Here is a 57,671-nt window from a genome sequence, read left to right as displayed (position 1 = left end):
ATTTTTTCAAAACAAGCAAATCAACAGCCTTATCCTCATCAAGCCCTGAATGTCTGCCAAGACCGAAGTCAATGAAAACCAGCTGGTCATCTCTAAGCATTATATTTGAGGTGGTAATGTCTCCATGAATAATGTCTGCTGAGTGAAGCTTGGAGATTTCACGGCCAATTTCAAATGCCAAATCCTCATCAATAATGTCCTTAACAATAACACCATCGATTTCTTCCATCAATATTGATTTGTCTTCCAGATTAACATCATATAGAACCGGTGTTACAACGCCAGCCCCTTTTGCATCTGACAACAATCTGGCCTCAAGCTTGCATCTTGCCTTTCTGATTTTGTTGTCGATTTCGGGAATTCTGTAATTTTTTACAATCCTGTCCTTCAAGACAGCAGGCTCTCCCAGGTAATTTGCCCTGACAATGTTTGATTCTGCGCCTTTTGCAATCAAATCATCCGCTAATGTCAGATAGGTTTTGGTATTGTCAATCCATGGAATATCGACCTCATCTGTTCTGAATCTCTGAATGATTCCGGTATTAGCCAAATCCATTGGGCCGAACTCGTTGCACATCAACAGGCCCAGCCATGCAATCATTACCCCATTATCGCCACAGAGCTTCATTTCAGGCATATAAAATTTGGCACCATGCTCTTCTGACATTGTCTTAAGCATTTCCCTCAATCTTGAATTGGCTGAAACACCACCGCAAAGCATCACCTCATCCTTTTGTGTGTGGGACAGTGCCCTTTCGGTCACCTCCACAAGCATTGAAAAGGCAGTTTCCTGAAGTGAAAAACAGATATCCTCCATTTTGGTTCCCCTTTCAGCTTCTCTCAATGCTGCTGACAGCAATCCTGAAAATGAGAAGTCCATACCCTTTACGCTGTAAGGCAAATCTATATATGAACCTTCCTTAGCCAGTTTTTCAATTACTGGACCTCCAGGATGTCCGAGACCTGTTTCACGGCCAAAATGGTCAAGGCAGTTTCCGATAGCTATATCCAAGGTTTCACCAAAAATTCTGTATCTTCCACTTTCATATGCTATAACTTGACTGTTTCCGCCACTTACGTAAAGAGAAACAGGATTGACAGCACCTGTATCAAGTTTTCCAACTTCAACATGACCTATACAGTGATTCACACCTATAATTGGCTTTTTAAGTGATAATGCCAGTGTTCTTGCTGATGTTGCTACTATCCTTAAGGCCGGACCAAGACCGGGACCCTGTGAAAATGAAATAAGGTCAATGTCATCATATGAAATTCCTGCCTGAGCAATAGCTTCGGGAATCAGCTTAGGAATCCACTCTGCATGATGTTCTGCGGCAATTCTTGGATGAATTCCACCTTCTTCCGGAAACAGCTGTTTTCCAGCCATAGCCAATATATTTCCGTCACTATCCACAATGCCTACACCGGTTTTTTCTGCAGTTCCTTCAATTCCTAAACTTATCAAAATAATCAACTAAAAAAATTTAATTAATATTATTTAATAATTAAGAATATAAAAATATTTTTTAAATTTAAAAAACAAATGTGAAAACATGGGATTTTATAGTGCGAATACTCCGGAACAGAAAAGAGTTAAAAAATTGACAGGAGACATTAACATCAGTGAAATGTTTAAAAACGAATGTGAAATTCGTGGAATTCCAATTTATAATGCTTACAATATTCAAAAAAGATTATTGCATGAGGTGGAACAGGAACAACTTCACGGTGTTAAAGAAGTGGATGACAGAATGATGGAATTGCTTGACGAAAGGTCAAAAAATAAGGTAACACACAGATATGTTGACTTCGTTTCAAACGAGGACAGCGCTTCAAGAGGAGTCATACCTCCAAGGTCAGACGAACAGTCAGCGCCTCAAGAGCAAATGGAAGTTCCTCCTATGGAAGAAAAAACATCACTGCCTCCAAAAGACCAGATCAGAATTCCGCCAAGGGCAAGGGACGGCAAGCAATTCTACAGGGACGATGAACTTCCGGAAATCGAAATGCTTAAGAAAATCATGATTCAAAACAAGAAAATTATTAATCAAAATAAAATCATTATTGATTTGTTGAAAAAACAAGGTGAAAACAATGATTGATGGAATTACAACTTACGGATCTGAAGAATTAACCAAAATGCTTCAGAAATGTGATGATCCGGTATTTTTACTTACAATTGGAACTACTGAAACCTCATTGATTGAAGGAATTTCAGGAGCAGGCCCATCAGCGGACCTGACAGAATACACTCCCGCTTCAGATGCCGAATTTATGATTTTAGGCGAAGTAAGATGCTGTGAAGCGCCTGCTGAAACCGTAGTGGGTGATGAAGCGGCACCGACACCTGCAAGACTTACTAAAGCTGCACTGCAACTTGCAAATATCCCATTCGTCATTGTTGATGCCGGTTCCAAAATTAAGCCTGACGTTGAATATGTCCATCTCGGAAAAGACTACGGAAGAGACATTAGAACAGGTAAAGGAGTTTTAAATCCGTTAGAAATATTTGAAAATGCAAAAGATTTGGGTGCTGAGTTGTCAAGAAGACATGAAATGCTAATTATCGGAGAAAGCATTGCTGCAGGAACTACCACCGCGTTAGGAGTCTTAAGAGCTTTGGGTTATGATGCAAATGAAAAAGTCAGCGGCAGCATGCCCCACAATCCTCATGACATGAAAACAAAAGTCGTCGATGAAGGATTGAAAAATGCAGGGCTTGACCCTGAAAAAGATGACATTGATGCAATGCAGGCCATCGGAGCAGTTGGAGACCCTACATTAGCTGCAATGGCAGGAATCGTACTGGGTTCTGATATTCCGATTATTTTGGCAGGAGGAACACAGATGGCTGCAGTCTGTGCCATTGTAAAATCAGTACAGCCTAACTTTGACTTTTCAAGAATCAACCTGGCCACTACAGTATTTGTAGCGGGCGATGAAACCGCAGACCTCTTCGGAATATTGAAACAGATTGACGATAACATTACCGTTAATGTAGTGAATCCGAGATTTGAAGAATCAGAGCATGGCGGTTTGAAAAATTACCTGAAAGGATTTGTTAAAGAGGGCGCAGGAGCCGGAGGAGCCATGTACACTGCACTCGTTTTAGGAAATTCCGTTGAAAAACTTAGAAAAAGAATAGAAAAGGTATGCAATTAGAGATATTTCTCTAAACCTTTTTTTAATTTATATCATCACCAAAAATTTTTCACAGATCAACCATTTTACACCCCCATTAGATATCTTTATTAATTTTATTCTACAAAATTACTATCGATAAGAACATTCTTATACAAGGAGGGTAAAATGAATAGACGATATAAACAAATATTGCTTATTTTAGTAATTTTATCAATAATTACATCAATAAACTGTGTTAGTGCAATAGACGATATTAATACTAATATTACAAGTTCAGATACATCTGAAGCATATATTTCGCCAGACGGCAATGACCATTTAGGTGATGGAAGTCAGGGAAATCCTTACAATAGCTTAAGACATGCTATAGATTACACTTCGAATGATTCTACAATATACCTAAATGATGGCCGTTATGTGGGTGAAGACAACAGAAACATTTCATTAGACAAATCAGTTACTCTTATCGGCAAATCAAAAGAGAATACAATAATTGACTGTGAATTATCCGGAAGATTATTTGCAATGAATTCAAACAGCAAATTAACTTTAATTAATCTTACATTAACAAATGGTAATTTAACTGACAATGGAGGGCTGATTTATAATGAAGGCGGACAAATTATAATTGAAAATTGTATTTTAAGAAATTCTCAAGGATATCTCAATGGGGGAGCCATATACAATAATTTTGGAACATTGACTATTGAAAATACATGTTTTATAAACAATACTGCAGTTCAATATGGAGGAGTTATTTATACAATCGGGCAAACCATCATCAGAAATTCCAATTTTACTCAAAACGTTATGACTGCACAGGAAAGTGTAGGGTGTTGTATTGCATCTAACGGAAAATTAAACCTTGACGGATGCATATTTTCAAGGAATTTTGTGGTTTACTCAGCAGCAGCACTGTTAAACCTTGGAAATGCAACAATCAACAACTGCAGATTCGAATATTTGACTACAAACTATACTGCGGGAGCCATAAGCAATCATAATTATGCGGTCATAAACAATAGTTATTTCGGATATAATGATGTCAAATATTATGCAGCGGCAATTTTAGCACCGCCAAGCGGCCAGCATGTTATTACAAAAGTTTATAATTCCATTTTTGAAAAAAATCATGCAGGATACCTTGGAGCGGTAACCAACAACTTCAAAGACACCGAGCTCATCATGGAAAAATGTGCAATTGTTGGAAACTACATTATAAAAGACAGATATTTTGGAGACATTGCATTGGATGATAATGCAACTGCACTATACTGCTGGTGGGGACAAAACAACGTAAGCACCTATTATTACTCTCCGCACAGCAGTGATCATAGACCTGAAAAAATCAACGCTTCCAGATGGCTGGTCATGACATTTTCATCAGATAACGGCATTGTTTATAAAAATAGGAATAATATTCTAACTGTAGATTTAAATTATTACTTTGACAATGAAACAAAAGAGATCCTCAAATTAAATGAAGGCATTAATCTTCCTTTAGAAGTTACAGTTTACACATCTTCAAAAACCATTACAAAAAAATTGGTGAATGGTGCTGCAACATTTAATATTAAGCCTGAAGAGAATGACGATGAGGTTTATGCAAAAATCGACAACCAGATATTGAAATTGGATGTGGACTCAAAATATTCAACATTGAGTGTAAAGGATTTTACAAAATACTATAAAAGCACCAAAAAGTTATCTGTAAGCTTACTGAACTGTTATAAAGAAGGCATTGTCGGTGAAAAGGTATCAATTAAAATGGGAGGTAAAACATATAGTGCATATACTGATGATGACGGAATAGCCCGTTTTAAAATTAAGGATGCACCTAAAACATTCAATGTAAAAGTTACCTACAAAGGAAATAAATACTATACCGGGAACAGCAAAACCATAAAAGTTAAAGTAGTCAAACCAATCATTAAAGCTTCAAAAACTACAATACGCAAAAAAGGAAAATTTGTTGTCACTTTTAAAAATGCAGATAAAAAACCGATAAAGCATGTTAAAGTTAAGTTTAAACTCAACGGTAAAACTTTTATCAAAACAACAAATGCCAAAGGACAGGCAAAAATCACTATTAACCTAAAAGCAAATAAAAAATATACCGTTAAAGTAGGTTTCAAGTCAACTAAGACTTATGGAACCACTACCTTAACCAAAAAAATTAAAGTAATTGCATAATCAATTATCATATGATAATTGATTTATTTTTTTTTGAATTACAATTACATCTAAAATATATGAGCTATTGAGCCCATGAATACAACTATGCCCACTATCCAGCAGTAGTAAGCGAAAATGTCCAAACTTCTTTTTTGAATTAATTCAAGCATCCATTTAATAGCTGCGTATCCAGCAACAAATGCTGCAATGAAACCTAAAATTACAGGCAGGAAGTTCGCATCCATTGCCCCGCCGATGTCTTTAAGCTGCAATACAAAAGCGCCCAAAATAGCGGGAATTGATAAAATAAAACTGAATTTGGCTGCAAATTCCTTGTCAAGTCCCATTACAAGACCTGCTGCGATTGTTGTACCTGAACGTGAAAGACCAGGTAAGACTGCACATGCCTGACCTAAACCCATGAATAATGATTCCTTAGGTCCAATATTTTTTAAATTAATTTGACCGCTTGTCATTCTTTGAGACAGGTAAAGTATTGTACCGGTTACGAACAGGAAAAATGCAGGAACGTATAATGCGCCGGCAAACAGTGACTCCACAGCATCATCAAACAATACTCCCACAATAGCGACAGGAATAGTTGCTAAAATAACATACCACGCAAGTCTTTTATAAGGATCATCGATTAAACCTTGCCTGAATCTTCCCTGGATAATGTCCTGAATACTGCTTATCCAGGATAAAATCATTTTAATGATATCTCCTCTAAAGAACCATAAGACTGCAAGTAGAGACCCCAAATGAAGAAAAGTATCGAAAGCGAGAGAGCTTTCAACACCCAATATGTTTTGGATAAACACCAAATGAGCTGAACTACTAACCGGCAAAAATTCAGTCAGACCCTGAACAATACCGATTATAATTCCCTGAATTATATCCATAGATTACACCGCTTAGATATAACTTAACCAGCCGTATTTATCTTCAACTTTAGCTTCGACAAGATCAAAGAATGCTGTTTGTAATTTTTCGGAAACAGGACCTCTTCTTCCAATGCCTATTTGTCTGTGGTCAATTGAACGGATTGGAGTTACTTCAGCTGCGGTTCCTGTGAAAAATACTTCATCTGCAGAGTATAATCTTTCTCTTGAAATGACTTCCTCAACTACTTCATATCCTAAGTCACGTGCAATGGTCATGATGGAATCTCTGGTAATTCCCCTGAGGTTGGATGAGGACATTGACGGAGTGAATAACTTTCCATTTTCAACAAGGAAAATGTTTTCCCCACTACCTTCTGAAACATGTCCTTCATAATCAAGCATGATTGCTTCATCGAATCCATTGTCTATGGCTTCGAGTTTGGCTAACTGGGAGTTCATGTAGTTTGCACCACATTTTGCAAGTGCAGGGAAAGTATCCGGTGCCGGTTTTCTCCATGATGAAACACCAATGTCTACACCATTTGCCATTCCTTCTTCTCCAAGGTAGGATCCCCATTCCCAGGCGGCGATTACTACATTAACAGGACAGCCTAATGGGTTTACTCCTAATTCTCCATATCCTCTAAATACGATTGGGCGTATGTAACATGCTCCTAAATCATTGACACGAAGAGTTTCTAAAATAGCTTCTTCAACTTCTTCCTGTGTATACGGAATATCAATCTTATAAATTTTTGCAGAATCAAATAAACGTTGTACATGTTCTTTTAGGCGAAATACTGCTACACCATTTTCGTTTTCATATGCACGAATGCCTTCAAAAACACTAGTACCATAATGAACAACGTGAGAAAGTACTGAAATGTTTGCATCTTTCCATTCAACAAATTCTCCGTCCATCCAAACTTTAGTTTCTTTATCGTCCCATGCCATTATATCACTTCAAATTTTTTTTTATAAGTATAGATATAATATTTTATATTAATATAATTTTCTTAACAAAAATTGTCAAAATAGAAAGGTATATATAATAGAAAATTCATAATAATATTTGTTGGTTCCGTGGTCTAGTGGTATGATACCTCCCTTACAAGGAGGGGATCACGAGTTCGAGTCTCGTCGGAACCACTTATTCTAATTTTTAAAAATTTTTCATATTAGTTACCACACTCCATATTTTCGGTACAAATTTTCTTTGAAATTTTGGCTTTTCTAACTTATTTTTACTCAATAAATTTTCAAAAATATATCGAAATGTATATTTTTTTATCTAATCAAATAGAATATTAAACAATATTCATTAAAATAATTTATACAATGCTTAAAAATCGTAAATAATAAAATTTAAATAGTTTCTGAATTAAAATTATAAATATCGAAAAAGGAGATTTAATTATGGTAGTTAAAATTGCTATTATTAAAAGTGGTAATATTGGTACTTCACCAGTAATTGACCTATTGTTAGACGAAAGAGCAGACAGACCAAATATCGATGTAAGAACCTTTGGATCTGGAGCAAAAATGAACCCAGAACAAGTAGAAGACGTTGTTCCTAAAATAGACGCTTTCGAACCTGATTTCGCAATTTTCATTAGCCCAAACCCAGGAGCTCCTGGACCAGCTAAAGCAAGAGAATTATTATCTGAAAAAGATGTTCCTGCTATTATCATTGGTGACGCACCTGGTAAAGGTAAAAAGGACGAAATGGATGAACAAGGCTTAGGTTACATCATCGTTATGTCCGACCCAATGATTGGTGCTAAAAGAGAATGGTTAGACCCAACTGAAATGGCTATCTTCAACTCCGACATCTTAAAAGTATTAGCTGAAACCGGTGCTTTAAGATTAGTTCAAAAAACTATCGACGCTGTAATCGCTCAAGCTGACGCTGGAGAAGCAATCGAATTACCTAAACTCATCGTTACTGCTGAAAAAGCTGCAGAAGCTGGCGGATTCGCAAACCCATACGCAAAAGCAAAAGCTATTGCTGCTTACGAAATGAGGTTTCGAAAACTTCATCCCATTAGTAGCTGCTGCTCACGAAATTGCTGCATGCGCTGCTAAATTAGCACAAGAAGCAAGAGAAATCGAAAAAGCAAACGACACAGTTTTAAGAACCCCTCACATGAAAGAAGGTAACCCTGGTTGTAAAACTGAGTTAATCTCAAAACCACAATAAGTAGTATTCTTACTACTTTTATTTTTTTTATTTTTTAAAGCCGACAATCGAAAAACAGACCATTTCCCATCAATAACTGATTTTTAAATATATTGCACCCAATATGAAATTAATATTAATTTAATAACACTATGAATGCTATTAATTTTATAAATAAGTAAAAAAAATTAAAATGGCCATCAAATAGCCCAAAGAAAAAAAGAAAAAGTATTGGAGTTATAATACTCCTTTTGTAGATGGAATCTGATCATGTTCCACTTTAATTGCTTCTTTTAAAGACTTTGCAAATGCCTTAAAAATAGCTTCAGCCTTATGATGATCATTAACTCCTTCAACAGTGCCGTAAATATTTACTTTTGCACTGCCTGCAAAGGATTCGAAAAAGTGAATCAGTATATCTGAAGTCATGTCGCCAATCTTTTCATTTTTAAAGTTAAGATTCATATTGCAATAGCTACGTCCGCTTATATCAATTGCAACGGTAGCTACAGATTCATCCATAGGAACAATGGCGTGTGCCATTCTTTTAATTCCTTTCTTATCACCAATAGCTTCACTGAATGCTTCACCAAGCAATATTCCAACATCCTCAATGGTGTGGTGGTCATCTATCTCAATGTCACCGACGGCTTGAACATCCAAATCAATCATACTGTGCTTTGAAAAGGATTCCAGCATGTGATTAAAAAAATTCACTCCTGTAGAAATATTGTAATCCCCACTGCCGTCGAGATTCATCTTTATAGCAATTTCTGTTTCTGAAGTTTTTCTTGAAACATTAGAATTTCTTGTCATAATCTAACCTATATTTAAATTGATTTTACCTTTAAGCATTCAAGCATCTTCGCCCGGACGTATAATTTTAATGCAGTTTGTAGGGCATTCCATTGCACATAGTGTACAAACATGACAATATCTTAAATCCAATATATGTGCAACGTTAGTGATTTTCCAAATTTTAGCAGATTTTGGACAAATCTCTTCACATTTACCGCAAGCAATACATTTATCTTCATCAACTAAAATCTGTAACATCAAATCATCCTCATAACTTTAGAGTGGCAACAGACATTGCCTTAAATCCAACATATACCTCTTTTCCAATGTTAAGATTTAATTCCTTTTCTGCAGAAACTGTAATGTCTGAGCATAATGTAACTCCGCCAACATTTACTTTGACGCGAATAATCTCATTTTCAAGTTTCATTTCAACTATCTGGCCCTTAAGAATATTGCGTATGCTTGAAGTCTGCGGTTCCAGCATCAAAAAGATATTGTCATAACTGATTAATGCCAGTATCCTATCTCCAATTTCATATTTCCTGTTTAAAGGAGCATTGATCATGAACTCGTTCATCTTAATTGTCATTACGCCTTTAACAGTATCAACATCGACAATTTCAGCTTCTATTTCATTAACGTCCTTATGAAGTTCCATAATTGCGTTAATCTTTTTACATTCTTTTAATATAGAATATCCTTCTTCAGTAAGGGTAGTTCCTCCACCCCCACCTTTTCCACCTTTAGTTGTATTTACAATTTTAACGTTTAGTGTTGATTCAATTTTCTCAATGTAGTTTAGGGCAGTTCTGTAAGAAACATTAATAGCCTTTGCTGCTTGAGTTAAAGAGCCAGTGTCCAAAATGTATTCTAAAAGCTGATATTTCTTACTGTCCAATAAGAAAGAATTTCCATCTACATTGATTTTATATTCAACACCTGCACTCACATCAGCCATTATATAATCCCCCAATCATATAATATGATAAATATTTGTATTTTATATATAAATAGCTTTACCATTACTTATTTCTAAATTCAATTTTTTCCACGAAGTCTAGCAGTTTATTAACTATTTTGGATAACGGACCGAATTTGGCGGCATATCCCCTTAAAGTTTCTATATCATCTTTTGTGAAAAATTTGACTAGAATCAATGCAAAGAAATAGGCAACCATACACACCAGTATTCCAGGGAACAGCCATAATGTGGTTTTTGGAATCAGAAGCCCGACAATACCCATTATTGCAGTAGCGGACAATATTTTAATGACCGGTTTGGTTGGCGCTTTTGTCTTGGTCAGCTTGAATACAAAATAGATGCATGGAACCATCATTAAGAAACATGCGATTGTTGTAGCCGCAGCACCACCTGCAATTCCCAAAATCGGAGCAAATATCCAGCAAAGGCCTGCAGTGATTATGGAACCGAAAATTAAAATATACATAGGAATTCTAGGGTTTCCAATACCCTGGATAATACTTGTTGATATTGCAAATATTGAATAAAAAGTCATACCGATGGACAGTATTGCCAAAGCGGGAGCACCGGCAGCATAAGCTGGTATCTTAAAGTATAGCAACCTTAAAATAGGTACTGAAAACAGTGCAAGGCCAATACACATCGGAACTACAAAGAGCAGTGAAATCTTATATGATTCGCCGACATATTTTTGAAGTGCAGAAATGTCCTTAAGCTTGAACGCTTCAGAAGAAGCCGGCAGGATTGTAGTGGCTACAGAAATAGAAATCATCAAAGGCAATCTGGCAATAGGATCTGCGGCTGTGAAAAAACCGATACTTTCCAATGTTAAAAATCTGCCCATAATGAGTGTACAGATGTTATAAATAAGCATTTCAGCAATTGCTGTAATGATAACAGGAATAGAGAACTTAACGAGCATTATGCCCAATTTCAACTCCTCTCTAAATGGAAACTCAAAGTCACCGGTTGGATTTGGGATATATTTCGGCATGAAAAATTTAAATATCAGTACGGATGAAAGTGCCGCAAGGGCATAACCTATTACAGTACCCCATAGAGCCCCAATGACAGAAAAACCTATTAAGACAAATGCTGTTGCACATAAAATCATTGACAGCTGCTCGATAGCACGGGTATAGACGATATATTCCATCTTGTATACTCCCTGAAATGCACCTCTAAATGCACCTAAAACAACACTGAACGGAGTAATCAGACCGATAATCTGCAATGGAACCATTACTTCAGGCTTGCCCATGAAATTATTGGCCAGCAATGGAGCAATGACAAATATCATCAAAAATCCCAATAGCAGTCCCAGGAAAACCATCATTTTCAATGCCGTATAAATGGTCTGCCTGGCCATGTTATGATCTTCAACAGCCTCATATTCCGCAATATATTTGGATATGGCCGGAGGAAGACCTCCTGAAGCTAAAGTCTGAAAAATTCCCTGAACGGACATTGTGGTTCCCAAAATACCGTTGTTTACAGGTCCCAAAAGTGTAGCCATTAAAAAACGGTACAGGTAACCTCCGATACGGAAAATAATATTACCTATGAAAATTATCAAACTGCCTCTTACTAACTTATTTGCCATGATATACCTTTAAAAAAATTATTTATTATTAATTTAACTTGATTTTAATATTTAAATATATTTATTTAGAAAATTTTTAAATTCATGTAAAGTCCTGTTCAAAGACTCCATTCCATAATCGTCTTCCTTAATATCCTCAATGGAATCATTTGACCAGAATGATGCCCCTAAATTGGAACCGAATGGTCCTCCGCTTACGGGGATAATTCCATGAATCATGAAATATGTTACATTTTTAAGGTGGGCAAAATCCTGACCGCCTGTCCTGTCCCCTCCAACAGCAATGCTCATTCCAATTTTTCCTCGAAGCAGATTATAATCAATAGCTTCCAATGCCCTTGTCCTGTCCATTATGGCTGCCAAATTACTGCTTATCCCTCCGCTTTGAACAGGAGTGGCCAAAATAATTCCGTCAGCCTCCTGAAGATTTTTGTAAACTTCAAGCATGTCATCCTCTATGATGCATCTCTTGTTCTCCAGACAATAATCGCAATGCATGCACGGTTTAATGGTTTTAGTCTGGCAGGTAAACATTTCATACTCAAATCCGTCCTGCTCAAGCTGACTTAAAGCATTTTTTAAAACATATTCAGTCGTGTTATTTCTAGGGCTAGCACAAATACCAAAAATTTTCATGAAAATACTTTGTAATGCACTTCTTAAATACTTTTAAAAAAAAATAAGTTGAAGATTGAATGCCCAACATTATTCTGCACATGACCACTGTAAACAATTCATTAATTATAACTTTATATTTTAAACTTATCCTATACTACACATTTGATTTGAAATAATGGAATAAACAGAATATATAGGTAAAATATATAATTAAAAACAAACATAACATAAAAATGAGGATTTAACTATGAAAGTTGGTAAAGGTATTGTAAAAAAATATTCTAGAGAATACAACAGGACATTAAAAAATGGTGAGAGGAAAAAATACACCACAGAACAGATTCAAATTACAGTACCGAAACACGAAGACATTTACCAAAACAAAGAAGAAGTGCTAATTATACCTAATGGAGAAATTGAAACTTTTAAAAGCTTAACTGAAGAAAACAAAGCACTGAAAATAGCAAACTACTTACATGTTGAGGAAGTGAAGGAATTGGAAAGACAACTAGAAGAGAATTTAAACCCATCCACAATTGAATTTCAAAATGAAATTAATAAATTAAAAGCGGAACTTGCTCAAAAAAATTCCAATTTGGCTGAAATGGAAAACAAATTGAATGCCATACATGAGGATAGCATCAACGATTTAAAGAATGAAAATAATTTAATTAAAGATAAACATTCCAAATTGATCATCGAAAACGAAAACCTCAAAACCAAATTCGTCAACATTAAAACTGAAAACGAAAACCTCAAAACCAAATATTCAAGCATTAAGGAAGAAAATAAGAATCTCAAAACCAAGTGTTCCACTTTAAGGGAAGAACACAGTTCAATTAAAGAAAGCTACAACCAGGTAAGCTCAAAATATGATTTGTTAAAACAAGAAAATCTAAATACAAAAACCAGTTACGCTGAAATATATGAAATTAATGAGGGTTTGGAAAAAGATTATGATTCCCTTCGTCTTGAATACAATGACCTGGTTGATAAATACAATGATTTAGAAGAAGAGTTGTACAATATTAAAAATTCAAAAACTCGTGATGAACTCCTTGCCAACAAAGTTAGGGAATTCATGTTAAAAAGAAGTTAAAAAGAGTTATAATCATCTTGGAATTCAGGATTCCATCTTTTTAATCCTGGAATAAACATCGCAGTAATACCAGTAGCTTGAGTTTCTGGCAATCTAGGATTTTTTTCCATCATTTCTTTTGTTTTTCTGACAATCATTTCATTTAGAGTTATATCCGGCTCTGTATATTCGCCATCCTGGAAACAATCTTTACAAAACTCTGGATTTAAACTACCATCCTTATTTGTTCCATAATCTTCTTTTACGATTGGCCTTCCGCATGAATTACAAAATCCCATAATAAAAACTCCTTTTAAAAAAAAATAAGAAAATAAATTAGATAAATCTAATCTATTTTTTCTCTTCAATGTTTTCGTCTTCATCCATTGCAAGTCTCATGTTGTCTGGGTCAGGTCCGAAGTGTGCCAAGAAGTCTTGAGCGGATCTTCTTACATCTCTGGAACCGATAATGTATCTGCCTGCAATGATAATATCTGCGCCTTTTTCGATTGCTTCTTCGACATTGTCAGGAGTAATACCACCAGCTACAGCTACTAAACTGCCAGTGATTTCTTTAATCTTCTCAATGTTACCCCATTCGGTCATTCCTTCAGTATTACCACCATGTTCTTTAATCCAGGTTTCTAAATCAACATTTCTGTGTAATAATACAATGTCAGGTTTCAAGTCATCAGGTATTGCAGATAATTTTTTATCGAATTCTTTAACATTCATCATGTCAAGGATGGAGTAAATACCTTGTTTTTGAGTTTCATGGATAGCTTTCTTGATGGATTCAAGGGTACCGAGTCCGGAAATAGCTACTGCATCAGCAGTTTCATCAGCTGCCATTTTAACTTCAACACGACCAACATCCAAAGTTTTTAAATCAGCAATGATGAATGCATCTGGGCGTAATTCCCTGATTTTTCCAACAACTCCAACACCGAATTTTTTGACGAGAGGAGTTCCTGCTTCGATAAGTACTCTTTCTTTGTTAGGTAAATCTGCAAGAATTCTTTCCATTACATCCAAATTATCCAAGTCAAGTGCAACTTGTAGGTATGGTGGAGCCCAAAGTCTTTGTACTCTGAATCCCATAATTGGGTGAGTTCCACGGTCTTTTTCTGCAAGTACTTTTTCGATGGATGGGTATCCTTCCATTGCTCTTCTGATAGCTAATTTGGTTGCTCCATAATTATATTGATAGATTTTTCTGAAATCTTTAGCAGATGGATCAATAAATACGCTTACATTAATAACCATATCTTCTACGTCTTCTTTTGGAATGTAGCCATCTTCTACTGCATCAGCAACTGCTCTTGCAACGGCAGTTTGTGCAGGTCCAAATATTTTACTTGCATCTTCTAAATCACCAACAGTTACTTTAGGGATAATTAAAGTAGCCGGTTTGGTCATCAAATTAGGTCTAATTACACTAGTTAAAGGAGTGTGGCCTACAGAAAGAGTAGATAAACCATTAGCGAAAGCTTGACCAACAGGTCCGTTTTTATCACCAATTAATAAATCGATGTGTGCTAATTCAGGGCCGTCTCCAATAAGAGCTTCTCCTATTTTATACATTGGGTCCATTAAATTTCCTCCGTTTTAATATAACATTTAATAGTTTATTTTTATTGATAAATATAATTATTGGAAGTTAATCCTTCTTGAGATATCCTTAGGTAAAGGCAATTTTCTGAAAGGTTTTCCTTCACATTTCTCATTGATTTGGGCAATCAAATCGTCAACTGTCATGTCCACTTTTTCACCGGTTTCACGTACTGTTACCTGGAATTTACCGGTTTCAACCTCTTTGTCTCCAACGACAAAAATGTATGGAATCCATTCTTTGGCAGCGTTTCTGATTTTTTTACCAACACTTTCATCCCTGTCGTCAATGTCTACACGGATGTTTGAAGCGTTGATTTTTTGATATAACTCTTCTGCAAATTCCTTGTGGGCATCTCCAACTGTGAGAATCCTTGCCTGAATCGGACTTAACCAGGTTGGCAACATAGGAGCCCTTTCATTGATTTCCAATGCTGTTTTTTCAAGCATTGCGCATAAAACCCTTTCAATACTTCCGGTCGGGGAAGTGTGCAGGATTGTTGGATTGTGCTGCTCGCCGTCTTCACCCAAATAGGTAATTCCGAATCTTTTACCACTTTCAACATCAATCTGAACTGTTGGGTTTTCAATCGGACGGCCTAAAGCGTCAATGTTGGCCAGGTCTATTTTACATACCCAGTAATGATGTCTTTCAGGTAGGATTTCCAAAAGAATTGGTTTACCGAATTTTTCTGCGATTTCATACATCCATTCCTCGTTGTCATCGAAGAAGTCCTGGGTGGCTCTGAAAATAACTTCAAAGTCAAGGTCCAAATCCTTACCGGTTTGCATACACATGTCAGTCTGATTTGAGAATTCTTCCAGGGATGATGGAACATCTGCACAGAATGAATGACAATCAGGCATGGTAAATGCTCTTAATCTTTTAAGACCTACAACTTCTCCTTTTTTCTCGAATCTGAAACTGTATGTGGAAAGCTCATATATCTTTGCAGGCAAGTTTTTCCAGGTCAGGTATGAATCTGCCATTATCCTGAATGCACCAAAACAGCATGCGAATCTGAGCATGAGATTCTTTTTGGTGTCTGTTCTGTATTGCCTTTCACCGAACTTGTATGCATGCTGGTAAATTGCTTCATTGTCGAGATCATAAAAGATTGGAGTTTCAACAGGCATTGCTCCACGGTCAACAGTTAAATTGTAAACATAATCAGCCATAAGATCACGAATCAAACGTCCTTTAGGATACCATCTGAGGTTTCCGACATCGGAAGCCGGTTCATAGTCACAAATCTCCTTTTCCCTCATTAATTTTACGTGTGGAGGTTCACCCTCATCTGATGCGCCGACTCCAAGTTCATAGTCAACAAGCTGCTTGAAAGCTCTGTTTTCAAAATTGAAGTCTTCGATTTGGGTGATTTTGTTTCCTTCAAGAATTTGCCAGGTGGACGGTTTTCTTTCAACTTTCTTTTCATCCTCATCGGCGGTTATTGTTCTTGAAAGTTCACTCAACGGGTGTCCTTTACAGGAAATCTCAAATGCCTTATACCATCCGAAAGGCACTCTTTTAACAGTCAAGTTTTCATCGAGAAGTGCCTGTTCCGCATTCTTCAATATTTCGACAGCCACTTTTGGAGAGCTTAATGATGAAGATAAGTGAGCATAAGGATATAATACAATATTTTCTGCTTTAACTTGATCATTAGCTTTGATAACTTCTTTAACTAAATTACTAACAATACCTTCTGGATTATTTTCGTCTTCTTTTTCAACAGCTGTAAATACTACTAAAGAATCATCAAAGGAGCCTTCTTTTTTAGCTTCTTCGATTTCTTCGGCTACAGGTGTTTTATTTTTTACATTATAATTTAAATAATCAGAATGGATTAATAAAATTCTCATTATATCACCATATATTATGATTTAAATTTTATTTTTAATATTATATAAAATTTGGTAATGATTTAAAAATAATTCAATATCTCTGCTAGATGTATAAGCCATAATACTATTGGCTATGTTTTTTCAATAGGTTTCATGAAATTTAATTTTCATACAATAAAATGATATTTTTTATATTTATATGGTATTTAAATGAAGCTTTAACAGAGTATTTTAGGACTTAGTTACTGTTCGGTTTTGAAGTTTTTTTGGAATGACATCTAGCACAAATTTGAAAAACAATTTATATATCCATAATATATAATCTATAATTATGAGAATTATTTTAGCAGGAACCGGCAGTGCGGTCGGAAAGACAACAATCGCTACCGGAATAATGAAAGCGTTAAGCGAAAAATATAATGTACAGCCATTTAAAGTTGGACCAGACTATATAGATCCTTCTTATCACACTTTAGCAACTGGAAATACTTCCAGAAACCTGGATTCATTTTTTATGAAGGAAGGACAGGTCAGGGACTCATTTTTAAAGGGCATGCAGGGAAAAGACATGGCCGTTATTGAAGGTGTTCGAGGATTATATGAGGGAATTGATTCCATCAATGATATAGGAAGTACTGCCAGTGTTGCAAAAGCCCTTAACGCCCCTGTTATTTTAATCATAAACTCAAGGAGCCTTGTCAAAAGTGCAGCCGCTCTGGTATTGGGTTTCAAAAGCCTTGACCCTGAAATCAACATTGCCGGAGTCATCCTAAATAAGGTGAAAAATGAGGCACACTACCAAAAGACAAAGCGTTCAATTGAAAAGCTGACAGATACAGAAGTCATCGGCGGAATCGTGCGTGACAACAATATTTCAATTGAACAGAGACATTTGGGCCTTGTTCCTGCTGTCGAAAGGGAAAATTCTCTAAAATTCATTGACATCTGGTCCAAAACAATCAAGGAATCAATCGACTTGGACCGCCTGGTTGAAATTGCAAAAAGCGCTCCGAAAATCACATCAGAGATTGTTCCAATCTGGAATAAGTTAAACAAACAGCCAGTCAAGATTGGCGTGGCATTTGATGAGGTTTTCAACTTTTATTACAAGGAAAACATCGAAGCTCTTGAAGCAAACAACGCCAAAATAGAGTACTTCTCACCGCTGAAGGATGAAAACCTGCCAGATGTTGACGGCCTCTATATCGGAGGAGGGTATCCTGAACTCTTTTCAAAGCAGCTTTCACAAAACAGGACAATGCTTTCAGACATCAAACAGTTCCATCTGGAAAACAGGCCAATATTTGCCGAATGCGGAGGCCTTATGTATCTGATGAACTCCATCCACGACGATAAGGTGGTTGATGTCTATCCGTATAAGTCAATCCTGACAGACCGTGTTCAGGCACTGAAATATACAATTGCCGAGGTGACACAGGACAACATCATCTCCAAAAAGGGTGAAAGGTTCCATGGCCATGAATTCCACTACTCAAAAGTCCTTGTCGATGAAAATAACATCAGGCATGACATGGCTTTCAATATATTGAGGGGAAAGGGATCATACAACAACCAGGACGGATTCATGGAAAGAAATACCCTTGCAAGCTATGTCCATACCCATGTGGCGGCAATGCCTGACTTTGGAGGAAACCTTGCAATATCATCTCTAGAGCTCGGAGGATAAAATGAAGCTTGAAAAACTAGATTATTTTCAGCCATTTATTGTGGTAGTTGCAATTCTTGCTTTTCTATTGATGGGATACATCGGTTCATTTAACTACCGGTTCGAAGACCCCCTTAACTCTCAAGTCATTCTGACAGTCATTTTCGCATGTATCGTCTTCAGCGCAGGCGCACTGTTTGTCAAGTATAAAATCAGTGCTGAAAATACAAGGGAAGTCGGTTTTCTATCAGAAAAATTGCTCGTAATACTCACCATAATAGCCTTGGCTCTGCAAACCCTGAATCTTGTATTGATTGGAGGAATTCCACTTTTCAACAGTACCCTGAAAGCAAATGCAACAACAAACATCTGGAGAATAGCTTATCCTCTGTTTTTGATAATGATTAACATATTGCTTGCAAAGCATTATGAGAGAAAATATCTGCTTTTGGTCCTTCTGGGAGCCTTGATTTTTGGTCTGAACGGATACAGGACTTCAGTTTTGGGAATCCTGGGAAGCTCATTCATCACACTTTATTATCTTGAAAAAATATCCAGAAAAGTCGGAATAATATTCATTGCAATCATCGTGATGGGAATAATGGCAATCGGATATATCGCATCCAAATCAATTGCAACCCAAACCTGGACATTGAATCCCCTGGAACTTATTTTCTACAGAGCGGCATTTACATTGGAACTGTTTGAAAAAATCATTCCGTTGGCCGGAACTACACATGGCCACATCCTAAGCATGATATTCTCATCCGGAAGTCCGAGAACATTTGTCGGAGAATATGTGATGAAATATACGTTCTGTGCAACATCCACACTGTTCGGACCTGTAATGCTTGACTTTGGCTATATTGGCCTTACAGTTCAAATGTTAGTGATGGGACTGTTTTTAGGTTTAATCCATAAGTTAAAAGAAGGAATTGGTGTCGGCATCTATTCTATGATTTTAACACACACATTGATTTGGATAGAAACCGGACCAACAGACATCATGATTTGGTTTTTATATCTGATAGGATTTGTTTTAATAATGATTAATTTTAATTATATAAAATTAAACAAAAATTAATATAATCAAAATAATCAATGAAATAAAGAATACGAATGTTCCTTTAATTACAAAATCACTATTCCTCTCAGTATAGAAAGACAAACCATAAGACAGCAGCAATGCTACAACCATCTCAACCAGACCAGTTATTCCTGCATCAATGCCCAATAGATTTCCGAATATGTAAGCAAGCGCATAGGCAACGATTACAACAAAAATAATTAATATTATTGGATTATTAATTAATCTTAAGAACAAAGGCTGGTAATTTGAATTTCTTTGGGAAGCATAGTTGTATAAATTTGTCTGTTCGCGTGAAAGACTTCCGACAGAAGATCTGCCCCTATTCAACAGGGAGGATAAACCTCCAGTTTTCGGTTCATCTATTTGTCTGTATAATGAACTCTTATAGACGTTAGGATGTGCATCCCTTCTCTGCATTAAATATTCCATATCAGAAGCGTCATATTCATAATCGGAATAATCTTCTTCAATATATGATGCTCCACCGTCATAAGGAGTATTGTCCAGAGTTGTTTGAGAGGTCCTGTCCTGATAACGCTTTGCAAGTTCAAGCAGATTATCCCTATCTACCAGTTTAATATTTTTCCTGAGGGCATAGTTCTTTGCCTGATTGGAAAAATAGGAAGAGGATACGATAGTCACTTTGGAAGCTTTTAAACTCTGCTGGACATCTTCCATTTCTTTTAATACATCAACTCCAATCTCAAAGTCCTTGTCATAGTTTTTACATGCTACAACTACACCAAAATCTCCCATTGTTGTTGGTAGTATAGCATAAATGTCTACGACTTTCTGCGAGGTTTTAAAATTCTTGTAAACCTTGAAACCAGAGTCCTCCATTACTTTTGCTATAAAATTTATTAATTGTGGTTTTTCCAAGTTTCCACCCTTGTGTGTTTTTTCATAGAATACTAATATTATATTTTATAATTGAAATTATTATTAAAGTTTTTTATATTATGTTTCAACCTAAAATTATTTAAAAAAAGAACTGCCTTAATTAATATATGAAAGCATTAATAAGTAATGATGATGGAATAACCGCTTCAGGAATACTGGCTGCAAAAAAAGCAGTCGATGAATTATGCGAAACCTACGTGGTTGCTCCTGAACACCAACAAAGCGGTATAGGTCATGCATTAACTTTAAATGAACCGTTAAGAATTAATGAACGTACTTTAAGAGACGGAAGTAAAGGCTATGGAGTTACCGGAACACCTACCGATGCAGTAACACTTGCCCTTTTTGAAATCATGGATGAAAAACCGGACATTATGGTTTCTGGAATAAATACCGGCTTCAATCTTGGAAAAGCCGAACTTACAACCTCAGGAACAATAGGGGCGGCAATTGAGGCTGCAAGCTTTAACATTCCCACAATTGCCATTTCACAGGAAGTGACACGTGACGACATCAAGTTCGATACCGGTGAAGTGGAGATTGATTTTGACTTTGCAGGAAAAATGCTTAATAAAATAGCTAAAATAATATTAAAAAAAGGCTTGCCTGAAGGAATCGATTTGCTGAATGTGAATATTCCGGCAAACCCTATAAATGAAGAGTTTGAAGTTGTAACACTTGGAAAAAGAATGTATGTTCCGATAATCGAAAAACGTTTGGATCCCCGTGAAAAGCCATATTACTGGATTGGCGGCGACCCATATGAATCAGATGCTCCCGGAACCGATGGTCATGCATTACGCAAGTATCAAAAGACTACAATAACACCATTAAAAATAGATTTAACCAGTGATATGAGTCTATTGAAAGAATGGTTGATTTAAAATACTTATAAGTTTAAATCTTTAAGTATTTTTTCCCTTTCTTCCCTGAGATCGTTTAAAATTTTTTCATCAGTGCATCCATCTTTTTTTAACTGAGCTATTGTATGAGTAATAGCTTCTAAATTACTTTCTAATTGATTTATTGCCATACTAATATTTAGAACATTAAAGTATTTAAAGTGCAAACATCAATATAAAAATAGAATATTCAAGGATTTGAAAAAATGAGTCAAGATAAAGAAAATGTAAACAAACTTTTTAGACAATTTAAAAATAAGTACGTTAGTGTCGATTTAAGAGATAACAATCATAGCGAAGGAAAAGTAATAGCTATTGATAATTATTTGAATCTTGTCCTTGAAAATGAAAATGGCCTTGAAACCATTAAAGGCGGAAATGTGGTATTTGTCAGTTTAAAAGAAGACAAAAAATAGGAATTAAATATCAACTTCAATTCCTAAAATTTCTTTTTTACCATTATATACATCCATCGCTATTTGAGCAGCTCCAATAGCTCCAGATTCTTTTGAAATAACTTTCAAATCATATTTGTTTTTGAAATATTTGTTAATTTCATCTTCAAAATTGAACGGTTCTGTTGCACTGCCGACTGAACCTGTAAGCACGATGCCTTCTATTTCATTTTCACATACTGCGATAAGACCTGCTATCTCCATGGCTACGGTCATTATCAATGTATCGATGGCAAGTTTCGCCTTCTCATCACCGTTTCTATAATTTTCAAGAAGCTGATCCTTCATATTTGCCACCTTGCCGTCAATGCCGGCTATCTTGATGGCTCCCGCATGAGAAAAGCATTCGTTTGCAGATGCATTGTTCTCATCGATATCTCTAATCATCTCCAGGTCAATCGGTCCGTGGACAATTCCCATAGCGCCAACACAGGCATCCATTGCCCCTTTGATTTTACCGTCCTCAATTAAAATGTCAACACTGTTGGATGAGATATCCGCCACTATAAAATTGGACCATCCTGTTTCCTTGACCGCATTGTATGAAATGCTTACCTTCTCCGGGCTTGCCTGATGAGAATATGCAGCCCTGAACAATTCATCCAGTGAAGTGGAATCCTTATGAAGGCCAGGAATCATTATTGAATCAATATTCAGCTGTTCCAGTTCAGAAAATACTGATGTTCCACCACCGGTCACCTTACCTGCGCCGTTTATTGACAGAATCCCCCTGTCCTCAACCTTATCGGTCGGCAGGATCTTGTTAATTCCATCACCCATAGCATAGGTAATGGCCATCAATTTGACATCTTCAAAATCAACACGTTTTTCAAGTTCCTCTGTTGCAGAAACCAGACCCCTTTTACTTTCTTCCCTTCCGATTTTGAAAATATCAACAATGTCTCCTTCATCAGACATTATGCAAAAAGAGATTCCAGTAGTTCCATGGTCCATCCCAATAAATACCATGATCATCACAAAAAATAAGATTTAAAAATAAAAAAAGAAAAAAGACGTTTAATCGTCTTTTTGTAATCCACAAGCTTTTCTTAATCTTTCACCAACAATTTCAATATCTTTTTTACCTTCAGCAGCTCTCATTTCTTTTAAGTTAGCGCCATCGGTGACATTTTCATCATGCCATTCTTTTTTGAATGTACCGTCTTGGATTTCGGTTAATACTTGTTTCATACCGTCTTTTGCTTCTTGGGTAATGATTCTATTACCTCTGGTCAATCCACCGTATTCAGCAGTGTTACTTACATCGGTCCACATTCCGGCAAATCCTTTTTCATAGATTAAGTCTACGATGAGTTTTACTTCGTGGCAGGTTTCGAAGTAAGCGATTTCAGGTTGGTAACCTGCTTCAACCAAAGTGGTGAATCCTGCATTAATCAATTCAGTAATACCACCGCATAAAACTGTTTGTTCACCGAATAAGTCAGTTTCGGTTTCTTCTTTGAAGGTAGTTTCCAAAACGCCTGCTTTGGTAAGACCACAAGCTTTTGCCATACCTAATGCTAATTGCAATGCGTCACCGGTTGCATCTTGTTCAACAGCAACAAGTCCAGGAATACCGAATCCTTCTTCATAAGTTCTTCTAACCATGGATCCAGGTCCTTTTGGTGCAAACATTACAATGTTTACGTCTTCATCAGGTTTGATTAAACCGAAGTGTATGTTATAACCGTGAGAGAATGAAATAGTGTTTCCGGCTTCTACATATGGTGCAATCTGTTCGTTGTATACTTTTTCCTGGGTTTCATCAGGAAGTAAAATGTGAATGATATCAGCTTCTTTAGCTGCATCTTCGATGGTTTTTACAGTCATTCCATCTTCTTTTACTAAGTTCCAAGAACTTCCGTTTTCTCTTACACCAACAATAACATTAGCTCCACTGTCAGCCATGTTTCTAGATTGTGCTCTTCCTTGGGAACCATAACCGATTACTGCAATGGTTTTTCCTTCAAGAGCATCTGTATTTACATCTGCATCGTAATACATTTTCATTTAAAATCATCTCTTTTAAATAATTTAATAAAAGTTAAGATATCTAATAAAATATCAATTAATACTTATGAATTTCTACATTTATAAAAGTAACTTAAAAAAAGCCAATGTTTAAAGTGTATACAATCAATATATCTAGTACAGGTGATACTATCAAGAACAAAATTCTAAGATTAACCATACTGACATTAATCTTATTCATGACAATAGGTATTGTATCTGCCGCTGAAAACAGCACAATATCTGTTGAAAATGTCAACCCCACATCTGACTATTCCGCCACACTGGCAGATGATGGAAGCTTTGATGAGATTAAGGGCATGATAGACAATGCGGCTGAAAACGATACCATCAAACTGGAAGGCAAGAAATATGACCTTTCCGGAAATAGTGAAATTATTTTAAACAAATCCCTGAATTTTGAAGGGACTGACGGAACTGTAATCGATGGGAACAACTCATCTTTGTACTTCAGCTGCGTCGAGAAGGAAAAATACTCCGAATTAGGTTTCGGCATATATAGAAACGGCTATGAAATTAAAAACACTGGAAAGCACATCACGTTAAAAAACATGACATTCACAAACATCAACATAATCGAATGGCATAACATGGACTTTATCGATTGTGATTTCATCAACTCAACAGTAACAAACTATGAACTGGACAACACCTACAAAAATTCCATTTTTATCAACTCAACAATCGAAACCAAAACTCCACAGGGCTGGCTTCCGGACGACTACACAGCGGACTGCAGCAAAATTGAAGACTGTGAATTTAAAAAATCAGATATAATATCATCCAATCTGTTTTTAAGCACATATATGGCAATCGTAGGAGGCTCCAGATTCGAACTGATCAATACATTAATCATTTCCGGATGCAATTTTTCAAACTCAAAACTTGAACTAACATATTATACCGTCAATATCAATGACTGCAGTTTCACAGACGGTGCCTGGAAAGGAGGCTCATCCAACATAACCTTAAATTCATCATCACTCTCAAACCTGAACATTGACTATTTCTTCCCTGTTTTAAATGCCCAAAACTCATATTTCATCAACGATACAATGAGCTTTAGGGGAGGATATTTCTCATCAGGAAACAAAATAGCTATTGAAAACTGTGAGCTTGACGATTTTGAACTTAAAATCGATGAGGGAATGAATTCCAGAAAATCTTTCATGAACATTAGCGGTTCAAATTTAAATAACGGATTTATTGACTGTAAATTCGCAGACATTACAATAACTGATGCAAATCTTGACAAAACAAAAATGCGTTTGCTGCACACAGGAAACATTGTGAAAAACACAAATCTCACCAATGATGAAAATATGTCTGAAATATTTAAAAACTACAACAGCAGTTTTGATTTTAAAAACTGTTACCTGATTAACGGTAGCAAAATAACAGAACTTAACGTGACCGATATTGATGCGAATAATATTGACGAACTGCTGATTGATGAAAAAGAGCTGTATTCAGTTGGAGACAAATTGACAGTTACCATAATAGATGCCCGAGGAAATCCGCTTGAAGACGAATGCATCAACATAAAAGACCTATCAACAAATGAAACATTCAATTACTACAGCGATGAAAACGGAACAGTTAGATATACACTTCAAAAAAGCGGAACCGTGAAACTTATGATATTCACTCCGGAGCCTTTTGGAGCCCATATCTACAGCAAAATCATTGAGCTGAACGTGAAATCCATTCCGATAAGCATCACTGCCCCTGCCATAACAACCACATATGGAAACAGAGGCAATTTAAAAATCAAACTAAACAGCAATGAAACCAATTCCACACTGGACGGTTTTAAATTAACCGTTAAAGTGTTTACAGGTAAAAAATATAAAAAATATACTGTAACCACTAAATCAAATGGAACTGCAACTTTAAAAACACGTAAAAATCTTGCAGTAGGAAAACATAAAGTCACAATAACAACAGGAGATTCATTCAGCAAAAAAACCACAATAAAAGTCAACAAGATAAAAACAACCGTCAAAGCGCCGAAAGTAACCGGCAAATTCAAAAAATCCAAATATTTCAAAGTGATCGTTAAAAACAAGGCCACCAAAAAGGCAGTTTCAAACGTTAAAGTCAAACTTAAAGTCTTCACCGGCAAAAAATACATTACAAAAACTGTCAAAACCAATTCAAAAGGAATAGCTAAACTTAACACCAAATTCCTGAAAATCGGCAGCCACAAGGTTGTGATTTCATCCGCAAACGGCAACTACAAAATATCCGCAAAAAGCAAAATTACCATAAGATAACGGCATCTTCAGCGTTAATGTATGTTAAATTTCAAACACCACTTACATTAACACTTACCTTTTGAAAATCAAAATTTAAAAAAAGAGCGGGATATACATGTCCTGCTTTCAAAACACATTAAAATAGTGAAATATTAGCCGTTAATGTAAAAAATAAGAAAAAATAGATGGATTTAGTAACCATCTACTAAAACTTTCAACTCACCGGTTACAATATCGATTATGAGACCGTGTACAGGCACATCAGGAATCAATGGGTGGTTTTTGATTTTTTCGACGACATTTTTAACGTTTTCTTCTTCGTCTTCAAATCCGCCAATCCATTCAGCCAAATCGTATTTTGCAATGTCCTCTTCAGCAATTCCACGTGCGAGCATTTTTTCTTTTAAAGCTTCAGCATCTGCACCAGCCATACCACATTCAGTGTGACCTACAACAAGTACCTCTTCACATCCTAAATTGTAAAGAGCTGCACCGATTGATCTAATTGCGTCTTCACCAACAATAGAGTTTCCGGCATTTCTAACAATTTTTGCATCTCCTCTTTCAAGACCTAAAGCAGGTTCGAAAAAGTCAATTAATCTGCAGTCCATACAGGTTAGGATAGCCAGTTTCTTTTGTGCATGGTGAGACATTTCTTCGCCTTCAAAATTTTCAACAAATTTCTTATTATCTTCTAAAACATTCTCCAATAAAGTCATCTTATACACCTCTTGCCATAGCAGTAAGGCCGGTACGTGAAATCTTTTTGATTCCATAACCTTTCAATAAAGATATGAAAGCATCAATTTTCTCAGTATCCCCAGTCAACTCAATTATTAATGTCTCTTCTGTAACATCAACGATATTTGCCCTGAAAATATTGGTATACTGCATTATTTCTGCTCTTGCTATTTCGTTAGGAACATGAACCTTAATCAGGCACAATTCCCTTTTGACAGCATTTTTAGTAATATCTTTAATCTTGACAACATCAACTAATTTATTAAGTTGCTTTGTAACCTGTTCCAAACCTTTCTTGTCGGCATGAACAGTAATTACCATACGGGACAGTCCTTCAACTTCAGACACTCCAACAGTGATTCCGTCAATGTTGAAACCTCTCCTGTTAAACATTCCTGCCACTTTCTGTAAAACCCCCGGTTTATTTTCCACCAATGTTGAAATGACATGATACTTTTTATTCATTTAAATCACATCCTTTTCGAGTTTATATTCACCAATCATTTCATTTATTCCTGCTCCGGGAGGAAGCATAGGCAGTGCCTCTTCAGAGTCTATTACAACATTTAATAAAATTGGCTCGTTATCCTTAATTGCTGAAGACAGTGCTTCTTTGGTTTCTCCAGGCTTTGTTATTCTTACTGCATTAACGCCGAAACTTTCAGCCAGTTTAACAAAGTCCGGACTGTTTCCAAGCAGGGTTTGGGAGTGTCTTTCATTATACAATAAACTTTGCCATTGATATACCATTCCCAAGGTCCTGTTTTCCAGAACAACAGCAATTACAGGTATGTCATATTCACGAACGGTAGCCAATTCCTGACAGACCATCAGAAATCCTCCGTCACCGTTTATTGACACAACAGGATCGTCAGGACATGCAACTTTTGCACCGATAGCTGACGGGAATCCGAATCCCATGGTTCCAAGACCTCCTGAAGATATGAATTTGCGGGGCTTTTGTGTGTCATAGAAATGTGCCGCCCACATCTGGTTTTGACCGACATCGGTTGTCAGAATGGATTCAGGAGTTAAAACCTCTGAGATTTCCTTAATTACAGTCTGCGGTTTTAAAGGTACATCATCATATGTTACTCTAGGAAGCAAATCCTGTTTTCTCTGCTTGATTGTATCTGTCCAAGCATTTACATCATCAGATGCTTTATAATCATTTAAAAGTTTATTCAGTGAACCTAAAATATTTTTAGCGTCTCCTACAATCGGCAAATCAACATCCACATTCTTTCCTATTTCGGCAGGGTCAATGTCAATGTGAATAACTTTAGTATTAGGAGCAAAGCTATCCAACCTGCCTGTGGTCCTGTCTGAAAATCTTATACCGATAGCTATCAGTAAATCGGATTCGTTGATTGAATCGTTTGACACTTTTCTTCCATGCATACCAAGCATTCCCAATGCCAAATCATCAGTCTCATCAAAAGCTCCCTTACCTAAAAGTGAAGTCATTACAGGAGCATTTATTGTGTATGCAAGCTCTTTTAATTCTTTGCATGCACCGGAAATGATTACGCCTGCACCCACTAAAATCAACGGTTTTTTAGCTTGCCTGATTAAATCGCGAGCTTTTTTGATTTGTCTAATATTACCTTTAGTAGTTGGATTATAGCCTGGCGTATCAATTAAAGAATCGTCAAATTTGGACAATTCACCTTCTTGAACTTCTTTTGGAACATCAATAACTACTGGACCCGGCCTTCCGCTTGCAGATATCTCAAAAGCAGACTTAATCATTGAAGGTATTAAATCCGGATTTTTCGGTTGATATGAATGCTTTACAATAGGCATTGTAATTCCAATAATGTCAGCTTCCTGAAAAGCATCATTACCAATCAAATGAGTAGGAACCTGTCCAGTTATGGCCAAAATTGGAGAAGAATCCATGTATGCGGTTGCAATACCAGTGACTAGGTTTGTTGCACCCGGACCTGAAGTTGCCAAACACACACCAACTTTGCCTGAAGCCCTTGCATATCCGTCTGCCGCATGAGCAGCGCATTGTTCGTGTCTAACTAATATATGATCCAAATCTGCATCATATAACATGTCATAGAATGGTATGGTTTGTCCACCAGGATAACCAAATATTGTTTTTACCCCCATATTTTTGAGGGATTCAATTATCGCTTCTCCGCCTCTCATCGTAATAACCTTTTTATATATTATACATTTACTTTTGAATACAAAAATATATATAATTATTGAAAAATATAATAAATGTACTAAAATTGTGATGATTGATATGGAACTGACAAAATACCTATGTCACAGAATACCCGAAAGAAGCTTTTTCATAAAAGGCCATCAGTTTCCGGTTTGCGCCAGATGTACCGGCTTTTACGCAGGTTTGGCTGTGTTTTTGATTTGGAACTGCTTTTTTGAACTTAATCATGACATTAACACCCTGATAATCTCAATGATATTGATGATACCGGTAGCCATTGACGGTTTTACACAGTATTTCGGTCCAAGGGAAAGTACAAATACCATACGATTCATCACAGGTTTCATTGGTGGAATCGGTTTAATAATATTTTTAAAAATAGTAATTAGAGGGATTTACAATGTTTTGTTATAACTGCGGTGAAGAAAATCCGGATGAAGCTAAATTCTGTAGAAACTGTGGAGCAACACTTAAAAAGGAAGAGACCGTTAAAAAAGTGGAGGTTCTAGAAGCCCGCAACCATCAGCAAAATACCAATAGCCAACAGACTACAACAACTTCAAAAAATAATGACAGCAACTGGATAGGCTGCTGCTTATGCATAATCGGGATTTTTATCGTGTTTGCAATCTTAGGATCCCTATAGAAAAATCTATTTTAAATAGTAGTATAAAAGAGCCTTTTGTGCATGCATCCTGTTTTCCGCCTCATCATAAACTACAGACTGAGGACCGTCAATCACATCGGCTGTAACTTCCTGGCCTCGGACTGCAGGCAGACAGTGCAGGAAAATAGCTCCCTCATTAGCTATACTCATTAAATCATTGTTTACCTGGAACGGAGCAAAATCAATTTCCCTTTGAGCCTTTTCAGCCTCATCACCCATGCTGACCCAAACGTCGGTAAATACCGCATCAACATTTTCCAGGGCAACACCAATATCATCAGTAATGGTTATTTCAGTATTGAATTCTTCAGCATATTCTCGGGCAGTTTTTAAAATGCTTTCACAAGGTTCATATCCTTTAGGGCATGCCAGGGACATGTCCATACCAAGCAATGGAGCAATCAGCAATAGGGAATTAGATACATTGTTTCCATCACCTACAAAACAGATTTTCCTGCCTTCCCAATCACCTAAATGTTCTTTGATTGTCAGCACGTCGGCAAGCGCCTGGCAAGGGTGTTCCAAATCTGTGAGACCATTAATAACAGGCACATCTGAATATTTGGCTAACTCTTCAACATCAGAATGTTTTATGGCCCTTATCATTATTCCATCAACGAAACGGCTTAAGACCTTTGCAGTATCTGAAATCGGCTCTCCTCTTCCCATCTGCAAATCATTAGAGGACAAAAAGATTGCCCTTCCTCCTAGCTGATACATTCCAACATCAAAGGAAACCCTTGTCCTTGTTGATGATTTCTGGAAAATCATCGCTAATGTCTTGCCTTCAAGAGGCCTTTCTTCAATTTCGCCCGCTTTTATTTTGCTAGCCAAATCCAAAATGTATTTCACATCATCTTTAATGTCACTAATAGACAATAAACTACCCATTACTAATTCCCCTTTATAAACATTATAAAAAAAGATATTTGTTAAAGATATATATTAAAGGTTTCTATGAATTTAAGTAGTGAACCATGTGGCAAATGGTTGATGGAATCATCAAGAACAGATTGTAAAATTATGAAATTAAAAAAAAAGAAAAGAAATTTAGTTTAAAATTTCTTTCATGTGTTCGACACGTTTGTTGACGAGTTCTGTTGTACCGACATCTCTTCTGTGGTAAACATTACCTTTAACAAATTCGCATGCCTTTTCAGCTATTTTTTCAGCCTTTTCAATGGTTTCGCCACTGGCTACAATGCCCAATGCCCTTGAACCGGACAGGTGAATACCATCTTCTTCTTGAGAAACTGCAGCGTAGAACACTTTGGCACCTAAATCTTCAATGGCCTCTTCATCTACTTCAATAAGCTCTCCGGCATATTCGGTTTCAGGATATCCGTCAGGTACAATGTATTTGCATACGCTGGCCTTGTCTTCAAATTCCACTTCATCCAAATTACCGTCAACAATTGCCTGACAAACGTCAACCAACGGGGTTTTTAGAAGCGGCAATACGTTCATAGCTTCCGGATCTCCAAATCTTGCATTATACTCGATTAATTTAGGACCGTCGGCAGTCAGCATGAACTGACCATACAGGATTCCTTTGTAGGGTTCGGCTTCCTCAGCAATAGCTTTAAGAGTTTCTTTCATTATCTCTACGGCCTTGTCATAATCTTCCTGGCTTAAAAATGGCAATAATCCTCCAACATCGGAGTATGATCCCATTCCACCGGTGATTGCACCGACATCCCCTTCAAAAGCGTGAGGATGGTCCTGTGCTGCAGGCATCGGAGCGAGGTGTTCGCCGTCACAAAATGCCTGGATGGTGAACTCTTCACCTATCAATCTTTCTTCAATGATTACTTGAGCAAAACCGCCCATTTCATTGTCAATGACTTCACAGGAATACTCTTTTGCTTCTTCATTATCCTTCAAATGGTCGCCTACAATTTTAACTCCCTTTCCGCCTGTTAAACCGACCGGCTTTACAACAACGTCACGGTCGAATTCATCCAGGAATTTGGAAACGTCTTCGGAGTTATCAAATACTTTGTAAACGAGTGATCCTTCGATTTGGTAATCTTCAAAGAGTTTTCTCATGAATGATTTATCAGTTTCAATTCTTGCCGCACTCTGTGTCGGTCCGACACATTTGATTCCATTCTTTTGAAGCTCGTCCACAATTCCTTTTCCAAGGGGGGCTTCAGGACCGATAAATGCGATTTCAATATCATTTTCAACAGCATATTGCGCTACCTTTTCAACTTCCCCTTCATCTCCTTGCTTGAATTCAGCAATTTTAGACATACCAGGGTTAATTTTACTCATGTAGCAATATAATTCCACATCATCTTTTAGGGCATCGGCAATAGCATGTTCACGGGCACCTGTTCCAACAACTAAAACTTTCATAATAAATTCTCCTATTGATTTAAGATATGTATTTAAAAATATTTATAATTAATATTTTGAATGTGACACTATCATTATACTATATATACAACCGTAACAAAATTTAATACAAGGTGATTTTAATGGATAGAAAAATAATAATTGCTCTCATAATTATTGTTTTAATTGCTCTTGCTGGGCTTCTTTCATTTTCAGCAGGCATTAAAACCGACACAAAAATCGATTTTTTATCTGGGAGCAATCTGAAAAATGGAAATCAGATAGACTTTGAGCTTGTTGATGCACAGGGGAACGCTCTATCAAATCAGGAAATAAAAATTACATTCAGAGGCGTGAATGAAACACAGAATTTCACAATAACTACAGATGACAACGGAAAGGGTAGTCTAATCTTAAAAGATGAGAAATCCGGAAATTATACCGTGTCAGTAAGCTATGACGGTGACGATAAGCACAACGGATGTTCCGCCAATCAAAAGATAACAATCAAAGACGGAACTTCAGAAAATTCAACTGCCAATTATACTACTGATGAAAGTAGCACAAGATATACCAGCGGTGATTCTTCGTATTCCTCAACATATTCAGATTCAAGCCAATCAAGTGATGATTCTGATATAATTCAAAGCGGTCAAAATGCGGGTATTTCCAGAGAATATCTTGAAACCCACCAACAAAAAGTTGTAGATGGCAGTCTTGAATAGCCATCTTTTTTATTCTTTTTTATAATTGTTTAGCTATTTTTTTGAAATTAAAATTAAGATGAATTTAACTGGAAAATTGCCTCCAATTAAATCCAAACCATGGAAATTCTAAAGTCCTTTAACTGTTTCAAGAGACAAACCAGTTCTTTTAGCTATTTCTTCATCACTTAAAACATCTTTAAGATTCTTAGCAATGTTTTTACTAACATCCATAGTAACCTGCTCAGTAACCTGCTCAGTAACCTGCTCAGTAACCTGCTGAGTAACGTTTTCAGTAGTTTCTTTAATTAAGTTTTCCTCATATTCAACTAAAAAATCATTGTTCCACATAATAATCTCCCAAAATTTATTGAATAAATTTTCATTACCGTTTGCAACAATTTGAGCTACAACATATTGACATTTTTTAATTTCCGATTGTTCGTCTGCAGAAAACAATTCTCGATTATTTGCAATTCGAAAGACTTCAAATGCTACTTCAACTTGATTAACATTGCCCATAAATGGTATGAATACCAAATAATAATGGTCAAGTAATGTTAATTTCTCTTTATTTTCTATTTTATCCTAATATTATTTAAAATTTCCAATCCATCATATTCAGAGTAGAAAAAAATCTTTGGCTTAAAAAGGAAGAATTTCGAGATGAATGCTATTAGTTTTGATTTGTTTCTATTTCCTGTGGATATTATACTTGTTTCAACAAATTTACGACTGATTACCCTCAGATTAATTGCATATTGAGCACATCTAAGGAGAAACTTTTCTGTTAAATCTCCTGTTTGAAACTCAATATTAATCAAAACTCCATCATCCAACTCCAAAACACCATCCATGAATCTGTGCCTAAACGTTGGAATTATTAACTCCGTTGGATAGAATCTAACTACTTTTCTTTTATCGCCCATCATCGCCAATATTACCCGTGCAAAGGCTATGAGAGATAGTTTTTGCAACGTGTCCTTACCAAATGGAATATACATATTCTCACCATATTTACCAAATATGATATGCCGACATATACAAGACTATTTTAGATTAAAACCATATATAAATTGAGCAGTTATAAATTAAAGCAATTTAATAGCTTTAAATCAATATTAAATAGCTATAACAATATTTCAAAATGACATCAATAACTTTAAATACAAACACTTGCATATACAAGAGTATAATTGCATATGCAAGAGTGAGGTAAATTATGGGAAAAAATGAAAATATTGAAATGATTACAGGAGATCCTAAAAAAGCAATCAATAAACTTTCACTGCCAATCATAGGAAGCATGTTCCTAATTTTAGTAAACAACATTATTGACAGCATTTGGGTAGCCGGACTAGGTGCAGAACCGCTGGCGGCACTGGGATACGTTACGCCACTGTTTATGATTCTGGTAGGTTTTGGAAACGGACTCGGAGCCGGGGGAAACTCACTGATATCAAGATACATCGGAGCAGAGGACAAGGCTTCGGCAAACAATGCTGCAATCCACAACCTCATTTTAAGCTTTATAGTTTCAGTAATCATATCAGTCATATTCATCGCAGTTATGGAACCAATGCTCAACATGATGGGTGCCGGAAGCGTAATAGGCTATGCGATGGATTACGGATTCATCATATTCGCACTGACATTTGCAATTTTAATGCCGCCGATTGTAGGAGCAGCATTCAGAGCGGAAGGGGACGTCAAAAGAGCAACAATTCCAATAGCTCTGGCTGCAATAATAAACATGATTTTGGACCCTATATTCATTTATCCTATGGGAATGGGAATCAAGGGAGCCGCATTGGCAACAGCCCTAGGGCCGTTCATAAGCCTGCTTTTAATGCTTTACTGGATATTTGTTAAAAAGGACACCTACCTTTCATACGACTTTAAAGACTTCCATAATGACTTTAAAATGTACAAGGACATTCTGGTTGTAGGTATTCCTGCAAGTCTGGAGCAGCTCGTGCTGTCTGTACTGACAATATTCGTAAACTACATGCTTACAATAGTATCCGGACCTGTGGCGGTGGCCGTTTATACTGCAGGCTGGAGAATAATCAACATCGGAATGGTTCCAGCAATCGGAGTCGGAACAGCGGCCATATCAGTTGCCGGAGTGGCATACGGTGCAAGGAAATACGAAAACCTGAGGGTCACTGCAAGATATGCCGTCAAGGTGGCGCTGATAGCTTCAATAATCGTGTGCATAATCCTGAATGTATTTTCAAACCAGATTGCATTCATATTCTCATACTCCAAAAGCAGCGCAGATTTGGCTCCGATGATATCCAGTTTCCTGCAGATAATGTGTCTCTTTATCCTATACGTTCCGTTCGGAGCCAGTGCAGGTAACGTCTTTCAGGGAGTCGGAAAGGGAACCATATCATTTGTACTTACAACATTCAGGGAATTCATACTTGTGCTGATTTTCGCATACCTTCTCGGATTTACATTCAATATGGGGGAGTTCGGAATATACTGCGGAATGCTTCTCGGAGGAGGAATAGGCTCACTGATATGTTACGCATGCATCGAGCTCTACATCAACAAGCTAATAAAAGGTGAAAAAAATGGCATTTGATAATGACATGCCCACATCCCCCCTTGTTTCCCTGCTTTACAGAAAACAGACATCATACCTCAACGACAAGCTGAAGGATGTCAATCTCAGTTCAGGCCTGTATCCTCTGCTGATTAAAGCTTACAAAAACAAGGCAATAAGCCAGGAGGAACTGGCTGGAGAGCTGCATGTCAATGAAAGCACAGTGACAAGAAACCTGGATAAACTTGAAAAGAAAGGACTGATTGTCAAAACTCCGGAAAAAAGAAAAAAGATTGTGAATGTGACTCCCGAAGGTGCAAAAATAGCTCAAAAGATAATGAATTATGATGAAAAATGGGATGAAACAATCAAAGAAAGCCTGACTGAGAGAGAATTTGAAGATTTTCAAAAATTACTAATAAAAATATGCGAGGAACTAATATGAACCAAACAATTGAAGACTTAAAAACCAGAAGAAGCATACGCAAATTCAAAGACGAACAGATTTCAGATGAGGATTTAAAAACAATTCTCGAAACAGGAACCTATGCCCCGACAGGCCGTGGAGCACAGTCTCCCAAAATTGTCGTGATTCAAAATCCGGAAACCATCAAGGAATTTTCAGCATGGAACAGAAGCTTTTTCCCGGTTGATGTTCCGGAGGATATGGATCCATTTTACGGAGCAAAAACACTGTTAATCGTGCTTGCCGACAGCGAATTTCCGACATATGTTGAAGACGGATCAAGCGTACTGGCGGTTTTGGTCAATGCGGCCCATGCGATTGGTGTTGGAAGCTGCTGGATTCACAGAGCCCGTGACGAGTTTGCCTCTGAGAAAGGTAAAGCGTTGCTGAAAGAATGGGGAATTCCCGAAACCTATGAGGGAATCGGTCATGTGGTGCTTGGCTATCCTGACATGGAAGCGCCGGAACCGTTGCCAAGAAAAGAAGATTACATCCACTTTGTGGATTAAATCTTTACTTTTTTTCCTGTTAAAAATAATCCATGTAACATGAGGAATTATAGTCTAATTTAAGTGTGAGAATACTTTGTTTTTTAATGAATTATTTTAATGGTTTAAGTTTAAACTACTGTTTAAAACTAACCTATTATTAATTTAATAAAATTAGCGGTTAAAAATAAGACAATTGACTTATGTGATGTAGCTGTAAAAAAAAGAAATTAAAGATGAGTTAAAACTACCCATCTACATTTTGCGAGGTGCTGAAACACCTAAAATATCTAAAGCATTTTTGATTGTTGTTTTGGCTCTGTCAACCAGAATAAGTCTGGTGTCCTCAACATCAGAACCTATGACCTGCTGTGATTTGTAGAACTTGTTGAAGGAACCTGCCAAATCCTGACAGTACTGTGTGATATTGTGAACTCTCTTTTTGTTTGCACAGTCTTCAACAACCTGCGGGAACTTGGCGATTTGCCTTACAAGGTCCTGTTCAAAATCATTAGGAACCCAATCATCTGCAACTTCCAAAGAAGCGATGTCCTTGCCTGATTTTGCAAGCAACTTGCATGCTCTTGCATGTGCATATTGAATTGAAGCACAGCCTCTTTCAAAGCTTAAGGCTTCATCCCATTTGAATGTAAGATGCTTTTCAGGAGATAATTTTGCGATGAAGAACCTGATAGCTCCAACACCAATCTCTTCTGCCATCGGTGCGATTTCCTCTTCGGTCAAATCAGGGTTTCTTGATTTGATTTCATCGTGTGCCCTTAAAACAGCTTCGTCAATGAGTTCATCCACTGATACGAATTTGCCTCTTCTTGTTGACATTGAACCTTCAGGAAGGGTAATGAATTCATAAAAGATTACTTCAGGAGCTTCCTGCATTAAAATCTCTTCAAAGATTACCTTCATCTGTTTTGCGGCCAGCTTATGGTCTGAGCCTAAAATGTCAAGTACAGTATCTCCCAAGGTAGCCTTGTACCTGTGGTAGGCCAAATCACGGGTTGAGTAAAGTGAAGTGCCGTTGGAACGTCTTAAAACGAATTCCTTTTCAATGTTGAAGTCTGTCAAATCAATGTAGAGGACGTCATTTTCACGGGTGAAGCCTTCCCTTTGGATATATGTTACCAGATCGTCGACTTCGCCGTTTCTTACGAACTGTCCTTCCCATACGAAATCATCATGGATGATGTTCATTCTCAAAAGAGACTCCTTCATTCCGCTGATGCATTTTGACACCACGTCTTCAAAGACTTTATTCAACTCCTCATCGGAGCCTTCCTCGTATTTCTGAATCAGTTCATCGACCTTTTCATTCAATGCTTCATCCTCTTCCACGGCCTTGTTGGCATCAAAGTACAGCTTTCCGATTTTGTGGTCCAGTTTTTCGCCTTCATAATCTTCAATTTTAAGACCGCATTCGGTTATTCCGCATACGATGATGGCGATTTGTCTTCCCATATCGTTTACATAATACTGGGTTATGACATCCCTTCCTGCCAGTTTCAATAGCCTTGAAAGTGAATCTCCAAAGACGGAGTTTCTGATGTGTCCTATGTGGAGCGGACCGTTGGGATTTGCTGAAGTGTGTTCAAGGACAATCTTTTCACCGTATTCAGGAAGCTGTCCGTAATTTTCATCAACCTTTTCCAGCAATAATTTTGAGAATTTTGAATAGTCAATAAAGAAATTGACGTAAGGTCCGAAGTTCTGGACTTTTGTGAAAATTTCAGGAACTTCTATTTTTTCAACCAGATCCTTTGCAACTTCAGGAGGTGAAGTCCTTAACTTTTTAGTAAGGGCGAATGCAATGGTACTTGCAAGATCTCCCAAATTAGGATTTGGAGGGAATTCCAGCTTGAAATTCCTGTCAACTTCTACATCATATTGATCTAATGCCTTGTTAATAGCTTCAATAGCTTGTTTTTCAATTTCAAAATACATTAACTCACCTTAATAATAATTATAAACCTCTCAACCAGAGGGATAGATAACCGACTTTTGGAATAACGACCAGACTGTCGCCAAATGTCACTACCTTTTCCTTGATTTGGCTAGCCTTTACATAATAAGGGTCAGGAGCATTGTTATTGTCCCCTTTTATTACATACATCGTGGTTCCATTAATCTCTGTAATATTTATAATTCTATGAATGACCGGCTGGTCATACCATGCAGCATCATAGACAACCACGTCTCCCACTTTTACATCTTCAGGGTTGAATTCATGGATTCCCAGAAAATCCGCCTTTTCGACAAGGACGATGTCTCCCCTGTAAAATGCCGGCTCCATACTTCCTGAAACAACAACGTTCAGGTGTTGTGCCGCAATTAATACAATTACAAGAATGATTACATATGATGCAACTTCCTTAAAGTCTATTTCCATTGTATTACCTTCTTCTTTTCTTGAATGCCGCTTCAAGTCCCAGTTCTATGGCATCGGAAGTCTTCTGCAGATCCTCCATGGTGTGCGCATTTGATATGAAATTACATTCGAACTGGGATGGCGGTATAAATATGCCTTCCTTCAATAATGTCTTAAAGTATCTTAAAAACTGCCTTCTGTCAGATTTCTGAGCATCCGCATAATTGTATACCGGTGCGGGATTGAAATAAATCTGAAACATTGATGCGAGTCCCACCGGCTGAATATTGTACTCTTCATCTTCGATTATGGATTTGATGTTGCCTCTCAGGTAATTGCCTTTCCTCTCAAGCTCCTTGTAGAATGCATCATCAAGCTGTGTCAGTGTGGAAATTCCAGCCTGTACGGATACAGGGTTTCCTGAAAATGTGCCTGCCTGATATACAGGACCTTGCGGTGCAATCAATTCCATGATTTCCCTTTTACCGCAGAATGCACCCATAGGAAGTCCTCCTCCAACGATTTTACCTAAAGTGGTCAAATCAGGAGTGACGCCGTAATATTCCTGGGCTCCTCCCCTTGATGCCCTAAATCCAGTGATGACCTCATCAAATATAAGTACGATTCCGTTTTCCTCTGTGATTTTTCTGATGAATTCCAAAAATCCAGGTTTAGGTTCTATGCATCCGACATTGCCCATGACTATTTCCATAATAATACATGCAATGTTTTCGCCTTCCTTTTCAATTAGTTCAGTCATGGCTTCCTCATCATTGAACGGAACTGATAAGGTGTTTTTGGTAGTGTCTGACGGAATGCCCGGTGAATCCGGTAATGTTGCAGCTCCGGAACCTCCCTTAACCAGTACATAGTCATGCGCTCCATGATATGCCCCTTCAAATTTGACAATTTTATCTCTACCTGTGAAACCTCTTGCAAGCCTGATTGCACTCATGGTAGCTTCGGTTCCGCTGTTACAAAATCTCACCATTTCAGCAGACGGGATTCTGTCAACAACTTCCTTTGCCAGTTTAATTTCGTTTTCAGTTGGAGTACCGTAAGCAGTTCCAATAGTTAATTGATTTGAAACTTCCCTTACTACCTTAGGGTCAGCATGTCCCAATATCAAAGGGCCATAAGCAAGGCAGTGGTCAATATAGGTTTTTCCATCCACATCGGTAAGTCTGGACCCTCCTGCACTTTTGACAAAGAACGGATAAGGCTTAAAAGCACGCACCGGAGAGTTTACTCCACCCGGAAAATAATTTTTAGATTCATTGAACAATTCTTCGGAATACATTTTATCACACTACAAATGTTGTATTAATGAGTTTACACAAGCTACGGCAATCGGGGTCCCCCCTTTCGGACCTTCAACAATAATGTTGGGAATGTCGGAATTGTGCAGAGCCTCTTTAGAATCGGCCGCACCTACAAAACCAACAGGAACTCCTACAATAGCTTTAAGATTCATTTCGCCTTTCTGGTATAAATCCATAGCTTCAAAAACAGCGGTTGGAGCATTACCTGAAACTACAATGCCTTCAAAATCATTATCTGCAGCATAGCGCATGGCGGCCGCAGCTCTGGTAATCTGATTTTCCTTGGCTATTTTTACAACTTCCTCGTTTTTAATGTAACACTCAACTTCCCCTTCATATCTGGTAATACCATACTTAACCATATTGATGTCGGTTAAAATGGTTTCTTTATTTCTGAGGGAATCCATAGCTGCATCTACAAAATCCGGGCTGATTTTAACCAGTTTTGCATATTCTGGATCAGCTGTGGAGTGAACAATTCTTTCAACAATATCTCTTTCGAGAGGATTTAAATCTTTGACATCATCTCCAATAAGGCCACGGATAATTTCTCTGCTTTTGTTTGCAATATCCAAACCTTGCTTAGTTGATGCACCCATGAACATTTTGTCTGTCATAAGTTAATTTTAGAATTAAATATATGTTAAATATTTTGTTTATAGAAAAAAAATGACTACTTTTCACTGGCCGACAGACCTGCCAAAAAACCGGTTGAAAAGGCAATCTTCAGATTATAACCGCCTGTCGGTCCGTGCAGGTCGAGAACTTCCCCTGCAAAATACAACTTAGGCGTTAATGTTGATTCCATTGTTTTCGCATTGACATTAGCCAAATCAACACCGCCGATGGTTACCTTTGCAAGGCCTTCATTAAATCCTGTGATTTCAAGAGTAAATCTTTTTAATTTTTCAATCAGTCTGTTTTTAGCTTTCTTATTTATTCGGGACAGTTGAGTCTCGCCTTCCAATCCGCATTCATCCAAAAAGAAACCTATAAAACCGTTTGTCAAAAACAGCTTCAGATAATTCTTAATCATTGTTTTTCCCTTAAGCTGGAAATCATTTGTGAATTTCTCGCTTAACTCATCACGGGTGAAATCCGGACACAAATCAATAGCTATTTCAATATCCAAATCAGGCCCGTTTTCCAATAAGTTATAAGTTATGCTTTCGGAAATAAGATTGCTCAGATTGATGATAGCCGGACCGGTAAGCCCTACATGTGAAAACAGGACATTGCCTTTTATTTTACTTTTCCCATAGCTTACAGCAACATCATACAATGTTATTCCTGCAATTTCAGATAGATCCTTTTTTGTAATCAATGGGGAAAGCCCGTATCTGATGTCTGTCAGTGGCTGTGAGGTAAGGGAATAGTTTTTCATGCTGCAGCCGGTCGGAGGATATGTAACGCCCCCGGTTGCGATGATAATCTTATCCGCCTTGATGCTGTCGTTTATGATGAAGCCTTCCGTTATTGTTTTGACTTCAAAGTTATACCTTATAACAACATCATCCAGAGATTCTGTTAAAATCTTTAAGATATCGCCTGACTTTTCAGTTTCAGGAAATATTCTGTTGTCATCTTCCTCAATGAAATCCAATCCTCTATCCTGAAAAAATGAGAGAAGCATTTCATTTGTAAATGTAAAAAAAGAGTGTTTTAAAAAGTTTTTTTGAGGATAAATGTTCAATAGCTTTTTTATTGGCTTAAGGTTGGTGATATTACATCTTCCGCCGCCGGTCATAAGGAGCTTACGTCCAAGCTGCGGGTTTTTTTCGAGCAATATTACCTTGGAGGAATTCTGGCTTGCGGCAATTGCAGCCATGATTCCCGCCGGGCCTCCGCCAATAACAGCTATGTCATATTCATCCATTTAAATCTAAAAAATAATATTAAGGGGTTAATCTGTGTCTGTCTCTTGGGAAGAGTGCACATTCACGGATGTTTTCAGAACCGGTCATGACCATGGTCAGCCTTTCTGCACCTACACCCCAACCTGCATGAGGAGGCATACCGTATTCAAACGCCTTGAGGTATGTTCCGAAACCTTCTGGGTTTAAGCCTCTTTCCTCAATTTGTTTTACGAGCAAGTCATGTTGGTGTACACGTGTAGCACCTGAAGACAGTTCAAGATTGTTGTACATTAAATCGAATGCATGGGAGTATTTTTCATCTCCATCCTTAGGCATGACATAGAATGGTTTAATTGCAGATGGCCATTCTGTCAGGAAGTAGAATCCACCCATTTCGTCACCCAAAGCCTTTTCAGCTTCCCGGGAGAGGTCTTCACCCCATGGCATTTCAACGCCGTGTGCATTGACGATTTCGACAGCTTCATCGTAGGTTACATGAGGGAATTTCTCATCAGGAATTTCAAGTTCATGTCCTAAGATTTCAAGTTCGTCTGCACATTTGTCATTGATGTCGTTTACTACATTGACGAGCATGTCATTTAGGATTTTCATTACATCCTCATCATCTGCAAATGAAACTTCAGCATCGATAGATACTGCTTCATTCAAGTGTCTTAGGGTATCATGCTCTTCTGCTCTGAATATTTGAGCGATTTCAAATACCTTGTCCATTCCACTTGCCATCATCATCTGTTTGTATAGCTGCGGTGATTGTCCAAGGAACGCTTCCTTGTCAAAGTAAGCGATTGGGAATAATTCTGTACCTCCTTCAGTAGCTGAAGCTACGAGTTTAGGAGTGTTAATTTCATAAAATCCATTATCATAGAAGAAATCTCTGATTGTATGGAACATTTGACCTTTGATTTTGAAAATAGCTGAAACATTTTCTTTTCTGATATCCAAAAATCTTGAATCCAATCTTGTATCGATTCCTGCTTTGACCTTTTCTGTAGGATCCATAGGTAAAGGCTGATTAGCCATGTTCAATACTTTCACTTCTTTAGGTAAAATTTCAACACCGTTCGGTGCTTTAGGAGCTTCCTGAGCCATACCTTTAATGGCTACTACGGATTCTTTTCTTAATTCTCTTAATTGTTCTAACACTTCTGCTTCTACTTTTTTACTTGGAGCGGTTATTTGAACTCTGCCGGTCACATCACGGATGATGACGAACATGATTCCACCGAAATCACGGATTTCATGTACCCAACCCATGATAGTGACATCACTGCCTGCAATTTCAGGATTGCATTGGTTAGCATAGTTTGTTCTTCTCCAATCTTTTAATAAACCTTGCAAATTATTCACCTCGAGGTCTGTAAAAATAAATAATAATGATAAATTTTCATTATAATTTTAGTTTAGATTTAATGTTTAATAAAGATATGTAAATTTTAAAAAAAATAATGAAATAATCAAAAAATAAATTAAAAATAGTGTTGCCTTTTCTAATCGGCAACTGAAAATGATTAAAACTTATTCTTATCCAGAGTTTTCATGACCCTGGCCGGAACGCCTGCAACAACCTCATAGTCTCCTACGTCTTTTGTTACAACCGCAGATGCGCCTACTATAGCATATTCACCAATGGTTACTCCCGGAAGTATTGTGGCGCCCGCTCCAATCCATGCACCTTTTTTAATGTGGATGGGCTTGCAAAGCAATACATTTCTGCTGTACTCGTCATGATTATTGGAAAGAAGCTGCACATTGGCGGCAAGCATCACATCATCCTCGATTGTTATTCCGCCACGGGCCATTGCCAAACAGTTGGAATTGATGAATACATTATCGCCGATTACCAGCTTATCCAAAGCTGCGCCTGAAATAGGGGCCATTACCCTTGAATTTTCACCAAGATTATCACCGAAAAGCTCCTTCAATATCTCATCATACTCGGGAGTCATCGGCATGGTATGATTGAGCTTGAAGACCAATTCGCCTTGGCGAGCATATTTCTCCAATTCCTCTGCAGGAAGTTCATCCATATCCACTCTTTCAAAATCCATCTAATCATCCCTCAATCTTGTTTTAAATGAGTTTGCATGTGCAAAGAAACCTTCATATTCGGCTATTGGAACGGAAGTTTTTGAAAGCTCCTTAAGACCTTCCCTTGTAAGTCTTTGAACTGTCGGTTTTTTGATAAACGCTTCAGTTGAAAGCCCGGAATACATTTTTGCCCCTCCGCCTGTAGGCAAAACATGGTTTGTTCCGGAGCCGTAATCTCCTGCTGCCACCGGTGAGTATGGACCTAAAAAGATGGATCCCGCATTGTTGATGTGTGAAAGGGTTTCGTCATCGTCATTAGTGGAGATGATTAAATGTTCAGGAGCATATTCATTTGTTACATGAATGGCTTCGTCAAATGTGTCAGTGATAATAATTTTTCCACTTTTTGCCAATGATTCCTCTATAATTTCACGTCTTGGTGCAATTTCAGTCAACTGTTTGATGAATTCATCAGTTTTAATTGCCAAATCTTCACTATCAGTTACCAAAAAGCAGGATGCATTAGGGTCATGTTCCGCCTGCGCCAAAATATCGGTTGCCAAAAATTCGGGATTTGCACTTTCATCGGCCAGTATAAGTACTTCTGATGGGCCTGCCGGAAACTCGATGTCTACTTGACCATAGACAAGTTTCTTTGCTGCAGTAACGAATATATTTCCAGGACCAACAATTTTTTCAACTCGTGGAATTGACTGTGTTCCGAATGCAAGTCCTGCAATGGCCTGTGCTCCTCCAACTTTGTAAATTTCATCGGCTCCTGCAATATCTGCCGCAACCAAAATCGCATCTAGAATTTTGCCATCTTTTTGAGGAGGTGTAACACAGACAACCTTTTTAACGCCTGCAATTTTCGCAGGTATTACTGTCATCAATATTGATGATGGATAAGCCGCACGACCTCCAGGGATATAGCAGCCTGCAGAGTTAATAGGCCTTACGATTTGGCCTGCAACCACACCAGGATTTACTTCCATTTCCCATTCCTGCGGAATTTGCTTTTTGTGAAATTTTTCAATGTTTGAGGCAGCCTGTTTTAAAGCCATAAGCAAACCATCGTCCAAAGTATCATATGCCTCTTCAATTTCATCTTTGGATACTTTCAAATTTTCTATTGTAACACCATCAAACTTTTCGGTATATTGTCTGATAGCCTGGTCTCCATTCTCTTTGACATTATCTAAAATATCAGACACAATGTCCAGGACATTGTTTACGTCCTGTTCCGACCTTTTTATTGTTTCCAGTAACTCAATGTCAGAGTATTTGAGTATTTCCATTATAACACTACCTCATTATAGCTCCGGTATCTGCTGAGTGAACCAATTTTTGATATATCGCCAGCCATCCGGAAACATCACTTTCAGGGTGTTTCACTTCTTTTAATCTTTTTTCAATTTCTTCATCAGTAAGTTCAACATTGATTATTCTATTGTTAATGTCAATTTCAATTATATCGCCATTTTGAATGGCTGCAATCGGACCGTCCTCTCTGGCTTCCGGTGATACATGTCCTATACAAGGGCCTCTTGTTCCTCCTGAAAATCTTCCGTCAGTTATTAATCCCACATCTTTGATGTTCATTCCGGCCAGTGCGGATGTTGGATTTAACATTTCACGCATTCCAGGACCACCTTTAGGACCTTCATATCTGATTACGACAATGTCTCCCTCTTCAATTTCATGGTCGAATATTGCTTTTGTAACATCCTCTTCTGAATCATACACCTTTGCAGGTCCCTTAAGATGCATCAGGTTATCGGCAACTGCACCTTTTTTAACAACACTTCCATTTGGAGCAAGATTACCTTTAAGAATTGCAATACCTCCATCCTCATGTACAGGATTGTCCAATGTGTGGATAACATCGGTATTTTTGTTTTCGACAGTCTCCAAGTTCTCGGCGATTGTCTTTCCGGTTACTGTCAACTGGTCTGTATCAATCTTATCGCCTAATGTTTTCAATACAGCCTGAATACCTCCCGCAAGATGTAAATCCATCATTGAATCTTCTCCGGCCGGAGAAATGAGCGCAATGTGAGGTACTTTTCTGGATATTTTATCAAAGAGTTCCAAATCCACTTCAACACCTTCAACTTCACTTGCAATAGCTGGAATGTGAAGTGCTGTGTTGGATGAACCTCCCAGTGCCATGTCAACTGCAATTGCATTGTTGAACGCTTCCTGAGTCATGATATCTGACGGTTTGATATCCTTTTCAACAAGCTCTATGATTTTTTTACCTGATTCGTATGCAATCTGATCATTTTCTTCTGTTCTGGCATGGGTGGTGGCACATGTCGGAAGGGACAGTCCAAAGGTTTCGGTTATGCATGCCATTGTATTTGCAGTGAATAACCCGGAACAGCTTCCGGCACCCGGACATGCGCATTTTTCAAGTTCATTGACTTCCTCTTCAGACATTTTTCCAGCAGAATAAGCGCCGACAGCCTCAAATACTGTAATAAGGTCTGCAGGTTTGCCGTTATATTCCCCTGATGCCATTGGTCCTCCGGTTACAACGATTGAAGGGATGTTTACTCTTGCAGCACCCATGATCATTCCCGGAACGACCTTGTCACAGCTTGGAATTAATACTAATCCATCAAATGCATGGCCCTTTGTCATTGATTCGACGGTTGCCGCAATAATTTCACGTGAAGGCAGGGAATATTTCATTCCTTCATGGTTCATGCTTATTCCATCACACACTGCCATTGTATCGAATTCGAATGGAATACCACCTGCAGCAATAATTCCTTCCTTTACAAATTCAACAAGTTCCCTCAGGTGAATGTGACCCGGTACAATGTCTGTAAAACTGTTTGCTATTCCAATAAACGGCTTTTTGAAGTCATCATCATCAAGTCCGCAGGCCCTTAAAAGTGACCTGTGCGGTGCTCTTTGAATTCCTTTCTTGATACTATCACTTTTCATTTAATCACACATCAAATTTAATCATTAGTATATATCTTCCTGATTACTTTTAAAACATGGTGTTAAATGATTAAATTGATGAAAATAGTCAAAACTGTTATGGATATCTACATGTCCATGTAAAGAATTATTATTTTAAAATTAGAACTTGATTATATTAAAAATAAGTATTATTATTTTATAGCAATATTATATTTCATATAAAATTATCAATTGTAAAATCAATTTAAAGCAACTTTGCTTTGGTACAAAAAATAAAAAAATATGGGAAAATAAAATTTCCCATTAACGTGTTTAACTTTTCCGTTTTAATGATATGCCAACAATTGCGAGTAATGCTAATAAAACCATTACAATAGGATTTCCTGTAGCAGGCAGTTCTTCATGTGAAACTTTTACAGAAGGTACATCAGAACCAGGAGGCACATCAGTACCGTTGTCAGGATTTGGCACGTCTGGAATAACACCCGCAGGTTCTTCGTTATTGGTCATGTTAGGATCGTAAGTATCACTTTCAACAATCGCATCTATATCAATTGAACCATGTTTTAAAACTTCAGTTTCGAGTTTGAGAGTTACCTTTTCATCCGGAACTAAATCTCCAATAGTCCATATTCCTGTTTCAGAATCATATGTACCTTTGGAAGGTTTAAAGCCTAAAACTCTTAATGAATCAGGTATAACAATTCTTGCACGAGAATTGACTGCAGAATCTGGTCCATGATTTACTACAGTAATTGTCCAAATAACCTCATCACCTACTGTTACAATATTAACATCCGGTACGGTAGTTACCTCCAAATCAGCTTTAGGAGGAACAGTAGTTGAATCATTGCAATAATTGTTTTCTTCATTAGGATCATATGTATCTGAGGTTACACTTGCCGGGTTAACTATGGTCTTATTTGTTACAACCACTTCAGTATAAATTGTTAGATTTACTGATTCTCCGCTGGCAAGGTCACCAATAGTCCAAACTCCAGTAACACTATCATAAGCTCCTTGAGAATCATCTGAAACATAAACTACACCAGAAGGTAATTTATCGGTTACAACTGCATTTACAGCTGTATCCACACCATTGTTTTTAACAATGATGGTCCAAGTGATTATGTCGCCTATTTCAGCCGCTTTATCAGAAACGGATTTGATTACTTCTAAATCAGCTTGGGCAACAATCTCAACAGAGCTATTATCATAATTGTTACTTAAATCAGGATCATAGGTATCAGATGAAACAGAAACATTTCTATATACAGTAACATTTGTAGCGTTTGCTAAAGTTCTAATAGTTAAAGTTACGGTTTCACCGACAGGTAAGTCTCCAATAGTCCAAACAGCAGTTTCATTATCATAAGAACCTTCAGAATCGTCTGAAACGTAGACTAATCCATCAGGTAATACATCTTTCAATATTGTGTTGATTGCGTCATCAGGTCCGTGATTGGTTACGGTAATTGTCCAGATAACTTCATCACCATTATGGGCAGGTGTGCCTTCTTGTTCGAAATTGTTAGTAATAGTCACTTCTAAGTCAGCTTCAGGAGGAATGTCCAGAGAACTGTTGTCATAATTGTTACTTAAATCAGGATCATAAGTATCAGATGAAACAGAAACATTTCTATAAACTGTAGCATTAGTAGTATTTGCTAAAGTAGTAATAGTCAAAGTAACTGTTTCGCCAACAGGCAAATCACCAATACTCCAAACAGCATTAACCTCATCATAAGTACCATTAGCATTATCATGACTTACATAAACAACACCATCAGGCAAGACATCCTTAAGAATGGAATTAACCGCTGTATCAGGACCATTATTAGTAACAGTAATAGTCCAAACAATGGTATCACCATCATGACAAGTCTCACCGGACTCCTCAAAGTTGTTAGTAATAACAACTGCTAAATCTGCTTCAGGTGGAACATCAACAGAACTGTTGTCATAATTGTTACTTAAATCAGGATCATAAGTATCAGATGAAACAGAAACATTTCTATATACAGTAGCGTTAGTTGTGTTTGCAACAGTAGTAATAGTCAAAGTAACTGTTTCGCCAACAGGCAGATCACCAATAGTCCAAACAGCATTAACCTCATCATAAGTACCATTAGCATTGTCATGACTTACATAAACAACACCATCAGGTAAAACATCTTTAAGAATGGAATTAACCGCAGTATCAGGACCATTATTAGTAACAGTAATAGTCCAAACAATGGTATCACCATTATGACAAGTCTCACCGGACTCCTCAAAGTTGTTAGTAATAGTGACTGCTAAGTCTGCTTCAGGTGGAATCTCAACAGTGTCATTAGCCTCATTATTAGTCATATTAGGGTCATAAGTATCAGAAGTCACATTAACAACATTAGTAATATTGACATTAGTAGCATCAACAGTAGTATTAAGAACTAAAAGTAAACTGGTTCCGCTTTCAAGCCTATCAATAGACCAAACATTGTTCTCAAATGTACCCCTACTAATGATTACAAGAGTAACATCAACTAACTCAGAAGGAACAACATCCCTAACAGTGATATTAACAGCTGCATCAGGACCATTATTATAAACAAAAATCATCCAAGACACAACATCGCCTTTATGAGCAGTACGATTAAATGTTAATTTAAAGACCTCTAAATCGGCTTCAGGAGGAATCTCAACAGTATCATTATCCACATTATTAGTCTCATTAGGATCATAAGTATCAGAAGTCACATTAACAACATTAGTAACATTAGTGTTAGTTGCATCAACAGTAGTATTAATAATTAAAATACTAAAGTTTTCGCTTTCAAGTCTATCAATAGACCAAACATTGTTCTCAAATGTGCCATTAGTAATGTGTACAACAGTAACATTAACTAACTCACTAGGAACAACATCCCTAACAGTGACATTCACAGCTGCATCAGGACCATGATTATAAACAAAAATCACCCAAGACACAACATCGCCTATATGAGCAGTGCGATTTAATGTTAATTTAATAACCTCTAAATCAGCCTCAGGAGGAACAACAGTCTCATTAGAAGCGTTGTTATTGGTTTCATTAGGATCATAAGTATCAGAAGTCACATTAACAACATTAACAATTGTAGTGTTAGTAGCATTAACAGTAGTTCTGATAACTAAAACCTTATAATCACCACTAGCAATCTCATCAATAGACCAAACATTACCCTCAAACTTACCAGCGTGACCAAGATTAATCACTTCAGGGTTAATTAACTCTTTAGGTAAAACATCAGTAACAGTCACATTAACAGCAGTATTAGGACCATTATTTTTAACAGTAATAGTCCAAGTTACAGTATCACCTTTATGAACAGAAGCATTAGAAACAGTCTTATTGATTTCTAAATCAGCAACTGAAACAACGAAAGTGGTATTGTTAGCATTGTTGTTAGAATAATCTGATTCATTAGTAGTTGTATTTACAACAACAATGTTAGTGTTATTGCCTTCAGTAGTTAAACGGGTGACAATTTTAATAACAATAGAAGAATAAGCATCTAAATTGCCAATTTTTAAAATTAAAACACCATTAACCACATCTTTAGCATAAGAGCCAATGACAATAGCACCAGCAGGTAAAGTATCAGTCACAACAACATTCTCGGCAACACTAGGACCATTATTAACAACAGTAATAGTCCATTCCACTGATTCAAATCACAAATAGGATCAACCTGAGTAGTATTATTAGCCTTATTATTAGAACTGTTAGTCTCATTAGTGTCAGTAGTAACAACAACAATGTTGGTTAAATTACCCTCTTTAACCGCCTTAGTAACAATAGTAAGCACTTTAGAAGTATAAGGATCCATATCACCAATACTCCAAGTAAACTCATTACCAGAAACAGTCACACCAGCAGGAGCAGTCACAACAACATTCTTAGCAACACTAGGACCATTATTAGTAACATTAATAGTCCAAGAAACAGTCTCATTCAAATTAATAACACTAGCATTAACAGTCTTGTTAATCACTAAATCACAAATTGGATGAACAATAACTGTCCTATTAGATGGGTTATTGGTTAAATTCCAGTCTTTTTCATTACAAGTAACATTTACTTCGTTAGTGTAAGTACCATTATTAATGGCGCGGGAATTGATTGTCAATGTTTCAGTAGTTCCATTGGTCATGTTTCCGATTGTCCAGATTTTAGTTGCATCACTATAATTACCTTTGGTTGCTGTAGCATTGATGAAAGAGAATCCGGATGGTAAAACATCTTTTAAAGTTACATTTGTAGCATTAGAAGCGTTAGCAGCATTGTGAACTTTAATTGTCCAAACTACTATATCACTGACATTATACTCATTTTTATCAGATGTTTTGTTAGTACTTAAATCCACAAGACCTAAAACTTCAAATTTAGCAGTGCTTGCAATGAATTTATAGTTCCAGTCTTCAGGGTGTTCAGCATACACAGTATAATTACCTGGTTTAATAGGTTTTCTAATTGTATACCTGATTTCACCTGTAATATTGGTATAATCTGTATGCTGTTGTAAAATGACTTCACCATCTTCATCACGTACAATTTTAGTAATGTTAATTAGTTGCACGTTTTCGCGATCATCTTGATATAATAACTGACCATCATTACTTGCTTCAGCTCCATTAACAGGATTAACTCCCCAGTCTGTAGTAACGACATCGCCATGACTGTTTTTGTAAGTTACCTGATGGAAGGTTATTTGATCATTTGATGCAGTATTGTGAATTGCATTAATGATATTGTCTCCACCAACATGGCAAACAGTTATGTTAACATCGCTTTGATTATAATAACTTTCTTCAGGTTCAGGAGTGATAATCAAAAGGTAACTCCAAGCCTGATTTTCATTAAATGTATCATAATAAAGTTTGAAGTCGTTACCAGATGTATAAATTGCAGAACCGTTACGGGCTTTGTTGTGGGTGAATGTATTTTCTCCAGATTGGGTATGATCACCATTTACATAAATAGCTCCACCTAAACCGGTAGTTCCTGAAGAGCTGTTGTCTTGAGGAACAGCTTCGTTATAAGTGAAATCATTTTTACTGATATAAGAATTGGAACCATCAATATATACAGCTCCACCCTGATTGTTTACATTGTTATGATCAAAAGTAGACTGTTCAATATGAGCACCATTACCTTTAATGAAAACACCAGCACCATTTTCAGCCCGGTTATCTTCAAAAGTAGACTGAGTGATTTGAGCAGTATTACCCTCTATGAAAACACCAGCACCATTTTCAGCCCGGTTATCTTCAAAAGTAGACTCTATAATTTTAGCATCATTACCTTTAATATAAACAGTACCGTTTGTACTTGTATGATTGTAGAATTTAGAATCTTGGATAGTAGTTCTTTCACCTTCTATATAAACAGCAGCACCCTTACCACTTTCTGCAGTATTACCATCAAAAATACAGCCACGGATAGTTGTATCATTACCATAAACAAAAATCGCACCGGCATTACCTGTTGGGTCAAATGTTATACGTTCATGCTTGATATACCAGTTCCCGTTAGAATTTGGAGTGAGAACCTCACTTGGCGGGGTTCTGTCATAGTATTGTACTCCAGGTCTTCTTTGTTCACCCCAAGCTAGTTGATAAATACCGTTACAGTATGATGAAGTTTTATTAAGGGTAGCTACATTGTTTGTAAAATTACAATTTTCTATAAGTACATTATTAGCCTTAGTGTTTCTACCACTGAATCCGTCATGGTCACCACTTAATCCACCAATCATAATAGCAGAACCTTGTCCACCACTACAGTTTTCGAATTGAGAATTTCTAACAATTACATTAACGTGACTTATTCCTAAACCACCGGAGTATTCTCCAGTACCAGTACAATTTATAAATTTACAATTATCAAGTATTTCAGGAGTTTTGAGGTAATCTACTGAAGTACTGAAATTACCGTGTATGTATACTGCAAACCAACGGGAGGTAACATTGATAAAGTTTGTGTCTACAAGTGTAGAAGCAACACGAAGTGAGCCCCATTCTGATTCATCAGCAATACATAAAGCTCCACCGTGTTGAGCAGAAGAAGTATTGATAAAATTACAGTTACGCATATCTATACCGAATACTGCTCCAAGTTGACCTGTACCATCCTTAACACCATCATCACCAGGATAAGTTTGGCGACAGTTTGTAAAATTACAACCATAAACGTGGATTTGATCACCTGTTTCAGAACAACCCACTAATGTAAGAAACTGATAAGCTGATTCACAATCATCAATTACACAATCTATTACAGATCCACTACAGAACTGTATAAATTTTTGCTCTGCTTTAATGTGCTTGAAGACAACATTTCTTACTTCATAACCGGAGTCACCATAAAATCGAGTACCCCAATTTTGAGGAGTTCCCCTAAATGTTAAAACAGGACCGCCATCAGTGAAAACAGCCATTTGTTCTGGATTATCTTCAGATCCGCCGATGACTGTAACATCGCTAATTACCGGATGGCTATTTCTATTAGCTGTAAGTGTTCCTGAACCGGTGTAAGTTCCACCATTAAGATAAATAATATTTCCAGTTCCTCTATTTCTCCAAATTTCATCCATTACATCTTGTGCAGTACCGCCCCTTAAATTAACAGCAGCACCGAGCACAGGTTCGTCATTACTTACTCCCAATATCGGAGTTTTATCATTAAAAGTTAAACGACTTTCATTTTCAATTTCATTCGTGTTTTTCGCATCATCTACAAGGCCCAATGTAGAATCCGCTGCCTCATCAATTGAATCCAAATTAACATTGCTTAATTTATCATTATCAATTGCAACACTGTCATTTGACAGCATTATTTTTCCGTTCGTATCGCCATGTGCTAAATCTTCACTTGCGCTTACAAATGAAGTTGAAAAAATTATTAAAAATAGTATTAAAATGAAAAATAAACATCGCTTATCTCGCATAAATTTACCTCACATTTTAAACAAATTTTAAATTGGTTTAACTTTTTTTAACGAAAAACTTAAAATATCAAATAGTTATGAAAAATTAATGAAGAGACAAAAAAATGCCTCACATATTACTATATAATTAATACAATAAAAATATTATGGAATATAATTTATACAAAAGTTAAAAAAAATCTTATAAAAAAAGTTAAAATAAAATAATCTAATAACTATTAATCAGCCATTAAAAACCAAAGTTGATTTAGAATAACTGATGTGATAAGATCAATGCATAGTTATTGGATTATTTTAATAATCTAGAAAATCAACCGTTAAAATGGCCAAACTTTAACAGCCGAATTTTTAATAGATTACCTGTTTTTCGCTAGGTTGAACATCCTAGAACTGAATCAAGACTGAATCCCGATTAAGACTGTTGGTTAAAAGCCTTACATTCCTAACATGTTAGAAATGATTTTTCACCAATTTTCATTAAAATACTATTTAATAACAAATTTTCCATAACACATGCAACCTCAATTATATTTTCTATAATCGGAATACATATGCAATTAATATTTTACTAATTTTTTAAATATATAGTTTATTATTTTAATTTTCTTTTCATGATTATAAAAATTAAATGTAAAATATGAATCTATGTAAAATTTAAGTGAATAATCTTGAAAACTTAAAAAAATTGCAATGAAAATTCTAGAAATTTTTTAAAAAAAGTGATTTCATACATATTTTATAAAATTATGATGAATTTTATAAATAAAAAATAAAAAAATATGGGAAAAATCAATTTCCCATATAACGTGTTTAGTTTCTTCTTCTTATGCTTACTCCAACTATTGTTAATAATGCTAAAAGCACCATTACTAATGGATTACCTGTAGGATATAATTTTAAAATACTTACAGGAGGTTCTGGAGGTTCTGTAACATTTACAACAGTTACGGTAGCATTGTCATAGTTGTTTGAAGTGTTGTTGTCGTAAGTATCACTTTCAACGTAAGCTTCGTTGACAATTTCACCTACAACCAATGCTTTTGCAACTATGCTTAATGTAGCACTATCACCTTTAGCCATATCTCCAATATTCCATATTCCTGTGACAGGATCATAAGTACCTCTGGATACTTTGAAACTGATAAGTTTCAATCCGTCAGGTAAAACATCGTATGCACGAGTGTTTACAGCAGTGTCCGGACCTAAGTTTCTAACAACAATTGTAAATTCAACTTTGTCACCGACTTTTACAGTATCTTTGTTTACATCTTTGATGATCATAAGATCTGCAACTGGGCCGACTTTAGTTGTATTGTTATCTTTATTGTTTGATTCATCTGGGTCAGGAGTATCTGAAGTAACATTTGCGAAATTAGTGATTGTTCTGTTAGTACCAATTACTTTGGTTTTAATATGAAGAACTTTGGATTTGCCTTTAGCAAGGTTTCCTAGTTTCCAAACGCCAGTATTATGATTATAAGCACCATTTGAATCATCTGAAACATAAACTACACCAGAAGGTAATTTATCTGACACGACTGCATTTACAGCAGTATCAGGACCATTGTTTTTCACAATGATAGTCCAAGTGATTATGTCATTAGCACGAGAAGTAGCTTGGGAAACCAGTTTAGCGATTTCTAAATCAGCTTCAGGTGCGACACGAATAGTGTTATTGTCATGATTATTTGTTTCGTTCGGATCGTAGGTTTCGGAAGTAACATCAACATTGTTTGTAATTCTAGCATTTGTTATGCTAATATTGGTTACAATGTTCAAGATTACTGATTCTCCTTTTGCAAGGTTACCAATGTTCCAAATACCGGTATTATGATCAAATGCTCCTTGGGAATCATCTGAAATATAAATTAAACCGGAAGGTAAGAAATCAGCAGCAACGGCATTAACAGCATCATCCGGTCCATGGTTGATGACTTTTATTGTCCATGTTACTGTATTACCTTTTGAGTAAACGTGGGTATTTGGTTTTTTACCATCACTTAATTTTATTACTTCTAAATCTGCAATAGGAATAGGAGTTATTGTACAGTTAACAGTTATGTTATTACCATAAGCAGGAACAAGAGTTCCGTTGTTGGTTAAATCTCCAAGTCCATCTACAAATACTTTTACAGTAATGACAGCGCTGGATTTAGCTTTAATGTCTTTAAGGGTCCAAGTAATAATTTGGCCATAGACAACAGTGTTGACTAAAGTAGCACCCTCAACGTTTAAAGTATCCGCATATACTAATCCATCAGGCAAGCTATCAATCACAACTAAACTGTTAGTGTAATCGATTTCTTCGGTATTTGTAATAGTTAAGTAATATTCCACAAACTCGTAATGATATGGTTTTGTGTTATTAACTGTTTTTTCAATGTCAGGATTCTTTTTAACATCCACTGTTTTATTATCGAAGTTGTTAGTGTAGTTCCATTCAGTTTCATTACAGGTTACGTTTGCATAATTGGTAAATGTACCTTCGGTTGTAGCAAGTGAATAGATTGTTAAAGTCTCTTCAGTGCCTTTGAGCATTTCACCGATAGTCCAAACACCATTAGCATAACTACCTTTAGTTGCAGTAGAGTCAATTAAAGTAAATCCGGCAGGCAAGACATCATTCATTTTGACATCAGTTGCAGTGTAACCATTGAAAGCATTGGATACTTTAATAGTCCAAACAACGATATCGCCCATGAAGTAACTGTCTTTATCGGATGTTTTAACAACAGAAACATCTATAGGTTGTACTTCAATAGTAGCGTTAACTGTCTTATTGGAACCATCAGGATAAACAAGAGTCTCATTATTGACTTTAACACCAATAGCGTTTGCTTGAGCTAAAACTTCAATGACAGCAGTTGATCCTGCAGAAATATTGGTAATTACCCAATATATTTTATTGCCATCACGGGTAGCATTCATTAACACATCAGCACCAGTGATTCTAAGAGTTCTAATGTAATCCACACCATCAGGCAAACTATCAATGACAAGTAACTCATTTTCAAAGGTCACAGGTCCAACATTAGTAGCAGTCAAGTAATAGATTACGTTCTCATGATGGAACGGTTTAGTATTATTGACATACTTGAATGGAGGAGGATTTATGAAAACAGTGACAGTAGCATTGTCATAGTTATTGTCGTAATTCCATTCAGTTTCATTACAGGATACATTCGCTTCATTGGTAGCATTTACTACAGCACTATTAGCAAGTGAAACGATAATTAAGGTCTCTTCAGTACCGTTGCCCATAAATCCGATAGTCCAAACGCCGTCTTCATAAGTACCTTTAGTTGCATCGTAATCGATGAAAGTAAATTCACTTGGTAATATATCCTGCACTCTGACATCGGTTGCATCAGTACCATTGAAAGCATTGGATACTTTAATGGTCCAGACAACAATATCATCAACGTAGTAAACAGCTTTATCAGATGTTTTAACAACAGACACATCAACAATAGGAAGTACATCTATAGTACAGTTGACAGTCTTGTTATAACCATTGTCAAAGATAATAGTCTCAGGATTGAGTTTAGGACCAACAGATGTAGTGTTAGTTCTAATTATGATAACAGCAGTTGAATTTGCAGTAATGTTAGTAATTACCCAAGTTACAGTTCTGCCATTATTGCTGAGAACAGCATCTTGAACTACATCAGCACCTATAATGTCGACTGTTTCGATGTAAATTATTCCATCAGGTAAATTATCAACGACAGTTACATTTCTGGTGAAATCATATTCGCCGTCATTAATAACAGTCAAGTTGAATAAGACATC

At 36.8% G+C, this 57,671-nt stretch carries 49 protein-coding genes, 1 tRNA gene and 1 pseudogene (1 of these 51 running past the window's edge); 17 read left to right on the top strand and 34 right to left on the bottom strand.

Annotated features, from left to right (window positions below):
• Window positions 1-1,474: the 5' portion of a bifunctional N(6)-L-threonylcarbamoyladenine synthase/serine/threonine protein kinase gene (locus QZU83_RS06005; RefSeq protein ID WP_295610476.1), read on the bottom strand. It extends 125 nt beyond the left edge of the window; 1,474 of the gene's 1,599 nt are visible here — the first part of the coding sequence; the start codon lies at window positions 1,472-1,474; its stop codon lies beyond the left edge, outside the window.
• A gap of 79 nt (window positions 1,475-1,553) precedes the next feature.
• On the opposite strand from QZU83_RS06005, the gene QZU83_RS06000 reads away from it, so the two are divergent.
• From QZU83_RS06000 to QZU83_RS05990, 3 genes are all read left to right on the top strand, one after another.
• Window positions 1,554-2,102 carry a hypothetical protein gene (locus QZU83_RS06000; protein ID WP_295610475.1) on the top strand — a complete coding sequence of 183 codons (549 nt, stop codon included), beginning with the start codon at window positions 1,554-1,556 and terminating at the stop codon, window positions 2,100-2,102.
• Complete coding sequence (gene cobT / locus QZU83_RS05995; RefSeq protein ID WP_295610473.1) at window positions 2,095-3,162, top strand: nicotinate mononucleotide-dependent phosphoribosyltransferase CobT; 1,068 nt, start codon at window positions 2,095-2,097, stop codon at window positions 3,160-3,162. The genes QZU83_RS06000 and cobT overlap by 8 nt, the downstream gene beginning before the upstream one ends.
• 147 nt (window positions 3,163-3,309) lie before the next feature.
• Window positions 3,310-5,337 (top strand): hypothetical protein, encoded by a 2,028-nt coding sequence (locus tag QZU83_RS05990; RefSeq protein ID WP_295610472.1) that lies wholly within the window; start codon window positions 3,310-3,312, stop codon window positions 5,335-5,337.
• A 50-nt stretch (window positions 5,338-5,387) separates the two neighbouring features.
• On the opposite strand, the gene uppP is transcribed toward QZU83_RS05990, so the two are convergent.
• Together uppP and ilvE are read right to left on the bottom strand one after the other, a co-directional pair.
• Complete coding sequence (gene uppP / locus QZU83_RS05985; protein WP_295610471.1) at window positions 5,388-6,221, bottom strand: undecaprenyl-diphosphatase UppP; 834 nt, start codon at window positions 6,219-6,221, stop codon at window positions 5,388-5,390.
• Window positions 6,222-6,233: 12 nt separating this feature from the next.
• A complete protein-coding gene (gene ilvE / locus QZU83_RS05980) occupies window positions 6,234-7,157 on the bottom strand; it encodes a branched-chain-amino-acid transaminase (RefSeq protein ID WP_295610469.1) in 924 nt (307 codons plus the stop codon).
• Window positions 7,158-7,280: 123 nt separating this feature from the next.
• On the opposite strand from ilvE, the gene QZU83_RS05975 reads away from it, so the two are divergent.
• Window positions 7,281-7,352 (top strand) — tRNA-Val (locus QZU83_RS05975).
• Between the two features lie 267 nt (window positions 7,353-7,619).
• A pseudogene (locus QZU83_RS05970) lies at window positions 7,620-8,403 on the top strand (F420-dependent methylenetetrahydromethanopterin dehydrogenase).
• Between the two features lie 216 nt (window positions 8,404-8,619).
• Here the strand turns inward: QZU83_RS05970 and hisB are convergent.
• The 5 genes from hisB to QZU83_RS05945 all read right to left on the bottom strand — a co-directional run bounded on the left by hisB (window position 8,620) and on the right by QZU83_RS05945 (window position 12,404).
• Window positions 8,620-9,198 (bottom strand): imidazoleglycerol-phosphate dehydratase HisB, encoded by a 579-nt coding sequence (gene hisB / locus QZU83_RS05965; RefSeq protein WP_295610468.1) that lies wholly within the window; start codon window positions 9,196-9,198, stop codon window positions 8,620-8,622.
• A gap of 39 nt (window positions 9,199-9,237) precedes the next feature.
• Window positions 9,238-9,438, bottom strand: a complete 201-nt coding sequence (locus QZU83_RS05960; RefSeq protein ID WP_295610466.1) for a 4Fe-4S binding protein — start codon at window positions 9,436-9,438, stop codon at window positions 9,238-9,240.
• Window positions 9,439-9,448: 10 nt separating this feature from the next.
• Window positions 9,449-10,141: a winged helix-turn-helix domain-containing protein gene (locus tag QZU83_RS05955; RefSeq protein WP_295610464.1), complete on the bottom strand. Its 693-nt coding sequence runs from the start codon at window positions 10,139-10,141 to the stop codon at window positions 9,449-9,451.
• Window positions 10,142-10,205: 64 nt separating this feature from the next.
• A complete protein-coding gene (locus QZU83_RS05950) occupies window positions 10,206-11,768 on the bottom strand; it encodes a flippase (RefSeq protein ID WP_295610462.1) in 1,563 nt (520 codons plus the stop codon).
• Between the two features lie 51 nt (window positions 11,769-11,819).
• Window positions 11,820-12,404 (bottom strand): flavodoxin family protein, encoded by a 585-nt coding sequence (locus tag QZU83_RS05945; protein ID WP_295610460.1) that lies wholly within the window; start codon window positions 12,402-12,404, stop codon window positions 11,820-11,822.
• 229 nt (window positions 12,405-12,633) lie between these two features.
• On the opposite strand from QZU83_RS05945, the gene QZU83_RS05940 reads away from it, so the two are divergent.
• Window positions 12,634-13,485 (top strand): phosphoserine phosphatase, encoded by an 852-nt coding sequence (locus QZU83_RS05940; protein ID WP_295610459.1) that lies wholly within the window; start codon window positions 12,634-12,636, stop codon window positions 13,483-13,485.
• On the opposite strand, the gene QZU83_RS05935 is transcribed toward QZU83_RS05940, so the two are convergent.
• The 3 genes from QZU83_RS05935 to QZU83_RS05925 form a co-directional block, all read right to left on the bottom strand.
• Window positions 13,482-13,763 (bottom strand): zinc ribbon domain-containing protein, encoded by a 282-nt coding sequence (locus QZU83_RS05935; RefSeq protein ID WP_295610457.1) that lies wholly within the window; start codon window positions 13,761-13,763, stop codon window positions 13,482-13,484. The two genes, QZU83_RS05940 and QZU83_RS05935, sit on opposite strands and share 4 nt — an antisense overlap.
• A 52-nt stretch (window positions 13,764-13,815) precedes the next feature.
• A complete protein-coding gene (locus QZU83_RS05930; protein WP_295610537.1) occupies window positions 13,816-15,048 on the bottom strand; it encodes a bifunctional 5,6,7,8-tetrahydromethanopterin hydro-lyase/3-hexulose-6-phosphate synthase in 1,233 nt (410 codons plus the stop codon).
• A 66-nt stretch (window positions 15,049-15,114) separates the two neighbouring features.
• The gene (locus tag QZU83_RS05925; RefSeq protein WP_295610455.1) at window positions 15,115-16,938 is read right to left on the bottom strand and encodes a threonine--tRNA ligase; all 1,824 of its coding nucleotides are present in this window, start codon (window positions 16,936-16,938) and stop codon (window positions 15,115-15,117) included.
• A 313-nt stretch (window positions 16,939-17,251) separates the two neighbouring features.
• On the opposite strand from QZU83_RS05925, the gene cfbB reads away from it, so the two are divergent.
• Entirely contained in the window at window positions 17,252-18,607 is a 1,356-nt protein-coding gene (gene cfbB, locus QZU83_RS05920) for a Ni-sirohydrochlorin a,c-diamide synthase (protein WP_295610453.1), read from the top strand.
• 1 nt (window position 18,608) lies between these two features.
• Complete coding sequence (locus QZU83_RS05915; RefSeq protein ID WP_295610451.1) at window positions 18,609-19,670, top strand: oligosaccharide repeat unit polymerase family protein; 1,062 nt, start codon at window positions 18,609-18,611, stop codon at window positions 19,668-19,670.
• Here QZU83_RS05915 and QZU83_RS05910 read toward each other — a convergent pair.
• A complete protein-coding gene (locus QZU83_RS05910) occupies window positions 19,656-20,555 on the bottom strand; it encodes a restriction endonuclease (protein ID WP_295610450.1) in 900 nt (299 codons plus the stop codon). The genes QZU83_RS05915 and QZU83_RS05910 overlap by 15 nt on opposite strands.
• 128 nt (window positions 20,556-20,683) lie before the next feature.
• Between QZU83_RS05910 and surE the strand changes: the two genes are divergently transcribed.
• Window positions 20,684-21,460, top strand: a complete 777-nt coding sequence (gene surE, locus QZU83_RS05905) for a 5'/3'-nucleotidase SurE (protein WP_295610448.1) — start codon at window positions 20,684-20,686, stop codon at window positions 21,458-21,460.
• A 5-nt stretch (window positions 21,461-21,465) separates the two neighbouring features.
• On the opposite strand, the gene QZU83_RS05900 is transcribed toward surE, so the two are convergent.
• On the bottom strand, window positions 21,466-21,609 hold the full coding sequence (locus tag QZU83_RS05900; protein WP_295610446.1) for a hypothetical protein: 144 nt from the start codon (window positions 21,607-21,609) through the stop codon (window positions 21,466-21,468).
• Between the two features lie 75 nt (window positions 21,610-21,684).
• Between QZU83_RS05900 and QZU83_RS05895 the strand changes: the two genes are divergently transcribed.
• On the top strand, window positions 21,685-21,894 hold the full coding sequence (locus QZU83_RS05895) for an LSM domain-containing protein (RefSeq protein WP_295610444.1): 210 nt from the start codon (window positions 21,685-21,687) through the stop codon (window positions 21,892-21,894).
• 3 nt (window positions 21,895-21,897) lie between these two features.
• On the opposite strand, the gene QZU83_RS05890 is transcribed toward QZU83_RS05895, so the two are convergent.
• Together QZU83_RS05890 and ilvC are read right to left on the bottom strand one after the other, a co-directional pair.
• Window positions 21,898-22,902, bottom strand: coding sequence for a methanogenesis marker 12 protein (locus tag QZU83_RS05890; RefSeq protein ID WP_295610443.1), 1,005 nt, complete (start codon window positions 22,900-22,902; stop codon window positions 21,898-21,900).
• 48 nt (window positions 22,903-22,950) lie between these two features.
• Window positions 22,951-23,943: a ketol-acid reductoisomerase gene (gene ilvC, locus QZU83_RS05885; RefSeq protein ID WP_295610441.1), complete on the bottom strand. Its 993-nt coding sequence runs from the start codon at window positions 23,941-23,943 to the stop codon at window positions 22,951-22,953.
• Between the two features lie 200 nt (window positions 23,944-24,143).
• Between ilvC and QZU83_RS05880 the strand changes: the two genes are divergently transcribed.
• A complete protein-coding gene (locus QZU83_RS05880; protein ID WP_295610439.1) occupies window positions 24,144-26,240 on the top strand; it encodes a hypothetical protein in 2,097 nt (698 codons plus the stop codon).
• Window positions 26,241-26,413: 173 nt separating this feature from the next.
• Here QZU83_RS05880 and QZU83_RS05875 read toward each other — a convergent pair whose 3' ends face one another.
• Genes QZU83_RS05875 through QZU83_RS05865 form a run of 3 tightly spaced genes read right to left on the bottom strand, consistent with a single transcriptional unit; the run spans window position 26,414 to window position 29,123 of the window.
• Window positions 26,414-26,941, bottom strand: coding sequence for a carbonic anhydrase (locus tag QZU83_RS05875; protein ID WP_295610437.1), 528 nt, complete (start codon window positions 26,939-26,941; stop codon window positions 26,414-26,416).
• A gap of 1 nt (window position 26,942) precedes the next feature.
• On the bottom strand, window positions 26,943-27,428 hold the full coding sequence (gene ilvN, locus QZU83_RS05870; RefSeq protein ID WP_295610436.1) for an acetolactate synthase small subunit: 486 nt from the start codon (window positions 27,426-27,428) through the stop codon (window positions 26,943-26,945).
• The gene (locus QZU83_RS05865; RefSeq protein WP_295610434.1) at window positions 27,429-29,123 is read right to left on the bottom strand and encodes an acetolactate synthase large subunit; all 1,695 of its coding nucleotides are present in this window, start codon (window positions 29,121-29,123) and stop codon (window positions 27,429-27,431) included.
• A gap of 91 nt (window positions 29,124-29,214) precedes the next feature.
• Between QZU83_RS05865 and QZU83_RS05860 the strand changes: the two genes are divergently transcribed.
• Both QZU83_RS05860 and QZU83_RS05855 read left to right on the top strand, forming a co-directional pair.
• Entirely contained in the window at window positions 29,215-29,559 is a 345-nt protein-coding gene (locus QZU83_RS05860) for a DUF2085 domain-containing protein (protein WP_295610432.1), read from the top strand.
• Window positions 29,546-29,791 (top strand): zinc ribbon domain-containing protein, encoded by a 246-nt coding sequence (locus tag QZU83_RS05855; RefSeq protein WP_295610430.1) that lies wholly within the window; start codon window positions 29,546-29,548, stop codon window positions 29,789-29,791. The genes QZU83_RS05860 and QZU83_RS05855 overlap by 14 nt, the downstream gene beginning before the upstream one ends.
• A gap of 6 nt (window positions 29,792-29,797) precedes the next feature.
• On the opposite strand, the gene argF is transcribed toward QZU83_RS05855, so the two are convergent.
• Both argF and purD read right to left on the bottom strand, forming a co-directional pair.
• A complete protein-coding gene (gene argF / locus QZU83_RS05850) occupies window positions 29,798-30,703 on the bottom strand; it encodes an ornithine carbamoyltransferase (protein ID WP_295610428.1) in 906 nt (301 codons plus the stop codon).
• 159 nt (window positions 30,704-30,862) lie between these two features.
• Window positions 30,863-32,173, bottom strand: a complete 1,311-nt coding sequence (gene purD / locus QZU83_RS05845; RefSeq protein ID WP_295610426.1) for a phosphoribosylamine--glycine ligase — start codon at window positions 32,171-32,173, stop codon at window positions 30,863-30,865.
• Between the two features lie 122 nt (window positions 32,174-32,295).
• Here purD and QZU83_RS05840 point away from each other — a divergent pair, with 122 nt between their 5' ends.
• Complete coding sequence (locus QZU83_RS05840; protein WP_295610424.1) at window positions 32,296-32,877, top strand: Ig-like domain-containing protein; 582 nt, start codon at window positions 32,296-32,298, stop codon at window positions 32,875-32,877.
• Window positions 32,878-32,985: 108 nt separating this feature from the next.
• On the opposite strand, the gene QZU83_RS05835 is transcribed toward QZU83_RS05840, so the two are convergent.
• Window positions 32,986-33,396, bottom strand: coding sequence for a hypothetical protein (locus QZU83_RS05835; RefSeq protein WP_295610423.1), 411 nt, complete (start codon window positions 33,394-33,396; stop codon window positions 32,986-32,988).
• A 38-nt stretch (window positions 33,397-33,434) separates the two neighbouring features.
• The gene (locus QZU83_RS05830) at window positions 33,435-33,860 is read right to left on the bottom strand and encodes a hypothetical protein (protein WP_295610421.1); all 426 of its coding nucleotides are present in this window, start codon (window positions 33,858-33,860) and stop codon (window positions 33,435-33,437) included.
• Window positions 33,861-34,078: 218 nt separating this feature from the next.
• Here QZU83_RS05830 and QZU83_RS05825 point away from each other — a divergent pair, with 218 nt between their 5' ends.
• Genes QZU83_RS05825 through QZU83_RS05815 form a run of 3 tightly spaced genes read left to right on the top strand, consistent with a single transcriptional unit; the run spans window position 34,079 to window position 36,385 of the window.
• Window positions 34,079-35,449, top strand: coding sequence for an MATE family efflux transporter (locus QZU83_RS05825; protein ID WP_295610420.1), 1,371 nt, complete (start codon window positions 34,079-34,081; stop codon window positions 35,447-35,449).
• On the top strand, window positions 35,439-35,855 hold the full coding sequence (locus QZU83_RS05820; RefSeq protein WP_295610418.1) for a MarR family winged helix-turn-helix transcriptional regulator: 417 nt from the start codon (window positions 35,439-35,441) through the stop codon (window positions 35,853-35,855). Before QZU83_RS05825 ends, QZU83_RS05820 begins: the two co-directional genes overlap by 11 nt.
• Entirely contained in the window at window positions 35,852-36,385 is a 534-nt protein-coding gene (locus tag QZU83_RS05815; RefSeq protein ID WP_295610416.1) for a nitroreductase, read from the top strand. Before QZU83_RS05820 ends, QZU83_RS05815 begins: the two co-directional genes overlap by 4 nt.
• 234 nt (window positions 36,386-36,619) lie before the next feature.
• On the opposite strand, the gene argS is transcribed toward QZU83_RS05815, so the two are convergent.
• The 12 genes from argS to QZU83_RS05755 all read right to left on the bottom strand — a co-directional run.
• Window positions 36,620-38,320 carry an arginine--tRNA ligase gene (argS, locus tag QZU83_RS05810; RefSeq protein ID WP_295610415.1) on the bottom strand — a complete coding sequence of 567 codons (1,701 nt, stop codon included), beginning with the start codon at window positions 38,318-38,320 and terminating at the stop codon, window positions 36,620-36,622.
• Window positions 38,321-38,339: 19 nt separating this feature from the next.
• A complete protein-coding gene (locus tag QZU83_RS05805; RefSeq protein WP_295610414.1) occupies window positions 38,340-38,765 on the bottom strand; it encodes a signal peptidase I in 426 nt (141 codons plus the stop codon).
• A gap of 4 nt (window positions 38,766-38,769) precedes the next feature.
• A complete protein-coding gene (hemL, locus tag QZU83_RS05800; protein WP_295610413.1) occupies window positions 38,770-40,044 on the bottom strand; it encodes a glutamate-1-semialdehyde 2,1-aminomutase in 1,275 nt (424 codons plus the stop codon).
• Window positions 40,045-40,053: 9 nt separating this feature from the next.
• Window positions 40,054-40,683 carry a cobalt-precorrin-8 methylmutase gene (locus QZU83_RS05795; protein ID WP_295610411.1) on the bottom strand — a complete coding sequence of 210 codons (630 nt, stop codon included), beginning with the start codon at window positions 40,681-40,683 and terminating at the stop codon, window positions 40,054-40,056.
• A gap of 56 nt (window positions 40,684-40,739) precedes the next feature.
• Window positions 40,740-41,942, bottom strand: coding sequence for an aminoacetone oxidase family FAD-binding enzyme (locus QZU83_RS05790; RefSeq protein WP_295610409.1), 1,203 nt, complete (start codon window positions 41,940-41,942; stop codon window positions 40,740-40,742).
• Window positions 41,943-41,961: 19 nt separating this feature from the next.
• Window positions 41,962-43,281, bottom strand: a complete 1,320-nt coding sequence (gene aspS / locus QZU83_RS05785) for an aspartate--tRNA(Asn) ligase (protein ID WP_295610408.1) — start codon at window positions 43,279-43,281, stop codon at window positions 41,962-41,964.
• 170 nt (window positions 43,282-43,451) lie between these two features.
• Window positions 43,452-43,991 (bottom strand): DapH/DapD/GlmU-related protein, encoded by a 540-nt coding sequence (locus QZU83_RS05780; RefSeq protein ID WP_295610406.1) that lies wholly within the window; start codon window positions 43,989-43,991, stop codon window positions 43,452-43,454.
• Entirely contained in the window at window positions 43,992-45,269 is a 1,278-nt protein-coding gene (gene hisD, locus QZU83_RS05775; RefSeq protein ID WP_295610404.1) for a histidinol dehydrogenase, read from the bottom strand.
• 7 nt (window positions 45,270-45,276) lie between these two features.
• Window positions 45,277-46,926 (bottom strand): dihydroxy-acid dehydratase, encoded by a 1,650-nt coding sequence (gene ilvD, locus QZU83_RS05770; protein ID WP_295610402.1) that lies wholly within the window; start codon window positions 46,924-46,926, stop codon window positions 45,277-45,279.
• Between the two features lie 294 nt (window positions 46,927-47,220).
• Entirely contained in the window at window positions 47,221-50,595 is a 3,375-nt protein-coding gene (locus QZU83_RS05765; protein WP_295610400.1) for a DUF11 domain-containing protein, read from the bottom strand.
• Window positions 50,535-53,879, bottom strand: a complete 3,345-nt coding sequence (locus QZU83_RS05760) for a hypothetical protein (RefSeq protein ID WP_295610399.1) — start codon at window positions 53,877-53,879, stop codon at window positions 50,535-50,537. The genes QZU83_RS05765 and QZU83_RS05760 overlap by 61 nt, the downstream gene beginning before the upstream one ends.
• Window positions 53,880-54,689: 810 nt before the next feature.
• Window positions 54,690-57,671, bottom strand: a 2,982-nt coding sequence (locus tag QZU83_RS05755) for a hypothetical protein (protein WP_295610397.1), incomplete at its 5' end; no start/stop codon positions are given.

Source organism: uncultured Methanobrevibacter sp. (assembly GCF_902771435.1).
Classification (GTDB): Archaea; Methanobacteriota; Methanobacteria; order Methanobacteriales; family Methanobacteriaceae; genus Methanocatella.
Note: the sequence above shows the minus strand (reverse complement) of the source record. Positions and strands in the feature narration are given on the sequence as shown.

Coding starts and splice junctions, on each gene's coding strand:
- purD (WP_295610426.1), bottom strand. CDS start 32,173: ATGAAAGTTTTAGTTGTTGGAACAGGTGCCCGTGAACATGCTATTGCC.
- QZU83_RS05825 (WP_295610420.1), top strand. CDS start 34,079: ATGGGAAAAAATGAAAATATTGAAATGATTACAGGAGATCCTAAAAAA.
- QZU83_RS05930 (WP_295610537.1), bottom strand. CDS start 15,048: ATGTATAAAATAGGAGAAGCTCTTATTGGAGACGGCCCTGAATTAGCA.
- QZU83_RS05840 (WP_295610424.1), top strand. CDS start 32,296: ATGGATAGAAAAATAATAATTGCTCTCATAATTATTGTTTTAATTGCT.
- QZU83_RS05795 (WP_295610411.1), bottom strand. CDS start 40,683: ATGACAGACAAAATGTTCATGGGTGCATCAACTAAGCAAGGTTTGGAT.
- QZU83_RS05860 (WP_295610432.1), top strand. CDS start 29,215: ATGATTGATATGGAACTGACAAAATACCTATGTCACAGAATACCCGAA.
- QZU83_RS05875 (WP_295610437.1), bottom strand. CDS start 26,941: ATGACTTTATTGGAGAATGTTTTAGAAGATAATAAGAAATTTGTTGAA.
- hisD (WP_295610404.1), bottom strand. CDS start 45,269: ATGGAAATACTCAAATACTCTGACATTGAGTTACTGGAAACAATAAAA.
- ilvE (WP_295610469.1), bottom strand. CDS start 7,157: ATGGCATGGGACGATAAAGAAACTAAAGTTTGGATGGACGGAGAATTT.
- QZU83_RS05790 (WP_295610409.1), bottom strand. CDS start 41,942: ATGGATGAATATGACATAGCTGTTATTGGCGGAGGCCCGGCGGGAATC.
- argS (WP_295610415.1), bottom strand. CDS start 38,320: ATGTATTTTGAAATTGAAAAACAAGCTATTGAAGCTATTAACAAGGCA.
- surE (WP_295610448.1), top strand. CDS start 20,684: ATGAAAGCATTAATAAGTAATGATGATGGAATAACCGCTTCAGGAATA.
- QZU83_RS05760 (WP_295610399.1), bottom strand. CDS start 53,879: ATGCGAGATAAGCGATGTTTATTTTTCATTTTAATACTATTTTTAATA.
- QZU83_RS05990 (WP_295610472.1), top strand. CDS start 3,310: ATGAATAGACGATATAAACAAATATTGCTTATTTTAGTAATTTTATCA.
- QZU83_RS05780 (WP_295610406.1), bottom strand. CDS start 43,991: ATGGATTTTGAAAGAGTGGATATGGATGAACTTCCTGCAGAGGAATTG.
- hisB (WP_295610468.1), bottom strand. CDS start 9,198: ATGACAAGAAATTCTAATGTTTCAAGAAAAACTTCAGAAACAGAAATT.
- QZU83_RS06000 (WP_295610475.1), top strand. CDS start 1,554: ATGGGATTTTATAGTGCGAATACTCCGGAACAGAAAAGAGTTAAAAAA.
- QZU83_RS05945 (WP_295610460.1), bottom strand. CDS start 12,404: ATGAAAATTTTTGGTATTTGTGCTAGCCCTAGAAATAACACGACTGAA.
- QZU83_RS05830 (WP_295610421.1), bottom strand. CDS start 33,860: ATGTATATTCCATTTGGTAAGGACACGTTGCAAAAACTATCTCTCATA.
- argF (WP_295610428.1), bottom strand. CDS start 30,703: ATGGGTAGTTTATTGTCTATTAGTGACATTAAAGATGATGTGAAATAC.
- hemL (WP_295610413.1), bottom strand. CDS start 40,044: ATGTATTCCGAAGAATTGTTCAATGAATCTAAAAATTATTTTCCGGGT.
- QZU83_RS05900 (WP_295610446.1), bottom strand. CDS start 21,609: ATGGCAATAAATCAATTAGAAAGTAATTTAGAAGCTATTACTCATACA.
- QZU83_RS05915 (WP_295610451.1), top strand. CDS start 18,609: ATGAAGCTTGAAAAACTAGATTATTTTCAGCCATTTATTGTGGTAGTT.
- QZU83_RS05925 (WP_295610455.1), bottom strand. CDS start 16,938: ATGAGAATTTTATTAATCCATTCTGATTATTTAAATTATAATGTAAAA.
- cobT (WP_295610473.1), top strand. CDS start 2,095: ATGATTGATGGAATTACAACTTACGGATCTGAAGAATTAACCAAAATG.
- QZU83_RS05815 (WP_295610416.1), top strand. CDS start 35,852: ATGAACCAAACAATTGAAGACTTAAAAACCAGAAGAAGCATACGCAAA.
- QZU83_RS05955 (WP_295610464.1), bottom strand. CDS start 10,141: ATGGCTGATGTGAGTGCAGGTGTTGAATATAAAATCAATGTAGATGGA.
- QZU83_RS05960 (WP_295610466.1), bottom strand. CDS start 9,438: ATGTTACAGATTTTAGTTGATGAAGATAAATGTATTGCTTGCGGTAAA.
- QZU83_RS05895 (WP_295610444.1), top strand. CDS start 21,685: ATGAGTCAAGATAAAGAAAATGTAAACAAACTTTTTAGACAATTTAAA.
- QZU83_RS05820 (WP_295610418.1), top strand. CDS start 35,439: ATGGCATTTGATAATGACATGCCCACATCCCCCCTTGTTTCCCTGCTT.
- QZU83_RS05865 (WP_295610434.1), bottom strand. CDS start 29,123: ATGAGAGGCGGAGAAGCGATAATTGAATCCCTCAAAAATATGGGGGTA.
- uppP (WP_295610471.1), bottom strand. CDS start 6,221: ATGGATATAATTCAGGGAATTATAATCGGTATTGTTCAGGGTCTGACT.
- QZU83_RS05940 (WP_295610459.1), top strand. CDS start 12,634: ATGAAAGTTGGTAAAGGTATTGTAAAAAAATATTCTAGAGAATACAAC.
- QZU83_RS05855 (WP_295610430.1), top strand. CDS start 29,546: ATGTTTTGTTATAACTGCGGTGAAGAAAATCCGGATGAAGCTAAATTC.
- QZU83_RS05890 (WP_295610443.1), bottom strand. CDS start 22,902: ATGGTATTTATTGGGATGGACCATGGAACTACTGGAATCTCTTTTTGC.
- QZU83_RS05935 (WP_295610457.1), bottom strand. CDS start 13,763: ATGGGATTTTGTAATTCATGCGGAAGGCCAATCGTAAAAGAAGATTAT.
- QZU83_RS05880 (WP_295610439.1), top strand. CDS start 24,144: ATGACAATAGGTATTGTATCTGCCGCTGAAAACAGCACAATATCTGTT.
- QZU83_RS05950 (WP_295610462.1), bottom strand. CDS start 11,768: ATGGCAAATAAGTTAGTAAGAGGCAGTTTGATAATTTTCATAGGTAAT.
- ilvC (WP_295610441.1), bottom strand. CDS start 23,943: ATGAAAATGTATTACGATGCAGATGTAAATACAGATGCTCTTGAAGGA.
- cfbB (WP_295610453.1), top strand. CDS start 17,252: ATGAGAATTATTTTAGCAGGAACCGGCAGTGCGGTCGGAAAGACAACA.
- QZU83_RS05805 (WP_295610414.1), bottom strand. CDS start 38,765: ATGGAAATAGACTTTAAGGAAGTTGCATCATATGTAATCATTCTTGTA.
- ilvN (WP_295610436.1), bottom strand. CDS start 27,428: ATGAATAAAAAGTATCATGTCATTTCAACATTGGTGGAAAATAAACCG.
- ilvD (WP_295610402.1), bottom strand. CDS start 46,926: ATGAAAAGTGATAGTATCAAGAAAGGAATTCAAAGAGCACCGCACAGG.